Origin of the sequence: Aureimonas sp. Leaf324, from assembly GCF_001423245.1 — a bacterium.
Taxonomy (GTDB): domain Bacteria; phylum Pseudomonadota; class Alphaproteobacteria; order Rhizobiales; family Rhizobiaceae; genus Aureimonas.
Map to the genome: position 1 here is coordinate 334,911 of NZ_LMOH01000001.1, position 56,145 is coordinate 391,055.

Sequence of the window (56,145 nt, forward strand, 5' to 3'; positions counted from 1 at the left end):
CGCTGGAGGACCGGACCTGATGCCAACGATCCGCATCCTCACCGAGGCCGACCTTCGCACACTCGTGCCGCTCGATCTTGCGGCCGTCGCCTGCGTCGAAGGCGCCTTCGCCGCGCTCGCGACGAAGCCCGTCGTCATGCCGCCGATCCTGCGCCTCGACATTCCCGAGCATCGCGGCGAGGTGGACGTGAAGACCGCCTACGTGCCGGGCCTTTCGGGGTTCGCGATCAAGATCAGCCCCGGCTTCTTCGACAATCCGAAGCTCGGTCTTCCGAGTCTCAACGGGATGATGGTGCTGTTGTCCGCCCACACGGGGCTCGTATCGGCACTGCTCCTCGACAACGGCTATCTCACGGAGGTGCGCACGGCCGCGGCGGGTGCGATCGCCGCCCGGCACCTCGCGCGCCAGGACGCCAGCATCGCCGCGATCGTCGGCGCGGGCACGCAGGCGCGGCTGCAGTTGAAGGCGCTTACCCTTGTGCGGCCGGTCCGCGAGGCGCGAATCTGTGCCCGTGATCGGGCAAAGGCTGCTCAGGTCGCGGCCGATCTGACCACTGAGCTGGGCATAGTCGTGTCGTCGGCCACCGAAGTGCGCGAAGCGGTTCTCGGGGCCCATATCGTCGTCACCACCACGCCGGCCGAGAGCCCGATCCTGCTTGCCGACTGGATCGGTCCCGGTACCCACGTCACCGCCATGGGCTCGGACGCCGAGCACAAGAACGAGATCGACCCGGCGCTGGTCGCCCGTGCCGAGCCCTACGTCGCCGATCGCCTGTCGCAGACGCGTCAGCTTGGCGAGCTGCACCACGCGATCGCGGCCGGCTTGGTCGCCGAAGCACAGGACTTCGCCGAACTCGGCGCCGTCATCGCCGGCCGCGCGCCCGGCCGCGCCTCGGCGGATGCGATCACGCTCTGCGACCTCACCGGCACGGGCGTTCAGGATACCGCCATCGCGACGCTCGCCGCCGAACGCGCGGCAGAAGCCGGCGCCGGCACCCCTTTCACCACCTGATCCACCATCCGGGAGACATTTTCATGAGCGGACCCGCTCTCAACTTCACGCGCGAGGAGTACGCCGCGCGCCTCGCCAAGACACGGGCTGCCATGCAGGCGAAGGGCGTCGAGCTGCTCTTCGTCTCCGACCCGTCCAACATGGCCTGGCTGACGGGATACGACGGCTGGAGCTTCTACGTGCACCAGGGCGTTCTGGTCGGTCCCGAGGGGGAGCCGGTCTGGTGGGGCCGCGCGATGGACGGCCACGGCGCGCGCCGCACCGCCTATCTCGCCGAACCCAACATCGTCGGCTATCCCGACCACTTCGTTCAGTCCACCGAACGCCATCCGATGGACCACCTCTCCGGCGTCATCGCCGAGCGTGGGTGGGACCAGCTCTCGATCGGCGTCGAGATGGACAATTACTGGTTCTCGGCAGCCGCCTTCGCCTCGCTCCAGCGGCATCTGCCGAACGCTCGGTTCCAGGATGCGACGGCGCTCGTCAACTGGCAGCGTGCGATCAAGAGCCCGACCGAGCTCGGCTACATGCGCATTGCCGGACAAATCGTGACGAAGATGCACGAGCGGATCTTCGACAAGATCGAGCCGGGGATGCGCAAGTGCGACCTCGTGGCCGAGATCTACGACGCCGGCATCCGCGGCACGGGCGAGCACGGCGGCGATTATCCCGCCATCGTGCCGATGCTGCCCTCGGGTGCCGATGCCGTCGCGCCGCACCTGACCTGGGACGACAAGCCGATGCGCGCGGGCGAGGGTACGTTTTTCGAGATCGCCGGCGCCTACAAGCGCTACCATTGCCCGCTCTCGCGCACCGTCTTCCTCGGGCAGCCGACGCAGGCCTTTCTCGACGCCGAGAAGGCGACGCTGGAGGGCATGGAAGCCGGCCTCGAAGCCGCCCGTCCCGGCAACACCTGCGAGGACATCGCGCTTGCGTACTTCGCCGTCCTGAAGAAGCACGGCATCGTCAAGGACAGCCGCACCGGCTACCCGATCGGCCTGTCCTATCCGCCGGACTGGGGCGAGCGGACCATGAGCCTGCGCCCCGGCGACAGGACCGAACTGAAGCCCGGCATGACCTTCCACTTCATGACCGCGCTCTGGGCGGAGAACATGGGACTGGAGATCACCGAGACGCTGGCGATCACCGACACGGGCTACGAGCTTCTGGCCGACGTGCCGCGCAAACTCCTGGTCAAGGGCTGAGAGCATGACCGCGACCCTCAGGCCATCACCGATCGCGGCGACGATCGCCTTCGACGAGGATGGCGTCCGGCACGGCTTCCTGCGCCTGCCCTATAGCCGGGACGATTCCGCCTGGGGGTCGGTCATGATCCCGATCACGGTCGCGAAGAACGGGGAGGGGCCGACCGCGCTCCTCACCGGCGGCAACCACGGCGACGAGTACGAGGGGCCGATCGCGCTCTTCGACCTCGCGCGCAACTTGAGGAGGGAGGAGGTCTCGGGCCGCGTCATCGTCGTGCCGGCCATGAACTACCCCGCCTTCCGCGCCGGCACGCGGACCTCGCCGATCGACAAGGGCAACCTCAACCGAGCCTTTCCCGGCAGCCCCGATGGCACGGTCACGCAGAAGATCGCCGACTATTTTCAGCGGACCCTCTTGCCGATGGCCGACATCGTGCTCGATTTCCATTCGGGCGGGCGAACGCTAGATTTCGTGCCCTTCGCGGCCACCCACATCCTGCCTGACAAGCGGCAGGAGGCGGCGAGCTTTGCGGCCGTCGCGGCCTTCGGTGCTCCGTTCTCCATGCGCATGCTCGAGATCGACGCGGTCGGCATGTACGACACGGCGGCGGAGGAGATGGGCAAGGTCTTCGTCACCACTGAGCTTGGCGGCGGCGGCACGGCGACGGCTCTGACCGCCGGCATCGCCAAGCGCGGCGTCGCGAATGTCCTGCGCCACGCGGGCATCCTTCGCGGCGCGGTGGAGGCCGCCGAGACCCGCTGGCTCGACATGCCGTCCGGCGACTGCTTCACCTTCGCCGAGGACGAGGGTCTGATCGAGCCGCTGGTGGACCTCGGACAACCAGTGCGTCGCGGCGACGTCCTCGCGCGGGTTCATCCCGTCGGGCGCACGGGCTCGGAGCCCATCGCCTTCCGGGCGAGGCTCGACGGTATCCTCGCCGCGCGGCACTTCCCGGGGCTCGTGAAGGCGGGCGACTGCGTGGCCGTCGTCGGCGTGACGGACTAGTCGATGCCGACGCGCCCCGGTTCCCTGCCGAATGCCGCCGTGGAGATGCCAGGATCGCCACGCTCTGATCTCGTGGCGCGCATGGCACCGACCGTCTTTCTGCTGCTATGGGCGTCCGGTTTCGGGGTTGCGAAGATCGGCCTTCGTCACGCGGAGCCGCTGACGTTCCTGGCGCTGCGGTTCGGGTTGATCGTCGCGGTCTTCCTGCCGGTCTTCCTGATCGCTCGACCCCAGGTTCCCGACAGCGCCAAGGGCTGGCTGCACCTTGCCGTGGTCGGTTTCATGATCCAGTCGGTCTATTTCGGCCTCGCCTATCTCGGCATGAGTCTGGGTGTCTCCGCCGGCACTGCCGCTGTAATCGCCTCGCTCCAACCGCTCGTCGTCGCACTCGCCGCGCCGTTCGTTTCCAACGAGCGTGTCGCGCTTCGCCATTGGGCCGGATTTGCGCTCGGCGCCGCCGGCGCTCTTCTCGTGGTGACGGCGCGCGACGGGTTCGATGCATCGCTCGATACCGGTGTCTGGCTTTGCGTGGGGTCGGCCATCGGAATGGCCGGTGCGGTCCTCTACCAGCGCCGCTTTCCCGTCGCGGCGCACCCCGTCACCGTGAACCTCGTCCAATATGCCGTCGGGCTCGCCACGATCGCGCCGCTGGCGCTGTGGCTGGAGACGGGGACGGTGGACTGGACGCCCGAACTCGTCCTGTCGCTCGGCTGGCTGATCGTGGCCAACTCGATCGTGGCGGTTTCGCTGCTGATCTTCATGATCAAACGGAGCGAAGCGGCTCGCGTCTCCGCCCTGTTCTTCCTCGTCCCACCGATCGCTGCTCTCTTCGGCTGGCTGCTGCTCGATGAGGTCCTCGGTCTGCAAGCCTGCCTCGGCATCGCGCTCGCGTTGGTCGGCGTGCGATTGGCGACGAGGTAGAGCCCCCCGGCTTGCGATGTGACATCGCGGCCGGCGGTCGATGGGACAACCGGTGCGCGGACGCGAAACCGTCGCGGCCGCATGGATGGCGACGACGGAGCCAGGAGCAGCTCTCGCCGATAACCCGGAATAAGCGCGGCGATATGCCGATCCATGCCGTTCCTGAAGGCGCGAGACCGAACCAGCTGGCAACGAGGCTGACACGTTCCGGGCAGACGGCCGCAACATGAGGAGCTGGAACTGGTTGAGCACATGATGGTGGCGGAGAAGATGGGATTCGAACCCACGATACCGTTCCCGGTATACTCCCTTAGCAGGGGAGCGCCTTCGACCACTCGGCCACCTCTCCGACGCCGTTGGAAGTATCGGAAGCCCGGACAATGTTCAAGGGGCTAACGCCGCTCCGTGATGGGGCGTGTCATGGTTCGGCCGGTGCTGATTACCATACGGCAACGTCGGAGCCATCCTGTTCCAATTGCAGGACTAATCGCATTGTAGGGCGGCAGAACCCGCGATAGGTATGCCTGAACCGAACCTTGTCTTGAAAGGATGCGTGTCGCGATGATCAGACGCAAAGGGCCGATCTTGGCGGTCGCTGTGATCGCTGCTTTTGCCCTCGGCTGGTATCGCGGCCTGTTCGGCGTCGAATCCGTTCCGCAGACGGAGGCGCCGCGCCCGGCGATCCCCAATGGAGCGACGCCTAGCACGCCCGCGCCTCAGGCCTCGTCGACCGAAACAGGCGGCACACCAACCGCCCCGTCCGGCAACTCCTCGCAGGCCAGTTCCGAGACGGCCAGCGGAGCGGCACCGGCACCCGATCGCGCGGCGGGCGAGCCGGCGTCCGGCACGACGCCCCGGCCCGACGGTGCTGCGAGCGCCGTTTCACCTGCGGTGACGGCGCCGGGTTTCGATGTCGTGCGCGTCGAGCCGGACGGCTCAACGGTCGTGGCCGGCAAGGGCAAGGCGAACGAGGCCATCGCGCTGACTGATGGCACGCGTACGCTCAGTGAGGCCCGGACGGACGCCAACGGCGATTTCGTCATGTCGCTGTCATTGCCGCAGGGAAGCCACCGTCTCCAGCTCGCGCAACGCGACGACACGGTGTCGGACGATGCGGCCGTGGTGAACGTGCCGCCGACCGGAAAGCCGGGCGAGCTCCTCGTCATGATGCAGCGTCCGGGCGAAGCGAGCGAGATCATCCAGCGTCCGTCGGAGCAGGCCGCCGTGACCGCGACGCCCGGGGCTACCACGCCGGCAGCGAATGTGCCCGCCGATACCCAGAGGCCCGCGGACACCGTCGCGGCGACGGCGCCTACGTCTCCGGAACTCTCGAACGTCGCCGGCACGCCGGACATGGCATCGCCGCAGATCGGGGTCGATGCGGTGGAGATCGAGGGCGACCGCCTGTTCGTCGCCGGCTCGGCCAAGGAGCGCACGACCGTTCGCGTCTATCTCGACGACCAGCCGGTCGCCGAGGCGGCGAGCGGGGCCGGCGAGCGCTACATCGCCAGTGCCAGGGCCGACGTCGCGGTCGGCGAGCACACGATCCGCGTCGATGCTCTCGATGCGACGGGACGTGTCGTCAGCCGTGTGGAGGTGCCGTTCCAGCGGCCAGAAGGGAACGCGATGGCCGCTATCGCGGCGCCACCCCAGCCCGAAGGCGAGAACTCGGCTGCGCCAGGCTCGAGCGCCGCGGACGCTCCGGGCTCGCCGTCGTCCGACTTCGCGCCGGGCGGAATGGCGTCGATGCAGCCGGGCACGGCGTCCCCAGGCGGGACTGGTTCACTGAGCACGTCGTCTCCGCCTTCGGCTCCGTCGACGGCGCAGTCCCCAGCTTTGGTCGAGCCGCCCCGACAGGCCGGGGAGGCGATCCCTAGCGGCGGGCCATTACCGACCGACGATGCAACAAGCGGCTCGGAACCCCCGACGGTCCGTCAGGCTCCGCTGGAAGCCGCGGCGTCGCGCGTCATCATCCGGCGTGGCGATACGCTCTGGGGCATTTCGCGTGAGACCTACGGCCGCGGCAGTCGCTACACGGTGATCTATCTCGCCAACGGCGACCAGATCCGCAATCCCGACCGGATCTATCCCGGACAGGTGTTCCGCGTTCCCGAAGCCACGGCCACCGCCGAGCCGCCGCGCGGCTGACGCACTGTCACCGCCCGATCGCGGTCGCAACGGGGGCGACGGGGTGGTCCTGCGGGAAGAGGGGGGATAGAAGCGTTCCAAAACGGGGGGCCGCCGCCGGCCTGCCGCCCGTCGCGATGGAATGCTACGATCTTGTCCCAGACACATAAGCCCGCCGCCGCCGGCGAAGGTCGCGTCATGTGGCGCACGCTGAAGAGCCTCTGGCCCTACATGTGGCCGGAAGGGCGCCCCGACCTCAGAGCCCGCGTTGTCTGGGCGAGCTTCTACCTCGTGCTCGCCAAGCTTCTGACGGTTGGCATCCCGTACTTCTTCAAATGGGCGACCGATGCCCTCGACGGCAGCCACACGGCCCAGGAATGGTTGCCGCTTGTGCTCACCGGCGCAGTGACGCTGGTCGTCGCCTACAACGTCGCCCGTGTCGTGTCCGTCGCGCTCAACCAGCTGCGCGATTCGCTCTTTGCCAGTGTCGGGCAGCACGCGGTCCGCGTCCTCGCCTTCAAGACCTTCGTCCACATGCACCAGCTGTCGCTGCGCTTCCATCTGGAGCGGCGGACGGGCGGCTTGAGCCGCATCATCGAGCGCGGCACCAAGGGCATCGAGACGATCGTGCGCTTCACAATCCTCAACACGGTGCCGACGATCCTCGAATTCGCGCTGACGGCCGCGATCTTCGGCTTTGCCTACGGCTGGCGGTATCTCGTCGTGGTAGCCGTCACCGTGTTCGCCTACGGCTGGTTCACGATCAAGGCGAGCGACTGGCGCATCGCGATCCGCCGCGAGATGAACGACTCCGACACGGAAGCCAACACCAAGGCGATCGACTCGCTCCTGAACTTCGAGACGGTGAAGTATTTCGGGAACGAGACCATGGAAGCCGAGCGGTTCGACCGCTCCATGGCGCGCTACGAGAAGGCGGCGACGCAGACCTGGACCTCGCTCGGCTGGCTCAACTTCGGGCAGGGCGTCATCTTCTCCGCCGGCATGGGCGTGACGATGGTCATGTCGGCGCTGGAAGTGAGGGCCGGCACGCAGACGCTCGGCGATTTCGTGTTCATCAACGCGATGCTGATGCAGCTTTCGGTCCCGCTCAACTTCATCGGCTTCGTCTATCGCGAGATTCGACAGGGCCTCACCGACATGGAGGAGATGTTCCGTCTCCTGCGGATCCGCGAGGAGGTTCGCGACCGGGACGGCGCGCCGGATCTCGTGGTCGGTGCGGGGGCCATTCGCTTCGAGGACGTGCATTTCAGCTACGATCCCGAGCGCCCCATCCTGAAGGGGGTGAGCTTCGAGGTGCCGGCCGGCAAGTCGGTGGCGATCGTCGGCCCGTCGGGCGCCGGCAAGTCGACGATCTCGCGCCTTCTCTTCCGCTTCTACGACGTCCAGTCTGGTCGCATCACGATCGACGGCCAGGATATCGCTTCAGTGCGGCAGGCCAGCGTGCGCGCCGCGATCGGCATCGTCCCGCAGGACACGGTCCTCTTCAACGATACGATCGCCTACAACATCCGCTATGGCCGCACGGAAGCCGCCGAGGACGAGGTGAAGCAGGCTGCGGCGCTGGCGCAGGTCGCCCATTTCATCGAGGCGCTGCCGGATGGCTACGGCACGATGGTCGGCGAGCGTGGACTCAAGTTGTCGGGTGGCGAGAAGCAGCGCGTCGCCATCGCGCGCACGATCCTGAAAAGCCCGCCGATCCTTGTCCTCGACGAGGCGACGTCCGCGCTCGATACCCATACCGAACAGGAAATCCAGAGCGCGCTGCAGCTTGTGTCGCGCCAGCGCACGACGCTGACCATCGCCCACCGCCTGTCGACGATCATCGATGCCGATGAAATCATCGTGCTGCGTTCGGGCGTCATCGTAGAGCGCGGGTCGCACCGCGCACTTCTGGCGGCTGGCGGGCTCTACGCCGAGATGTGGACGATGCAGCGCGAGGCGAGCGAGGCGGAGGAGGCGCTGCGCCGCGCGCGCGAAGCGGACGCACTGGGCGTCATCGAGCGTCGACGCCCCGCAGGGGTCGAGTAGGTCGCGCCATGCGGCGTTGAGCCTCAAGAGGTTTGCCCCTATGTGTCGAGGCCTGCCGCATCTTCGGCGCTGATAAGGATTCCCGTCTCGATGGACATGATCGCCTCGATCCGAAACGTCTTCGTTCCGATCCATCGGGCCGGCTATCCGTTCATCGCCGGTTTCTTCGTCGCCTCCGTGCTGCTCGGCCTTCTTTGGGAGCCGCTGCTCTGGATCGGCTTTATCCTCACCGTCTGGTGCACCTACTTCTTCCGCGATCCGCCGCGCACGACGCCGGTCGGCGAGGACCTCGTCGTCAGCCCCGCGGATGGCAAGGTGTCGCTGGTCGGGCTGGTGCGTCCGCCGGCCGATCTCGGCCTCGGCGACGAGCCGCTGCTGCGCATCTCGATCTTCATGAACGTCTTCGACTGCCACGTGAACCGCGCGCCGGTCCGCGGGCGCATCGACCGGATCATCTACAAGGAAGGCCTGTTCAAGAACGCCGAGCTCGACAAGGCGAGCGAGGTCAACGAGCGCTCGGGAATGGTCATCGCCAACGCGCATGGCGAGGTCGGCGTGGTGCAGATTGCCGGCGCCGTCGCCCGCCGCATCGTCGTGTTCTCCCGCGCCGGCGAGCATCTGGAGACGGGTGAGCGCTTCGGCCTCATCCGTTTCGGCTCGCGCCTCGACATCTACCTGCCGGACGGTGCCGTGCCGCGTGTCGCCGAAGGGCAGAAGGCCGTCGCGGGCGAGACCGTGATCGCCGAATACGGTGCCGGCCACCCGGCCTGGACCTTCCGGCGGGATTGAGGCGATGGCCGAGCCGATCGCACCGCCGCCCGCTGCGTCCTCGCGCATCACCATCCGGCAGATCCTGCCGAACCTCGTCACGATCCTGTCGATCTGCGCCGGTGTGACCGGCATCCGCTTCGCCTTCGAGGGTCGCTTCGAACTCGCCGTCGGGCTGGTGCTGGGGGCGGCGTTCCTCGACGGCATCGACGGGCGCATCGCGCGTCTGGTGAACGGTCAGAGCCGGTTCGGCGCCGAGATGGACTCGCTCGCCGATATCGTCAATTTCGGCGTGGCACCGGCGCTTCTTCTCTACGCCTACACGCTGCACGATGTCGGCTCGTTCGGCTGGATCTGCGCGCTCCTCTACATCTCGGGCTGCGCGCTGCGCCTCGCCCGGTTCAACACGATGCTGGACGAGCCGAACAAGCCGGCCTGGAAGAGCGCCTACTTCACCGGTATCCCATCGCCGGCCGGGGCGGGCCTCGCGCTGTTTCCCGTCTACCTCGGGTTCACCTCGAACGTCGCCCTGCCGGACATCACGCCGGCGGCCGCAGCGATCTACCTCGTCGTCGTCGGCGTGCTGATGGCCAGCCACATCCCCACCTATTCCGGCAAGACGATCAGCATCCCGCTCCGCCGCGAATACGTCGCGCCCGCCGTGCTCGTCGTCGTCCTCTACATCGGCCTTCTTCTCAGCTTCTTCTGGGAAACGCTCACCTTCTCGGCGATCGCCTACTACGCAACCATCCCGTTCTCCATCCGCTCCTACCGCGCGCAAGCGCGTCGGACGAGCCTCTGAGGTCACCGGCAAGATGGCCAAGCAGTTTGAACGGATCGAGCCCGCACATCGCGCGATGATGGGCCGTCAGGCGATCTTCTTCGTCGGATCTTCGGCGGGCGACAGTCGCGTCAACATCTCGCCGCGCTCGACCACCCATTTCCATGTGCTGGGGGACCGGTCGGTTGCCTACCTCGACCTGACCGGCAGTAGCAGCGAGACAGCGGCGCATGCGAAAGCCGGCGGCCGGGCGACGGTGATGTTCTGCACCTTCGACGGCGCGCCGCAGATCCTGCGTCTGTATGGGCGCCCGCGGATCGATTTCCGTGGCTCTGAGGCGTATGCGGCCTTTCTGGCCGATCACTACCCGCAGGGTGAGCCGGTTGGGGCGCGACAGGTCGTGACGATCGATCTCGACCTCGTCCAGACCTCGTGCGGCTTTGCCGTTCCGCTGTTCGAGCACGTCGGCGAGCGACCCGTCCTCGACCGCTGGGCCGAGGCGAAGGGCGAGGAGGGGCTCGTCGCCTATCGCCGCGAGAAGAACACGGTCAGCATCGACGGTCTGCCGACGGGCCTCGACGAGGCCTGACCCCGGTCAGTCCGGCATGTGATAGGTCATGAACCGGTTCTGTCTGACGTCGAACAGCCGGCCGGTCTCGGTGCAGGACGGATAGGCGAGCGGCAGGATGCGCGCAGCGACGTCGGACGGCGTCGGCAGCGTGTCCGGGTCCTCGCCGGGCATCGCAAGCGCCCGCATCGCCGTGCGCGTGCCACCGGGGTTCACCAGATTGACGCGGAGCGCGAGATTCTGCGTCTCGGCGGCCCAAGAGCGGCCGAGCGCTTCGAGCGCCGCCTTGGTGGCTGCGTACAGCCCCCAATACGCCTTGCAGGAATGCGCCGCCCCCGACGACAGGAGGATCGCGCGCCCGGCATCGGATGCGCGCAGCAGCGGATCGACAGTGCGGATCAGGCGCCAGGCCGATGTGACGTTGATGGCCATCGTGCGGTCGAAGGTCTTCGCCTCGATGTGGCCGATGGGACTGAGCGTGCCGAGAGCTCCAGCGTTGACGACGAGAACGTCGAGCTTGCCCCAACGCTCGTGGATTGCGGCCCCTAGCCGGTCGACACGCGCACCGTCGGTCAAGTCGAGCGGCACCAGAGTTGCGGAGCCTCCGGCCTTCTGGATTTCGTCGTCGAGTTCTTCGAGGCCGCCGACCGTGCGCGCGACGGCGACCACGTGGGCACCTTCGGCGGCGAGCTGTTTGGCCAGATGATAACCGATACCGCGCGAGGCACCGGAAACGAGCGCGACGCGCCCTTCGAGCTGACCGGACATGCTGGGAACTCCTGACGCTGGAACGAGGCGGCGGGGCAGGCGGCTCAGCCGCTCGCCATCACCGCCAGACGGTGCACGTTGCTCGCCGCTTCCTTGTCCTGGAGGCGGGTCGGGTAGTCGCCCGTGAAATAGTGGTCGGTGAACTGCGGACGGGCGGCGTCGCGATCCGCGCCACCGACGGCGCGGTAGAGACCGTCGAGCGACAGGAAGGCGAGCGAGTCGGCCCCAATGAAGCGGCACATGGCGTCGAGCGAATCGTGCTGGTTCGCCAGCAGCTTCTCGGCGTCGGGCGTATCGATGCCGTAGAAATCCGGGAAGTAGATCATCGGGCTGGCAACGCGGATGTGCACCTCGCGCGCGCCGGCGTCGCGGATCATCTGAACGATCTTCACGGACGTCGTTCCGCGAACGATCGAATCATCGACCAACACGACCCGCTTGCCCTGGATCATCGCGCGGTTCGCCGAGTGCTTCAGCTTCACGCCGAACGCGCGGATCTGCTGGGTCGGCTCGATGAAGGTGCGGCCGACATAGTGATTGCGGATGATGCCGTATTCGAACGGGATGCCGCTCGCCTGTGCGAAACCAAGGGCGGCGGGCGTGCCGCCGTCCGGCACAGGCACGACGACATCGGCTTCCACCGGCGCTTCGGCGGCGAGGTTCACGCCCATGTTCTTGCGCGCGACATAGACGCTGCGACCGCCGACAACCGAGTCGGGCCGGGCGAAGTAGACGTATTCGAAGAGGCAGAGGCGCTCGGGCGGCGGGGAGGGCGCCTTTCGGGCGTCGATCGTGATCGAGCCGTCTGGTTGGATCTCGCAGATGACGACCTCGCCGTTCTCGACGTCGCGCACGTATTTCGCGCCGATGATGTCGAGCGCGCAGGTTTCCGAGCAGAAGATCGGCTTGCCATCGAGGTCGCCCATGACGAGCGGGCGGATGCCGATCGGGTCGCGCGCGGCGATCAGCTTCGTGCGTGTCAGCGCCAGCATCGAGTAGCCGCCCTCGACCTTGCGGATCGCATCGATGAAGCGATCCGAGGAGGACGAGTGCTTGGAGCGGGCGATGAGATGGAGGACCACCTCGGTATCGGACGTCGACTGGCAGATCGCACCGTCGGCGATGAGCTGCCGGCGAAGCGTCAGGCCGTTGGTGAAGTTGCCGTTGTGGGCGACCGCGATGCCGCCGACCTCGAGCTCGGCGAACAGCGGCTGGACGTTGCGCAGCGCGACTTCGCCGGTGGTGGAATAGCGCGTGTGGCCGATCGCGACGAAGCCCGGCAGCTTCGCGAGCGTCGCGGGGTCGGTGTAGTGATCACCGACGAGGCCCATGCGTTTTTCGGTGTGGAACTGCTGCCCGTCGAAGGTGACGATGCCCGCCGCTTCCTGACCGCGATGCTGGAGGGCGTGAAGCCCGAGCGCCGTCAGCGTCGCAGCGTCCGGATGTCCGAGGATGCCGAACACGCCGCACTCCTCGTGCAGCGTGTCGCCGTCGAGTTCGTCGAAGGAGAGCTTGGTCATCACACACCCGTTCTGGCCGCTTCCGGCCCGCTGCCCGGTTCCGCCCGGCATATGGGAACGGCGACCGAATTTCGCGAACAAAAATGCGATCGGCGCGATCGCATCGCGCCGACCCTGCTGTTCCTCCTCCGACCGATGGCGGACGCCACCGATGATCAGTTCGCCGGTGCCTCCGCCGGCTGCTCCTCGCCGTCGCGGATCGCATCCTCGATCGATCCGGGCTGCTCTGCGGTCGGGTTCTCTCCGGCCGGCGCGCCGTCGGCAGCGGGAGCCGGGGTTCCGAAGCGGTCGCGGATCGTCTCCTGCGGATCATCGGGCAGCGCGCTGACGAGGCGGTTGCCGAGTTCGTCGAGGAACGGCTTGGAGCGGGCCTGGGCCACCCAAGGCGGCTGGTTGCCCGACTGAGGCGGGGTCAGCCAGTTGAAGAACACCACGGCGACGACGACAAGCAGCAGCCCCCGCGCCGCGCCGAACAGGAAGCCCAGCGTGCGGTCGATCGCGCCGATGCGCGAGTCGATGATGAAATCGGCGATCTTGAGCGTGATGAACGACACGACGATCAGCGTGCCGAAGAAGATGGCGGCGGCCGAGGCCACCAGCGCGATCTTCTCGTTGTGGATGTAGTTCGACATGAACGGCGTCAGCCGCTCGTAGAACGCATAAGCAGCCGCGGCGGCCGCGATCCAGCTCACGACCGACAGGATCTCGCGGGAAAATCCGCGAACCATCGCCAGTAGCCCGGATACGAGCATGATGGCGATCAGGATCGCATCCAGCAGGGTGACGGTCATTCGTTTTCCGGTCTGGCTTCCATCGGGCGGCACGGCCGACGCCCGCTACCCGTGTCTTACACTGCGAAGACAGTGGAAAATCAAGTCTCCGATTGAAGCTGGCGTCCCGCCACGCGCGCCACGAGGTGCGGCAGGCTCTCGATTTCGTGCGCCGCGACCTCCCGGTTTCGGGGGAGATCGGCGCTCGCCGAGGGCAGGACCGACTGGCGAAACCCGAGCTTCTCGGCCTCCTTCAACCGCTGCCCGGCGTGGGCGACCGGGCGGACGGAGCCCGAGAGGCTGATCTCGCCGAAATAGACGCAGTCGGTCGGAAGCGGTTGTCCCGACAGCGACGAGACGAGCGCGGCCGCGACCGCGAGATCGGCCGCCGGCTCCTGAATGCGATACCCGCCGGCGACGTTGAGGTAGACGTCGTGCTGACCGAGCCGGACGCCGCAATGCGCTTCCAGAACCGCCAGCACCATCGCGAGCCGGGGCTGGTCCCATCCGAGGACCGAGCGGCGCGGCGTGCCGAGCGTCGAGGGGGCGACAAGTGCCTGGATTTCGACAAGCACGGGGCGCGTCCCTTCCATGCCCGCGAAGACGGCCGCGCCCGGCGCCTGCCCATTGCGTTCGCCGAGGAACAGTTCGGAGGGGTTCTGCACCTCGCGAAGGCCGATGTCGCTCATCTCGAAGACGCCGATCTCGTCGGTCGGTCCGAAGCGGTTCTTGACCGTGCGCAGGATGCGGTAGTGGTGGCCGCCTTCGCCCTCGAAGTAGAGGACGGCATCCACCATATGCTCGACGACACGAGGGCCCGCGATCTGCCCCTCCTTCGTCACGTGGCCGACGAGGATCACGGCGGCGCCGCTCGACTTCGCGTAGCGGATCAGCGCCTGGCTGCCGGCACGGACCTGCGTCACCGTGCCGGGCGCCGACTCGGCCATGTCGGTCCAGACCGTCTGGATCGAGTCGATGATCACGAGATCGGGTCGCTTGTCCTGCCCGAGCGTCGCGAGAATGTCCTCGATGTTGGTCTCGGCCATCAGCTGGACGCTTGTATCGGCAGCCTTCAGCCGCTGGGCGCGAAGGCGAACCTGCGCCACCGCCTCTTCGCCGGAAACGTAGATCACCTTGTGCCCGCCGCGCGCGAGCGCCGCGGCTGCCTGCATCAGCAGCGTCGACTTGCCGATGCCGGGGTCGCCGCCGACCAGAAGGGCCGATCCGCGCACGAAACCGCCGCCCGTCACCCGGTCGAGTTCCGCGATGCCCGAGACGATGCGCGGCGCCTCCTCGGTCTCGCCCGACAGCGGCATGAGCGCCGCGGGGCGTCCCTTGCGCTTGGAGCGAAGCGGTCCGCCGCCGATGCCGTTGGTGTCGCTCTCCTCGACGATCGTGTTCCATTCGCCGCAAGCTTCGCACTTGCCCTGCCAGCGGGTGAACACCGAACCGCAGTTCTGGCAGATGAAGGTCGTCTTGTTCTTGGCCATGGGCACCGCGACGTGATCGTTGCCCCGTAGATGGCATGAGAACAAACGGGAAACAAGCATTCCGGCATCATCGCGCGTGCAGGGGGCCGCGTCGTTCGTGGTGCATGGCTGCGTCGCTTGCCGCGCAAGGAACGGTCTCGGAAGGGGGCCGTTCTGACACGGTTCGCGGAAGAGCCGCAGCCGGCGCCGGAGTATGCGATGACCACGATATCCGAGCTCATGATCCAGACCCTCGCGCAAGCCGGCGTCCGACGGATTTGGGGGGTTACCGGCGACAGCCTGAACGCTCTGATTGCGGCGCAGGCGAAGGACGGCCGCATCGATTTCCTCCACGTGCGCCACGAGGAGGCCGCCGCCTTCGCTGCGGGGGCGGAGGCCGCCGCGACTGGGAACCTCGCGGTCTGCACCGGCAGCTGCGGGCCGGGCAATCTCCACCTCATCAACGGCCTCTACGACTGCCAGCGCAATCACGTGCCGGTCCTCGCCATTGCCGCCCAGATTCCGTCGAGCGAGATCGGCCTCGGGTATTTTCAGGAAACCCATCCAACCGAGCTGTTCCGCGAGTGCAGCCATTTCTGCGAGCTGGTGAGCAACCCCCGCCAGATGCCGGAAGTGCTGCACCGCGCGATGCGCACGGCGATTGCCCGCAAGGGCGTGGCCGTGATCGTACTGCCCGGCGACGTGTCGATGCTGGACATCGAAGGCGACGTTCCGACGTTCGCTGCACCCATCCCCGCTCGCCGCGTGCCCGACGAGGCGGCGGTCGGGCAGGCGGCCGGGATCATCAACCTGTCCGAGCGTGTGACGATCCTAGCAGGCGCCGGTACGGCCGGCGCACACGATGCCGTCGTCGCCCTGGCCGACCGGCTGGCCGCACCCATCGTCCACGCCTATCGCGGCAAGGAGCACATGGAGTGGGACAACCCGTTCGACGTCGGCATGACTGGCCTGATCGGGTTTTCGTCGGGTTTTCACGCGCTGATGGAATGCGACGTGCTCCTGATGCTAGGCACCGACTTCCCCTACCGCAACTTCTACCCGAAGGGCGCCAAGGTCATTCAGGTGGACACCGATCCGTCGGCGCTGGGCCGGCGCGTCCCGCTGGATCTCGCGGTCGAAGCCGACGCGGGGGAATTTGCTGCCGCGCTGGCCGAAAGGATCGCACCCGGCCGCGACCGGACGTTCCTCGACGCGGCGCTCGATCACTATCGAAAGGCGCGCAAGGGACTGGACGACCTTGCAACGCCTCGCGGAGTCGGCAAGCCGCTGCATCCGCAGTATGTCGCGCGGCTGGTCAGCGAACTCGCCAGCGAGGATACCATCGTGACCGCGGACGTCGGAACGCCATCGGTCTGGGCCGCGCGCTATCTCCGGATGAACCGACGGCGCCGCCTGATCGGCTCGTTCAATCACGGCTCGATGGCGAACGCTCTGCCGCAGGCCCTCGGCGCGCAGGCGGCCTTTCCCGATCGACAGGTCGTGTCCCTGTCGGGCGATGGCGGTCTCGCGATGCTGATGGGCGAACTGCTGACGGCGGTCCAGATGAAGCTGCCGGTGAAGATCGTCGTCCTCAACAACGGCTCTCTCGGCTTCGTCGAGATGGAGCAGAAAGCGGCGGGCTATCTGCCGACCTATGTCGACCTTCAGAACCCGGATTTCGCGGCCATGGCGCAGACGATCGGCCTGCGCGGCATCCGCGTGTCGGATTCGGAGGCGCTGGAGCCGGCGCTCCGCGAGGCCTTCGCGCACGACGGACCCGCCCTCGTCGACGTGGTGACCGCGCGGCAGGAGCTCTCGCTACCGCCCAAGATCCAGGCGGAGCAGGCCAAAGGCTTCAGCCTCTACATGCTCCGCGCCATCATGTCCGGGCGCGGCGACGAGATCGTGGAACTCGCCACGACGAACCTTCTTCGCTGAGCGATCGTGCCGCCTGCAACGAGGGTCGCGGGCGGCCAGCCTACTCGTATCGCTCGGGCAGGTGGCTCTCCTCGGCGAGATCGGTGAAGCGCGTGAACTCGGCCTGGAAGGCCAGCTGCGCCGCGCCCGTCGGTCCGTGGCGCTGCTTGGCGATGATCACCTCGGCCTTTCCGCGCGCCTCGTTCATCTCCTGCTGCCATTTCATGTGCTCGTCGGTGCCGGGCTTCGGCTCCTTGGCCTGCAGGTAGTATTCCTCGCGATACACGAACATCACGACGTCGGCGTCCTGCTCGATCGAGCCGGATTCGCGGAGGTCGGACAGCTGGGGACGCTTGTCGTCGCGGTTCTCGACCTGACGCGACAGCTGCGAGAGGGCGATGATCGGAACGTGAAGCTCCTTCGCCAGCGCCTTCAGGCCGGTCGTGATCTCGGTGATTTCCTGGACGCGGTTGCCGGCGGTCTTGGCCGATCCCTGCATCAGCTGAACGTAGTCGATCACCATTACGTCGAGCCCGCGCTGGCGCTTGAGGCGCCGCGCGCGTGCCGCCAGCTGGGCGATCGAGATGCCGCCCGTCTGGTCGATGTAGAGCGGCGCCTTCTGCATCATTTCGGTGCAGGCGACGAGCTTGGAATATTCGGCATCGGTGATCGAGCCGCGCCGGATCTTCGACGACGAGACCTCCGACTGCTCGGAGATGATACGCGTCGCCAGCTGCTCGGCCGACATTTCCAGCGAGAAGAACCCGACGACGCCGCCGTTCGCCGCCTTGAACGAGCCGTCGGCCTGCTCGGCGGGCTCGTAGGCCGCCGCGATGTTGAAGGCGATGTTGGTCACCAGCGACGTCTTGCCCATGGCGGGACGCCCGGCGAGGATGATGAGATCGGAATGCTGGAGCCCGCCGAGGCGTCGGTCGAGCTCCCGGATGCCGGTCGAGATGCCCGACAGGCCGCCGTCGCGGTCCTTGGCGGCGCCCGCCATCTCGATGGCCAGCGCCATCGCGTCTTCGAACGACTGGAAGCCGCCGTCGTAGCGGCCCGTCTCCGCCAGCGAGAAGAGCGCCTTTTCGGCGTCCTCGATCTGCTCCTTCGGCTCGGCGTCCACCGGGGCGTCGAAGGCGGCGTTGACCATGTCCTCGCCGATGCGGATCAGCGAGCGCCGGAGCGCCATGTCGTAGACGGCACGCCCGTAGTCGTTGGTGTTGATGATCGTCGTCGCTTCGGCGGCGAGCCGGGCGAGATACTGGGCGACCGTCATGTCGCCGATGCGGTCGTTCGCCGGAAGGAACGTCTTCAGCGTCACGGGCGTCGCGATCTTGCCCATGCGGATCATCGCCGAGCCTTTCGAAAAGATCTCGCGGTGGATCGGCTCGTAGAAGTGCTCCGGCTTCAGATAGTCGTGGACGATGTAATAGGCGTCGTTGTTGACCAGAATGGCGCCGAGAAGCGCCTGCTCGGCTTCGATGTTGGCCGGCGCCTCGCGATAGAGCGGCGCCTCCTCCTCGAATTTGCGTGCGGCTTCCGCCATCGCTCGACCTCGTCGGATTGGGTAAACATTCCTCTTAAACGAGTTGGGTCTTCCGGGCCAACGGTTCGAGGGCGGGGACCTCAAAAACACCGGAGGCAGTGGACTGCCTTGGGACAATCGGTGGACAAGCTGTGGACAGAATCGACCACGGTACCGGTCGTCGAACGAAAAAGGGGCTTCCGGTGGAAACCGGAAACCCCTTTTCTTGCAACAGGCTGCGACGAACGGATCGCTCGTCGCATAAGGCGTATCAGCCGCGGTCGTCCTCGTCCTCGGCGCCTTCCTCGAAGAACTCGCCGCCGCCCGGGACCACGGCATCCTCGTTCTCGCCGTAGATCGCGTCGGCCGAGTTGAGCTTCTCGCCCTTGGCCTGACGCTCCGCCTCTTCCTGCGAACGCGCGACATTGACGTCGATCGTGACCTGCACTTCGGCATGCAGGTTGAGCTTCACCGTGTGGAGGCCGATCGCTTTGATCGGAACGTTCAACTCCACCGAGTTGCGGTTCACGTTGTAGCCCTGCTCCTTCAGGATGTCGGCGATGTCGCGCGCCGAGACCGAACCGTAGAGCTGACCGGTCTCGCCGGCGGAGCGCACGATCACGAGACGCAGGCTATCGAGCTGGTCGGCGACGCCTTGAGCTTCCGAGCGACGCTCGTCGTTGCGGGCGATGAGCGAGGCCTTCTGCGACTCGAACTTGGCGCGGTTCGCCTCGTTGGCGCGGAGCGCGCGGCCGGTCGGCAGGAGGTAGTTGCGGGCGAAGCCGTCGCGCACGCGGACGGTGTCGCCGAGACCGCCGAGGCGGGCGATGCGCTCGAGAAGAATGACTTCCATGGTTTTGTTCCTTTGGTTGAAGGTCAGGTGTTGGATGCGTCCGCCATCCGGTTTCGGGCCGTGTCGAAGACACCGAGAACCAGGAAGGCGAAAAGCGGGATGAAGAGGAGGATGATCGCGCCGTAGGCGGAGAAGAGAACCAGTCCTCGGGCAGGACGGCCGCGCGTGCGACGGTGCATCGCAGCGAGACCGACAAGGGTGAAGCCCATGCCGAACGCGCCGGTCAACACGGCGCCGAGCATGCCGACGGTGCCGGGCGCGAAGGACGCGGCAAGACCCAGCGCGAAGATCGGCAACGCAACCCGCGGCAGCGCGGTGACCGTTGGGACGTCGTCCTTCGGACGGGGCAGGCGGCCGCTGATGCGCGTGATCGCGGCGGCGACGTAGAGACAGCCGATCCAGGTGAGAACCGAGATGATCGGCTGCACGAAGGGGATCGCCGACACCACGAGCTGGACGAAGCTCCGGATCTCCTGTTCGGCCGCGATCGTACCATCCGGCTGCGACAGGAGAGCCTGCGTAACGGCGGCCTCGAGACCGGCGGCATCGTAGCTCATCAGGAGACCAAGCACGACGCAGGTGGCTGCGGCGATGCACAGGATGGCGAAGAGAAGCCGTGAAACCGGATACCAGTCGAGGCCCGCGCCATCGTTTCGGGGGCGGGCGAGCCCGGCCATGTGCCCCACGGCCGCTGCCGGCAGCGCCGATCCGAGCAGCATCGTGATGCCGGACAGGAAGGATCCCATGAAAGCCGCGATCGCGACCGCCGAGGTCGCGGCGGCGATGAAGCCCGCACGGCTGCCCCAGCCGAGGCTCGCGATGAAGATGGGAACGGGAGCCGCGAGAGCCAGCACCACAGCGCCGGGCGACTGGGTCACCACACCGGCGAACAGAAGAGCCGCGGCGACGCCGGCGACCAGTCCGATAGGGAGGGCTGAGAACTGCATGGGCTCGTTTCGCTGTCCTGCCTGCGGCAGTTAGGGGCCGGATCACCCCAACTCGGCTCTCGTCGAACCCCTGAACTCCACCGGCGCCGAACGCGGTGGAAAGGGGGAGGCGGCGGGCTTTCGGCCCGCCGCCTGATCTCTGGTGCGGACGCCCGATCCGGGCGCCGCGCCGTCCTTACTTGAGGACGTAAGGCAGGAGGCCGAGGAAGCGGGCGCGCTTGATCGCCTGGGCGAGGGCGCGCTGGTTCTTCTGCGACACCGCCGTGATGCGGGACGGGACGATCTTGCCGCGCTCGGAAATGTAGCGCTGCAGAAGACGGACATCCTTGTAGTCGATCTTCGGCGAGTCGCCCGACGCGAACGGGTCGGACTTGCGACGACGATGGAACGGACGACGCGTGGGGAGCTGAGCGATGTCGACCATTACGCGGCCTCCTCGTTGCGCGGACGGCGCGGACGATCATCGTCCTCGCGACGCGGACGATCCTCGCGGCGGGGGCGATCGCCACCGTCACGGTCGCCACGGCGCGGACGGTCGTCGCGCTTCTGCATCATCGCGGACTGACCCTCGTCGTGCTCTTCGACGCGGATGGTCATGTAACGCAGGATGTCCTCGTTGAAGCGCATCTGACGCTCCATCTCGTCGACGGCCGCGGACGGCGCATCGATGTTCATCAGCGTGTAGTACGCCTTCCGGTTCTTCTTGATCCGGTAGGTGAGGGTCTTCAGACCCCAATTCTCGACCTTGCCGACCTTGCCGCCATTGGCCTCGATCACGCCGCGGTACTGATCCACGAGCGCCTCGACCTGCTGGCCGCTGATGTCCTGTCGGGCAAGGAAAACGTGCTCGTAAAGAGCCATGGCGTTTGCCTTTCCATCGGTTGCGCATTTGCCCGGCGACAGCGGCTAAGCCTCTGCGACTCTCCTGGTGGCCAAGATGGCCGGGGGCGGAAAGGCGCGTCGATAGAGACGGTCGAGAGCGGGAACACGGGAAGTCGTACAAGGTGCGAACCTTGGCCAAGCGGTCCGAAATGAACCGCCTTCCGTTCAGCCCCCGGCTGACGCACGGGCAATGACGGTGCACGCCTTAGACGAGGACGGTCCCGATGGCAAGCCGCAACCTGCTTGTCTCAGCCCAGACACGCATCGGCGCGAGAGCCCGCGACCGAGACGTTCGGCATCGGCCCACCAGCGAAGTAGGGCCCCTGCGCCCGCATCCGTCCGAACCGCTGCAGCGCGCGCCACTGTCGATCGGTTTCGATGCCGTCTGCCGACATTGCGATCCCGAGGCGCTGGCAGAGCGTCCAGACCGCACCCATCATCGCCTCGGCATCCGCGTCGCCCAGGATCCGTGCCGCCAGTTTCCTGTGGAGCTTCAGACGAGCGACGCCCAGCGATCGAAGATATCCAAGGTCCGGTCGACCGGCGCCGAATTCGGTGATGACGATGCGCACGCCGGTTTCCGTCAAGCGCCGGATCGCGGGCGTCAACGCTTCGCCCAGCGACAGGACCGCACTTTCCGCGACCTGGAGTTCGAGCCGATCCGGGGAGAGGCCATGGTCGGCCAGAACGCGAAGGGTCGCATCGACGATGTCGGGATTCAGCAATGTCGCGGCATCGACCGTCACCGCCACATGGGGGCAGGCTCCGTCAGTCGGATGGTGCTCAACGAACCTCGAGACCGCGTGACGAACCGACCACAGATCCAGAAGGTAGGAAAGACCGGCCTCCCTCGCGAGTGCCCTGAGGCCCTCGGCAGCCAGCGTCTGGCCGGTTCGACCGTTCGTCCACGTCAATTCCGCTTCGACACTCTCGATCTCCCCGGACACGCTGTCGTGCTGCGCCTCGAACGCCAGGTCGATGACATCGTTCGCCATGGCCACGATGAGATCCGCCTGCAGCAGACGCTGGTCGAGCATCGACTGCTCGCGAAGCGGATCGAAGCAGGCGACGTCACCGCGTCCCTGATGCTTCACGTCGTAGAGAGCGATATCGGACGCGCGATGCAGCGCATCCCGGCGGGTCCCGTCCAAAGGTGCGGAGGCGATGCCGACCGAGCAACCGATCGAGATGCGGTGGCCGAGAACCGACATCGGTTCGCCCACCGCCTCGACGATCTGGCGCGCCACCTCGACGGCCGTCTCCCGCGAAAGACCATCGAGCATCACGAAGAACTCGTCGCCGCCGAACCGGAAGACCTGACCGGCGTCGCCCACCGCGGCCCGTATCCGTTCGGCTGCCTGCCGCAGGACCAGATCGCCCATGGCGTGGCCGTGCTGGTCGTTGACCTCCTTGAATCGGTCGAGATCGAGCGCCAACGCGTGGATCTGTCCTTCGCCGGCGGCGAGCCGCTGCTCGACGGCGTCCCAGACCGACTGCAGGAGAGTGCGGTTGCCCAGACGCGTCAGCGGGTCATGGTGCGCCAGAAACTCCGCGTGCTCGGTGGCCCGCTTGAGTTCGGTGATGTCGGTCAGGCTGACGACGAAGTCGGGCTCGTCGGCCCGCGTCAGTTCGGCGACGCTCACCATCACCTGGCGATGGCTGTCCACGCCGGCGACGATGGCTTCAAAGTGATGACCGTGGCGCAGATTGTCTTCGAGCTCCGCGCCATCTGTCGGACAGAACGTTTCGATAAGGCAGGACAGCGCGGCCCCTCCACCGAAAAGGGCTTTCGCGGCTTCGTTGGCGAAGAGAAGCGAAGCATCGCGGCGAAGGACGAGCACGCCGACGGGAACGGTGGAAAGGATTTCGAAGTCGCGGTGGGTGGTCGGGGCCGACACAAGGCCGCGACCATCCCGCCCGGTGTGATCCGTGCGTTCCGTCACTCGATTCGCTCCCTGCTTCATGTTTGTCGTGCCGAGGGATTGCACTCTCGGTCCGGTCCCTAAAGGTCTCGGCGACCGGTTTTGTGCCAACGACTGCCGCAGCGTAAGGGCGCCAGGGTTTCCGGGACCTTAACGCCGGGACGAGCGTTCCATGGACGGCCATGCGTGAATGCGAGCGGCAAGCGGGTGCGTCGCCTTGACAGGCCGCGCCCACCTCCTCACTACGCGACGATGGAACGAAGTGGGAGAAAGCGATGACGCTCGCGGTTGTTTTTCCGGGACAGGGAAGCCAGGCCGTCGGAATGGGCCGCGAACTCGCGGACGCCTTTCCCGAAAGCCGCCGCGTCTTCGAGGAGGTGGACGAGGCGCTCGGCGAGAAGCTCAGCGACGTCATCTGGAACGGCCCGGAAGACCGGTTGACCCTCACCGCCAATGCCCAGCCGGCCCTGATGGCGGTCTCGCTGGCAGCCATGCGGGCGATGGAGGCTCGCGGGTTCGATCTGGGTGCGTCGGCCGACTTCGTGGCCGGTCATTCCCTGGGGGAATATTCCGCGCTCGCCGCCGCCGGCTCGCTCTCGATCGCCGATGCCGCACGGCTCCTGCGAATCCGCGGCGACGCGATGCAGGCGGCCGTCGCGCCGGGCGAAGGGGCGATGGCTGCGGTTCTCGGGCTCGATCATGAGACCCTGCAGTCCGTCTGCGCCGAGGCCGGGCAGGGCGGCGTCTGCCAGATCGCCAACGACAACGGCGGCGGACAGATCGTCATTTCCGGCACGAAAGCGTCGGTCGAGCGAGCCATGGAGGCGGCGCTGGCTGCCGGCGCAAAGCGGGCGATCGCATTGTCCGTCTCGGCGCCGTTCCACTCCATGCTGATGCAGCCGGCTGCCGAGGCGATGCGGGAAGCCTTGAGCGGCGCCAAGCTCGTCTCGCCCCGTGTTCCGCTTGTCGCCAACGTCCTCGCCTCCGCGATCTCCGACCCCGAAGAAATTCGGGCGCATCTCGTCGAGCAGGTCACGGGGCAGGTGCGCTGGCGTGAGAGCATGACCTATCTCGCCGATGCCGGCGTCGATCTTCTTTTCGAAGTGGGTTCCGGCAAGGTCCTGGCCGGTCTTGCCAAGCGCATCGATCCGCGACTTTCGGCGGTCAGCATCGGCAAGCCGGCCGACATCGAGCCGGCGCTGTCGCGCCTCGCCTGACACACTCCAACGCAAGGAAGCGGCACATGTTCGATCTTTCCGGCCGCAAGGCCCTCGTCACGGGCGCCAGCGGCGGTATCGGCGAAGCCATCGCACGCACGCTCCATCAGGCCGGTGCGACGGTCGGCCTCCACGGCACGCGCCGCGAGAAGCTCGATGAACTCGCGGGCTCGCTCGGCGAACGCGTCCATGTGTTTCCGGCGGATCTCGGCAGCCGCGAGGGGCAGAGCGGCCTCGCGGAAGCCGCCGACAAGGAGCTCGGCGGCGTCGACATCCTCGTCAACAACGCCGGCATCACCAAGGACGGCCTGTTCGTCCGCATGTCGGACGACGACTGGGATCGCGTTCTCGAGGTCGACCTCACGGCCGTCTTCCGCCTGACGCGCGCGTTGACCCATCAGATGATGCGCCGCCGCTACGGCCGCATCGTCAACATCACGTCGATCGTCGGCGTCACCGGCAACCCAGGCCAGACCAATTATTGCGCGGCGAAGGCCGGCATGATCGGATTTTCGAAGTCGCTCGCCCAGGAAATCGCGTCGCGCAACGTGACCGTGAACTGCATTGCGCCGGGCTTCATCGAGAGCGCCATGACCGGCAAGCTCAACGAGAAGCAGACGGAGGCCATCATGGGGGCGATCCCCATGCGCCGCATGGGCCAGCCCGCGGAAATCGCTGCTGCGGCGCTCTATCTCGCCTCCGAGCAGGCGGCCTATGTCACGGGCCAGACGCTGCACGTGAACGGCGGCATGGCGATGATCTGAACCCGGCTTGGCCAGCGCGCTTTTGCCATGCTAAGCCGCAGGTCTCGCCGATCTACCGAATCCGCCCACATCTGGCAGATGGGGCTCGGATCAGCACTGGCGGGGTAACGCTTGATTAACGGGACCCCGGCGGCTAACGAAACGGCGAAAGCCATCTCAACAGAGGAATGACCATGAGCGATACCGCTGAACGGGTGAAGAAGATCGTCGTCGAGCACCTGGGCGTCGAGCAGGAGAAGGTCACTGAGAACGCTTCGTTCATCGACGACCTCGGCGCCGACAGCCTCGACACGGTCGAGCTCGTCATGGCGTTCGAAGAGGAATTCGGCGTCGAGATTCCGGACGACGCGGCCGAGACGATCCTCACGGTCGGCGATGCCGTGAAGTTCATCGAGAAGAACAAGGCCTGACATCGGCGGGCGGGCTTGGCCCGCCCTTCATTTAAGAGTTCGGAATGAGACGAGTCGTCATCACCGGCGTCGGAATGGTCAGCCCTCTCGGGGCGGGCGTCGATGTGACATGGAAGCGCCTGCTGGAGGGCCGAAGCGCGGCCCGCCGGGTCGAGACGTTCGACGTCTCGGATCTCCCGTGTCAGATCGCTTGCCAGATCCCGCGCGGTGACGGATCTGACGGCACCTTCAATGCCGATCTCTGGATGGAGCCCAAAGAGCAGCGCAAGGTCGACGATTTCATTGTCTACGCCGTGGCGGCTGCTGCCGAAGCGCTCGACGACGCCGACTGGCATCCCGAAAACTACGACGATCAGTGTGCCACCGGCGTTCTGATCGGCTCGGGCATCGGCGGTCTCGAGGGTATCGAGCGCCATTCCCTCGTCCTCGCCGAGAAGGGCCCTCGGCGGATCAGTCCTTTCTTCATTCCCGGCAGTCTCATCAATCTGGCGTCCGGCCACGTCTCGATCCGCAACGGGTTGAAGGGTCCGAACCATTCCGTCGTGACGGCCTGCTCGACCGGCGCTCATGCGATCGGAGACGCGGCTCGTCTCGTGATGCTGGGCGATGCGGACGTGATGGTCGCCGGCGGTGCGGAATCGCCTGTCGGGCGCTTGTCGCTTGCTGGCTTTGCCGCCTGCCGCGCCCTCTCCACCAGCTATAACGACGACCCGACGGCTGCCTCTCGGCCTTACGACAAAGGACGGGACGGTTTCGTGATGGGTGAGGGCGCCGGCATCGTCGTCCTTGAGGAACTGGAGCACGCGCGCGCTCGCGGAGCCCGGATCTACGCCGAAGTCGTCGGTTACGGACTGTCGGGCGATGCCCATCACATCACGGCCCCGGCCGAAGACGGCGACGGCGCCTATCGCTGCATGAAGGCCGCCCTGAAGCGGGCCGGCATCACAGCCGACCAGATCGACTATATCAACGCACACGGAACCTCGACGCCGCTCGGCGACGAGATCGAACTGCGGGCGATCGAGCGTCTCGTCGGCGACGCGGCTTCGAAGATCTCGATGTCGTCCACGAAGTCGGCGATCGGACATCTCCTCGGCGCGGCCGGTGCCGTTGAGGCCATCTTCGCCACGCTGGCCATCCGCGACAACGTGGCCCCGCCGACGCTCAACCTGACCGACCCATCGGTCGAAACCCAGATCGATCTCGTTCCGCTGAAGAAGCGGGAGAAGCAGATCGACATCGCCCTGTCGAACTCGTTTGGGTTCGGCGGCACCAACGCATCGGTGGTCCTGCGTCGCTTCGAAGGCTGAAGGCAACCGGCTTTCGCCACATTCGGATGCTGCTACCTGCTGAGTGATCCGGCAGTCGGGGCGGCCGTGCCCGCCGGTGATCAGGCCGGGCGGGCGGGCGCGATGAATGGGCGCTCACCTGCAACGGGTACAGGGAGGTCCGCCGTGACCCATGGTTTCGACGAACAGCTTCCGCCAGCCAGCGAGGAGCCGACCCGACGCACCAAGCCGAAGCGCCGATCGCGTCATGCGCGAAACGGCTTCGTCATCCTCATGAATTTCGGCTTCAGCCTCGCGCTTCTCGCGGCCATCGCCGGCGGTCTTGTCTTCTACTGGGGCAAGCAGACCTTCGACAGCGCCGGGCCGCTCCAGACCGAGGCGACCTATCTCGTGAGCCGCGGGGCGGGGCTCGAGAGCATCGCCGCCGGTTTGGAGCGCGCGGGCATCGTCAGCGACGCCCAGGTCTTCGAGTACGGCGTGCGCGTCGCCTCCATGGAAGGCTTGAGCGGGCGCGGCGATACCGGCATCCGAGCGGGCGAATACGCCTTCGCTTCCGGCTCCAGCATGCGCGACGTGATGGACACTCTTCGCAGCGGCAACTCCATTCAGCATGCCGTGACGATCCCCGAGGGCTGGACGATCCAGCAGATCTACGCCCGCCTCCAATCCGACCCGATCTTGGTGGGCGACATGCCGCCGATGGTCGCCGAGGGAACGCTGCTGCCGGAGACCTACACCTTCACGCGTGGCATGACCCGCGCCGCCATGGTCGACCGCATGAAGGAAGCGCAGTCCGAGCTCGTCGAAGAGATTTGGAAGGGCCGGCAGGATGACCTGCCGGTCAAGGACATCGGCGAGTTCGTGACGCTGGCCTCCATCGTCGAGAAGGAAACCGGCATCGCGTCCGAGCGGCCTCATGTGGCCTCGGTGTTCGTCAACCGCCTGCGTGAGGGCATGCGGCTGCAGTCGGATCCGACGATCATCTACGGAGTCTGGGGCGGGGCCGGCAAACCGTCGGACGAGCCGATCCGCCAGTCGCATATCGCCAGCAACAGCCCTTACAACACCTATGTGATCCGGGGTCTTCCGCCCGGCCCAATCGCCAACCCCGGTCGAGCGTCGCTGGAGGCGGTCGCGCATCCGCTGGACACGAAGGACCTGTATTTCGTGGCGGACGGGACTGGCGGCCATGCCTTCGCCCGCACGTTGAACGAGCACAACGCCAACGTTCGCCGTTATCGCGATATCGAGCGCGCCGCTGCCGCGGCGCGGGCAGACGCTGAGCCGGCAGGCGACCCAGCCGTTGCGCAGTAAATCTGCGGCAAACCGGCCCCAGCGGATCGAGGAGCTTTGTTGAGCGCATGCCGGTGAACAGCATGTCGGGGTTCGCCCGCGTCGAGGGCACGACGCGCGGAGCGGACTTCGTCTGGGAAATCCGCTCCGTCAACGGCAAGACGCTGGAGGTTCGGCTGCGGCTGCCGCCCGGCTACGAGGGAATCGAGACGGACGTCCGCCGTATCGTGGCAAGCCGTTTCGGCCGGGGTAACCTTCAGGTTTCGCTCAGCGTCCGCCGTGCGGAAGACGAGGCGCTGCCTTTCGTGATCCATCGCGAGATGCTGGATGCGGTGTTGCGGCTTTCCGGTGAACTCGTCAGGGATGGATACGCGACGCTGCCGTCCGCCGATGGCCTTTTGGCGCTGCGCGGCGTGATCGATGTAGCCGAGCGCGTTCCGAGTCCGGAAGACGACGCCTTGCGCCAGCGGGACGTCCTCGCCGGACTGGAAGACGCGGTGGAGCATCTAGTGGCATCCCGCGCGGCCGAGGGTCGGCAGCTGCAGTCCGTCCTCGAGGACCGTCTGGGCGAGATCGAGCGTCTGGTCGAGGATGCCGAGCGCGATCCGAGCCGACGCATGGATGTCATTCGCGATCGTCTCGCCCGTCAGGTGGCGGAACTGACGCACGCCTCCGCCTCTCTCGATCCGGCGCGGCTCCACGCCGAGGCCGCCCTGATCGCCACGAGAGCCGATATCCGCGAGGAGCTCGATCGCCTCCGGGCTCATCTTCACGCCGCGCGCGAACTTCTGGCGCAGGATGCGCCGATCGGACGCCGCTTCGACTTCCTGGCGCAGGAATTTAACCGGGAATCGAATACGGTGTGCTCCAAGTCCAATGCGGCTTCGTTGACCGCCATCGGCCTTCAGTTGAAGGTCGTCGTCGACCAGCTGCGCGAACAGGTTCAGAACATCGAATGAAACTTCAGGCCGACATCGAGTCCCCCATCCGGATCGCCAGACGCGGACTCATGCTCGTCATTTCGTCGCCGTCCGGGGCCGGGAAATCGACCATCGCGCGCAGCCTGCTCGAGCAGGACACCCGCTTTTCCCTGTCGGTCAGTGTGACCACCCGCACGCGTCGCCCGAGCGAGATCGATGGCGTGCACTACCACTTCATTTCGCGGGACGAGTTCTTCCGCCTGCGCGACGGCGACGCCTTGCTTGAATGGGCCGAGGTTCACGGCAATCTCTACGGCACCCCGCGCGAGGCTGCCGAGAAGGCGATGCGGGACGGGCGCGACATGTTGTTCGACATCGACTGGCAGGGCGCGCTTCAGCTGCAGGAGAAGGCGAAGGCCGACATCGTGTCGATCTTCATCCTGCCGCCGTCGATGGAGGAGCTGAAGTCGCGCCTTCTGCGTCGCGCCGAGGATTCCAGCGATACGATCGCGATGCGCCTGCGCAATGCCAAAGTCGAGATCGAGCGCTGGCGGGACTACGAGTATGTCGTGATCAACGACGATCTCAACCGCGCGTTCTCCGCTGTCCAGTCTATCGTCAATGCCGAGCGTCTGCGGCGGGATCGGCGTCCCGGCCTCTTCGACTTCACCTCGGTCCTTCTGGAACAGGCGTCCGCTGATATCGGCAAGCTCGACGGGATCTGATCGCGTCAGCCGGTCAGTGCGTTGGCGAGACGAACGAACTCCTCAACCGACAGCGTTTCGGCGCGCCGCGTTGGATCGATTCCCGCGCGATCCAGGAGCGCCTCTCCCCCGACCGGCTTGACGCTCTGCCGAAGCATCTTGCGGCGCTGGCCGAAGGCGGCGGCCGTCACGCGTTCGATGTCGGCGAGACGAGCAGCAAGGGGGGCGGGCTTCGGCACGATGCGAACGATCGCCGACGTGACCTTCGGCGGCGGTGTGAACGCCTCGCGCGAGACGTCGAAGAGAATTTCCGCGTCGCAGCGCCATCCGCACAGGACACCGAGGCGCCCGTAATGGTCGTCGTCGGGACCGGCGACGATCCGCTCGGCGACCTCCTTCTGGAACATCAGCGTCAGATCCGTCCAGCGCGGCGGCCAGACCGGAACCGTGATCCAGTTGAGAAGCAACTGCGTGCCGACATTGTATGGCAGGTTGGCGACGATCTTGAACGGCCCGTCGGTCAGGTCCGCGGGATCGATCGCCAGCGCATCGCCTTCGACCACCTCCAGCCGACCGGGATAATGGGCGGCGATCGCCTCCAGCGCCGGAATGCAGCGCGGGTCCTTTTCGATCGCGACGACCTTGCCGGCGCCATTCGCCAGAAGCGCCCGCGTCAGACCGCCCGGGCCGGGGCCGACCTCCACCACGGTCGTGCCGTCCAGCGGTGCGGCCTGCCGTGCGATGCGGCCCGTCAGGTTGAGATCCAGAAGGAAGTTCTGCCCCAGTGCCCTGCGGGGATCGAGTCCGTGCGCTTCCAGCACCTCGCGCAGCGGCGGCAGCCCATCGAACGCTACGCTCACGCCGGCGAATCCTCGACCGCATCGCCGATGCCCGCCATGCGTCCTGCGAGGCGGAGGGCAGCGATGAAGCTGTTCGGTCGCGCCGTGCCGGTTCCTGCAAGGTCCGCGGCGGTGCCGTGATCGGGCGACGTCCGAATGATGGGAAGGCCGAGCGTCACGTTGACGGTCTCGTCGAAGGCGAGGGTCTTGGCGGGGATCAGCGCCTGATCGTGATACATGCAGACGGCGACGTCGTAACGCGCGCGGGCTTCGGGATGGAACATCGTGTCGCCCGGCAGCGGGCCGACAACTTCGAACCCTTCCGTTCTCAGGATCTCGACCGCCGGACGGATGACCGCCTCGTCTTCGCGACCGATCGCGCCACGCTCGCCGGCGTGCGGATTGAGGCCCGACACCGCGAGGCGCGGTCGCTCCAGCCCGAAGCGGAGGCTGAGATCGCGGGCCACGATGCGAGCGGTCGAAAGGATGAGTTCGCAGGTCAGCGTCGCCGGAACGTCGGCCAGCGGAATGTGGATGGTGACGGGCACGCAGGAGAGGTCCGGCCCCGTTAGGAGCATGACGGGCTGGCATGCCCGGCCTGTGAGGCTCGCGCAGAGATCGGCGAGATACTCCGTGTGGCCGGGATGGCGGAAGCCGGCGTCATAGAGCGCCTTCTTGTCGATCGGGTTGGTAACGATGGCCGCCGCCGCACCGTCGAGGACGAGACGCGTCGCCCGGTCGATCGCCTCGATCGTGCCGGCCGCGTTGGCGGGATCGGGTCGGCCCGGCGCTTCGGAATGCGGGTTGACGAGCGGCAGGATGTCGAGGAACCGCCCATCGGCGCCGGACTCGTCCGGACTGCCGATGGTCCGCACCTGAACGTCGAGAGCGAGGCGTTCAGCTCGGCGGGCCACCATCTCGGGATCGGCAAGCAGGAAGAAACGGGGGAGGCCGAGAGACTGGCGGCGCTGAAAGGCCGCCAGCGTGATGTCGACGCCGACACCGGAGGGCTCGCCGACCGAAACGGCCAGCGGAAGGGAACTCGACGGGAAGGACACCTCAGCGACGAACGATCGTCGCCTTGTCCTTCAGCTTGTTCAGGTAGTCCTTGTCTGGCTCCTTCTTGCCCATGGCGGCGAGATCCTTTTCCTGGAACACCATGGCAGCCACCTGATCGTCCGACACCGTCCGCGTGTCGCAGACGCCGATCAACTCGACACCGCGCTCGGTCGCCTGCGGCTTGGTCGCGCGGCCGCGGGTGGTGTTCATAATGTCGTCCTTCCAGCGCGGCGGAAGTTCCGGCTCGGCGACCCGGCCGAGGTCGCGCACGGTCACGTCGCGCAGGCCTCGTGCCGTCTCATAAGTCGCCTGGCAATTGGTGAAGCGCTGGCGAAGATTGTTCGCTTCCGACATGCGACGGTCGAGCTGCGAGCTCCGCTTGTCGTTGGGAACGACGAAGATGACCTGCTGAAGCGAGTATTCCGTGACCTTCGGCTTCGCGCCGCCCTCTTTCAGCATGCGCGCGACGACGTCCTGCTCGGACAGCCGTTCGGTCTGGCGGACGTTGGCGATTACGGCCTGGCCCCAGCCCATCTGGACACGGATGTAATCCTTGAAGCCCTTGGCCGAAAAGCCGGCGCGAGAAAGGACCTCGGTCAACTGGGCTTCGGTCAGCTTGTTGTCCTTGGCGAAACGGCCGAAGGCTTCGTCGATCGCCGCGTCGGGAATGCTGATGCGGCGGCGCGCGATTTCCTGCCGCTTGATCGCTTCGTCGATCAGTTCGTTCGTGGCCGCCTCGGCGCCGCCCGGGGCCCGGCGCAGCTTCAGGAAGGCCGCTCGCTGCTGGATCTGGTAGGTGGTGATCGGCTGCTTGTTCACGACAACCTTGATCTCGGACTCGGCGAAACTCGGCGAGGAGAAGGTGGCGGTCGCGGCCAGCGCGAGGGGCGAGGCGAGCAGCGAACAGACCGCGAGTCGGACGGTGAAGTTACGTGCGATCATGGTCTCTCGTGTCTCCCGATTTCCGCCAGCGGGCCCAACGGCCAACGCGCTCGACGCTTGGCTAGCGTCGAGCTTTGGCGAAACAATGGTCTTCTAGCCGCAATCAGCCGCCGCTTCCAAGCCCGAAACCGAAATCTGCGTCCACAAGCGTGCGCAGCGCAAGCTTGAACATCAGCTTGGACTCCGACGACTGCAGGTTGTAGCGGTCGTTGGTGTTCTGGTATTCGGCGATCAGGCTGAAACATTCGTCGGCATAGCCGACGCCGAAGGACCGGTTGATCACCGCCTCGTTCTCGATGTCGTAGGAGATCGAGCCGAAGGTGCGGATCTGGTCGGTGACCTTCAGCGATGCCGAGGTCGTGACCTGGTGGCGATCCTCCGGGAAGCTGTAGATCGGCTGGGCGCCGATCAGAGAGTAGGTCACGGCGGTATCGAGCCGGCCGACGGTGACGCCGGCCATCACGTCGGCGCGGTTCACGTCGAGCGTTTCCTCGTCGAAGCGTCCCTGCGCGCCGAGGCTGATTCCGTAGGGCGTCGAGAGCGAGACGGCGGACACGTAGTCCGACCGGTCGGTCTCGAGACCGGAATCGAAGCCGACGAGCGCGTAGTCGAGCTGGGCGTAGGGGTTTTCCCCGGCGAGGTGGAACGACTGCCCGATCAGCGCATCCAGCGAGTAGCCCGCGCCGAAGACGCCGCTGTACTGGACGCCGACATTGGCGCGCGTGCCGCCCTCGATCCGGTCGTAACCCGAGAACTTGTCCTCATCGAAGAGATTGGCCGCATTGAAGACGAGGCTCTGGGCGTCCTCGTTCGGCAGGCGGCCCGCATCCATCTCGTTCGGGCGGACGAGCAGCTGCGCGATCGGCGTGATGACGTGCTGCGTGTTCGCGGTCTCGATCAGGTAGGGGTAGCGAGCTTCCAGCCCCGCCTTCGCCATCGCGCGGCCGCCGGCCTCGTCCACCTCGACGCCGCCAAGGCCGAGCGCGCTGCCATCGGCGTAGCCGAACTGGCTCATGTCGGCGCGGTAGAGGTCGCCGCGACCGGAGAGCGAGGGCGTGATCTGAAGACCCGCGTCGGTCGTGTAGGTCCGGCGCCAGCGGGCGTCGAAGGTCGCGCGCGAGTAGTCGCCTTCCAGTCCGTTGCGCCGGAAATAGTCGGTGCGGAACGGGAAGCCGTTGCCCTGCTCGCAGATGCCCGAGACGGTGAACTCGCTCTGGCAGATCAGCAGGAAGCCGGGGCTGGACGCGTTCCGCGTGAGGTTCGTCACGTTGACGTTGTATTCGAGCTGGCCGCCGAGGACCGGGTTTTCCTCGATCCGCTGATAGTCGAGCGTCGGCCAGACATAGGGCTGCACGCGGTCGGTCAGCGTGTTCTCGGTCTGGACGTCGAACTTCTGGCCTCGCAGGTCGAAGAAGCTCTGGTCGCCGAGGCCGGTCAGGTAGACCTCGGACGTCCGATAGATCTGCGAGAAATTCTCGATCTCGTAGACGTTCGAGAAGTTCGGATCGGTCTGGGCAAGAATGTCCCAGCCGAACGTCCAGCGATCGTTGAGAGCGAAGCGGCCCGTCGTTCCGACCATGCCCCGCGCGTCGTCCACTGAATCGGCGAAGCTCGTGACGTTGTCCGACCGGAAGTCACCGAAGCGCTCGGGGTTGGCCTGGCTGATGCCCGCCGTCTGCAGGGTGATGTAGCCGTTCTCGAACGCCTTGCGGTATTCGGCCTCGGCGAGGAAGCCCTGCTTGGTGAAGTAGGTGCCGGCGATCGTCGCGTCGGAGGAGTCGTCGATCGCGAAATAGTAGGGGATGCGGACGCCGAAACCGGTCTTGTCCGACGACTTGAAAGAAGGCGCGAGGAGGCCGCTCTGCCGCTTCACCGTCGGGTCCGGCGAGGCGAAATAGGGGAGGTAGGCGAGCGGCTTTCCGAACAGCTCGAAGCGCGCGCCGTAGTAGCGGATGACCTTGGCGTTCTGGTCCCAGACGATGCGCCGCGCCTTCACCTGCCACAAGGGCGGGCGGTCGGGGTGCTTCTCGCAGGCCTCGCAGGCGGTGTAGATGCCGCGCTCGAACGTCGTCACCGCACCGTCGCGGCGGACGGCCTGACCGGCGGCGAAGCGCGTGTTGTCCGGCGTCTCGATGCGCAGTGCCTGGACGAAGCCGTTGGCGAAGTCGTCGGTGACATCGATCGAATCGGCATAGATCCGGTTGCCTGTCGGCTCGATCAGTTCGACGTCGCCGGAGGCCACAAGCCTCCGGCTAGCCTGATCGTAGAGGATGTCCTTCGCCACGAGCTTGTAGGGGCCGTAGTCGATCTGGACACCGCCGGCCGCGCGCACGACCTGACGGTCGCTGTCGTAGGTGACGGTATCGGCCTCCAGGAACAGCTGTGTTCCTTCGGGCACCGAGACCGAGCCGCCGAGTTGCCCGAGCGAAGCTTGCGCCAGCGCAGGCGAAGCCGAGGCGAGGGCGGCCACGGCCACACCCGCCAACAGAGCGCCCTTCGCCTTCGACCAGCCCCCGGTCTCGGCACGGCGCGGGTTCCCCCTCGCTGTCATACTAACCATCCTCCTGATGGAGCAGGATCGTCGTCCCGAACAATCCTGCCGCCACGACCGGGAACCACGCCGCGATGACGGGCGGAACCACGGAATTGCTTCCCAGCGCCTGCGCGAGGAAAGTAACGACGTAAAGCACGAAGCCGGCCGCGATGCCACTGACGATCATGCGTCCGGACTGGCCGATGCGCGTGTAGCGCACAGCCACGGTTGCGGCGACCAGCACCATCGCCACGAACAGCGCAGGCCTTGCAATCAAGGCGTTCAGCCGCATCGCAAAGGCATCGGCGTTGTAGCCGAGGCTGCGGGCGACCTCGATCTTGGGCGCGAGTTCCCAGATGGAGATCGTCTCCGGATCGGCGAGCCGCTGCTCGATGTATTCGGGCAGGAGTGTCGTCGGGATCACACGCTCACCCTCGTTGACGGGGGGCGATCCGATTCGGGTGACGCTCGCGTTCTCGATGTGCCAGGCGCCGTCGCGAAGGTGCGCGACGGGCGCGTCGATGCGCTCGCGCACGACACCCTCGCCGTCGAGCAGGAAGGCGGTCACGCTTCCGAGCGTCGCACCGCGATCGGCCACGATCTTGGCGCCGATGATCGACTCGACGCCGTTGCCGTTCTGGCGCAGCCAGGGCGCACGCTCGGTCGTCGTCTGCATCGACCCGGCATTCTCGGTCTGAAGCTGTGCGGCCTTGCCCTGCGCAAACGAGGCGAGAGGGTTGTAGATCGCGACCGACACGACGCCGATGAGGAAGGCGCCGGCGATGAACGGCGCCAGCATCTGCCAAACCGACACGCCTGCCGCGCGGGCGACCACGAGCTCCATCTTCCGGTTCAGCGAAACCAGCGTGAAGATCGCCGAGAAGAGGACGATGAACGGGAAGGCCTGCTCGATGAAGGCGGGCACGCGCAGCGCCGAGATCGTGGCGATCGTGTCGAAGCCGACGTCGCCGGGAAGGCCGCGGCGGCTGACCTCGATCATGTCGACGAGATAGACGAGCGCGAACACCGCGACGAACGTCGACAGGAAGCTGACGAGGAAGCGGCGAAAGAAGTAGAGGTTCAGCGTCCACCGCGTCATGCGCCGGCCGCCTTTCCGTTGCGGCTGCTCGGGATCAGGCGCCGGAGGTGGGCGCCCAGCCAGAGCATCGCGTCGCTGACGGCCCGCACGGCCCGCGTCTCGCTGACATTGACGTTGCGCCACAGGAGCACGAGGTCGAGCGCGATCGCGCCGAGCGGCAGGCCATAGGCGAGCGCCACGTAGCGCGGGTCGTCGCTCACGAGCGAGAGAGCGACGAAGCCCCCCGCCTTGAGAAGAAGCGACCCGCCGAGCCCGAGCGCCATCGCCGGGCCCGGACCTTGGCGATTGGTGCGGGGGTGTCCTGCCACGACAAGCGCCCAGAGCGCGAAGGCGATGGGATAGAGCCAGTCGGTCCGGCGCTGGGCCAGCTCTTCGGTGAAGCGGTTGGGGTGAAGCTGGTAGACGCGATCGTTGGGATCGGGATTGAGAAGCTCGCGCGTCGAGCGCTCGGACATGCGCACCCAATCGCGCGTTTCGATCGGCCGCAGGTTGGCGAGGTCGAAGGCGTAAGTCTGGAATTCGATGATCGATACCGAGCCGTCGCTGTTGCGCTTGCGGTGAAGCTGTCCGTCATCAAGCACGAGGTAGGACTGCCCCTCGCGCTCCACGATCGATGCTTCGCGGGCGAAGTAGGTGAGATCGAGCGTCGGGTCGCGGGTGTCGGCGAGGAAGAGGCCGCGCACGTTCGGCCCGCGCGCCTCGTCGATGCTCATGATCAACCCGTCCTGCACCTGCTCGAAGCGTCCGGGCTGGAGGAAGAGGCTGATCGCGTCGGCATTGATGGAGCGGATGCCGTTCTGGAACGCGCTGGAGGCGGCGGGGCCGACGACGTGGGAGTTGAAGAGGATCAGTCCGGCCGCGACGGCCGCGAGGATCATGAGCGGTTTGGTGATGACGCTTCGCGAGCCGCCGGACGCCGCGATCACGGCCCGCTCGGAATCGGCGTTCAGCGAGTTCAGCGTCTGCACCGCGCCGATCAGAAGCGCGAAGGGCAGGACCCCGGCGGCGAGATCCGGCATCAGCATCAGGGCGATCCAGAAGATGTCGCCCGCAGCCGTCGCCGTCGTGCGCACGATATCGAGCCGCTGCAGGACCTGCACGATCCAGACGATCAGAACGAGCGCCGTGAGCGAGCCGGCCGTATAGGCCAGGGCTCTGCGGAAGATATATCGTTCGATCAGCTTCATGCCGTGGTCGTCTCGACAGTCCCGTTCAAACCGCCGTTCTCCGGCGCGGTACCGAACCGCACGGTTCGACATACTAGGCCGCCGTAGACTGAGCCAGCTTGGCTAAAGAAGGGCGAACAAACGTGGTTAACGCTTTGTCTTCCCCGGCACGACCCTTGCAATGCAACACTCCGTCACCAGAATGACGACCGAATCCCTCAGCGCCGGAGCACAGGTCCCGGCGCCTCGATAGCGCATCGGAGACCGCATGTCCGTCCAGCCCACTATCGCCTTTGCGCCGCTCCAGATGCCCGGGACGGGCACGCTCGTGATTCTCGCGGGAACCGAAGGCACGCTTCCGTCGGATGTCGCGCCGGACGTGGCGGATGCCGTGCAGAAGGCGATCGGCGTCGCGAAGTTCAAGGGCAAGGAGCTTTCGAGCGTCGAGGCGATCGCGCCGGCCGGGTCCTCGCTGGAGCGCATCATCGTCGTCGGCACGGCGGGCGACAAGCCGTTCGGCGAAGAGGAGTGGCTGCGGCTGGGCGGCACGATCGCGGGCGGCACGAAGGGCGAAGGGCCGGTCACGGTGTGGGGCGACGGGGGCGCGACGACCGCGACGCCGCGCGACCTTGCGACGATCGGTCTCGGCATTCTTCTGCGCGCCTATAAGTTCGACCGCTACAAGTCGAAGAAGTCGACGCCGGGCGAGGAGGCCGAGGCCGAGACGTCCCGGACGTACACCATCGCGTCGGCGACGCCGGACGAGGCGCGCGAGGCTTTCGTCGCCGCACAAGCGCTGGCGGACGGTGTGATTCTGTCGCGCGATCTCGTCAACGAGCCCGCCAACGTCCTCACCACGACCGAATACGCCTCGCGCATCGAAGCGCTCGCTTCCGACGGGCTCGAGATCGAGGTGCTGGACGAGGCGCGGATGGCGGAGCTGAAGATGCGCGCGCTGCTCGGCGTGGCGCAGGGCTCGCCGATGCCGCCGCGTCTGTGCATCATGCGTTGGAACGGCGGCGCGGACGGTGAGGCGCCGGTCGCCTTCGTCGGCAAGGGCGTGATCTTCGATACCGGCGGCGTCTCGATCAAGCCGGCTGCCGGCATGGACGAGATGAAGGGCGATATGGGCGGCTCGGCTGCCGTCGTCGGCCTGATGCGGGCGCTCGCCGGCCGCAAGGCGAAGGTCAACGCCATCGGCGTCGTCGGGCTCGTCGAAAACGCGGTGGACGGCAACGCGCAGCGTCCCGGCGACATCGTGACGGCCATGTCAGGCACCACCATCGAGGTGCTGAACACGGACGCCGAGGGTCGCCTCGTGCTGGCGGACGCGCTCTGGTATACGCAGGAGCGCTTCAAGCCCAAGTTCATGGTGAACCTTGCGACGCTGACGGGCGCGATCATCGTCGCGCTCGGCAACCATCACGCCGGCCTCTTCTCCAACAACGACGAACTGGCCGACCGGCTTCTGGCCGCGGGTCTCGAGACCGGCGAGAAGGTCTGGCGGATGCCGCTCGGCAAGGAATACGACAAGATGATCGAGGGCAAGTTCGCCGACATCAAGAACATCGGCAACGGCCGCGCGGCGGGCGCCACGACCGCCGCCCAGTTCCTCCAGCGCTTCGTCAACGACGTGCCCTGGGCGCATCTCGATGTCGCCGGCACGGCGATGGGCTCGCCCGCGAACGAGTACAACCAGTCCTGGGCCTCCGGCTTCGGGGTTCGGCTTCTCAACAAGCTCGTGGAAGACCACTACGAGGCGCGTTGAGCCGCATGGCCGAGGTGCTGTTCTACCACCTGACCGAAAGCCGGATGGAGGACGCGCTGCCCGACCTCCTCGAGAAGTCGGTCGCACGCGGCTGGCGCGTCGTGGTGCAGGCGGTGACGCCCGAGCGCCGCGACGCCCTCGACCAGCACCTCTGGACCTACAAGGACGACAGCTTCCTTCCCCACGGCTCCGATGCCGACGGGGGAGGCGCTCTCCAGCCGATCCTCCTGACGGTCGAGCCGGAGCAGCGCGCCAACGATCCGCATGTCCGCTTCATGGTGGAAGGGGCCGTACCCGTCGACCTGACGCCGTACCAGCGCGGCGTCTACCTTTTCGATGGGGACGACCCCGACCAGCTTTCGACCGCGCGCGAGCGGTGGAAGGCTGAAAAGTCCGCCGGTCATGCCGTGACCTACTGGCAGCAGACCGAAGGCGGGCGCTGGTCGAAGAAGGCGTGATCCGAGATCAGATCGCCGTGCCGTCCACGAAGTCGAGGACGGCGGAGGCGTAGCCGTCGGGGTCCTCCAGCGGGGCGGAGTGGCCGACGGCCGGCAGGATCAGAAGCTTGGCACCCGGAATGGTCGAGGCGAGGTACTCCGTGTGCTCGCGGCTGATCGCCTCGTCGTGCTCGCCAATCGCGATCTCGGTCGGCACCGGGATCGTTTCGAGTTCGGCTTGGGAGAAGTTCGGCTCGTTGGCCCAGAGCGCTTCGATCTCGTCCTTGATGTTGTCGTAGTGCTTGAGTTCGGGCCGTTTCGGATCGTCGGGCTTGAAGCCGAGGAAGCCGTCCGGCGTCGCGTTCGCTGCCTGGACGAAGAGGCGCGACAGGCGCTCCGGGTGGCGAATGGCGATGTCGAGCCCGATGATGCCGCCGTCGCTCCAGCCGACCAGCGCGACTTGCGAGATGTGCAACTGGTCGAGAAGCGCGAGGTAGTCGTCCGCCATCAGGTCGTAGGTGATGACGTCCTCGGTGCTGGTCGAGCGACCCTGCCCGCGGCTGTCCGCTACGATGACGCTGTGGTGCTCCGAGAGTGTCGCGAGCTGCGCCCGCCAGACGCGGCTGTCCGACAGGCCACCGTGGATCATCAGGATCGGCGGCCCCTCGCCGTAGACGCGGAAGAAGAGGTTGATGCCGTTGACCTCGGCAAAGCCGGTCTGGAGCGGAATGGGTTCGTCGAAACCGCGGCTGCGCGGTTCGTCCGCCGGAAAGGCGGACAGCGTGAGAACGGCAAGGACTGCCGAAAGGATGGGACGCCGCATGACGAACCGCTCGCTGGGCCGCCTCGGTGACGTACCGGCTGCCTCACCGTCAAGCTAGCGCCGTCCTATGGCAGTCTCAAGGATTCGTGAAGGATTTTCGACAGTGCTCAGTCCGCCATAGCGGAATCGTGCTCTTCGGTGAATTCGAGCCAGTCCGCCTCGCATTTCTCCAGGGTCTTCTCGGCCGAAGACTTCTGGCGGCCGAGATCGGCCGCCTTGGCGGGATCGCGCGTGTAGAGCGCGGGATCGGCGAGCTTCTCGTCGAGGTCCTTGATCGTCGCCTGAAGTCGCGACATCTGGACCTCGAGGTTGGTGATCTTCTTCTTCAGGGGCTTCAGCGCCTCGCGCTTCTCGGCCGCCAGGCGTCGCTGGTCGACCTTCGAGACGACAAGGGCAGGGGCATCCTCGATCGCTTCGCCCTGATTGCCGCCGCCCGAGCGCGCACCTGACAGGATCAGCTTCTTGTAGTCGTCGAGATCGCCGTCGTAACGCTTGACGGTACCGTCGCCGACGATCCACAGCCGGTCCATCGTCGCTTCGACCATGTGGCGGTCGTGGCTGATGAGGATGACGGCGCCGGGGAAGTCGTTCAAGGCATGGACGAGGCTCTCGCGCGCCTCGATGTCGAGGTGGTTCGTCGGCTCGTCGAGGATCAGGAGGTTCGGCGCGTCGATCGTGGCGAGGCCCATCAGGAGGCGCGCCTTCTCGCCGCCGGACAGGCTGTCGGCAACCGTATCCATCTTCTGCGTCGGCAGGCCCATCTGCGCGACGCGCGCGCGCACCTTGGCTTCCGGTGCATCCGGCATGAACCGCCGCACGTGCTGCACGGCGGTCTCGTTCGGGCGCAGGTCGTCGATCTGGTGCTGTGCGAACATCGCGATCTTGAGGCCCGGCGCGCGCGTGACCGAACCGCGCTGGGCGGTCAGCCGCTCGGCGATCAGCTTGGCGAAGGTCGACTTGCCGTTGCCGTTGGCGCCGAGCAGCGCGATGCGGTCGTCCGCGTCGATCCGGATGTCGAGGCCGCGCAGGATCGAGCGCTCCGCGCTGTAGCCGACCGAGACGCCTTCCATGCGGATGATCGGGGAGGCGAGGATCTTCTCCGGCTTCGGGAAGGCGAACGGCGTGACATGCTCCTCGACGATGGCCTGCAGCGGCTTCATCCGCTCCAGCGCCTTCAATCGGGACTGCGCCTGCCGGGCCTTCGACGCCTTGGCGCGGAAGCGCTCGACGAAGGCCTCCATATGCTTGCGGGCGGCGTCCTGCTTGGCGATCGCCTTGCCGAGAAGCTCCAGCTTCTCGGCGCGCTGCCGCTCGAAGCTGTCGTAGTCGCCGCGATAGAAGACGAGCTTCTTCTGGTCTAGATGGATGATCGCGTTGACCGCATTGTTCAGGACATCGCGATCGTGACTGATGATGAGCACGGTGTAGGGGTAGCGCGAGACGAAGTTCTCGAGCCAGAGCGTGCCTTCGAGGTCGAGATAGTTCGTCGGCTCGTCGAGGAGCAGAAGGTCGGGCCGCGAGAACAGGACGGCCGCCAGCGCCACGCGCATTCGCCAGCCGCCGGAGAAGGACGAGACGGGACGCGCCTGCGCAAATGCGTCGAAGCCGAGGCCGTCAAGGATCGCGGCCGCCCGCGCTTCGGCCGAATGGCTCTCGATGTCGGCGAGGCGCAGGTGCACTTCCGAAATCCGCTGCGGGTCGGTGGCGGTGTCGGCCTCCTCGAGCAGCGCGACGCGCTCGAGGTCCGCCGCCAATACCACCTCCAGCAGCGATTGTTCGGTGCCCGGCGCTTCCTGCGCGACCTGCCCGATCCGCGTGTTGCGAGGGATCGAGACGCCGCCGCTTTCGGACGCGAGATCGCCGGTGATGACCCGGAAGAGCGTCGACTTGCCGGCCCCGTTCCGGCCGACAAGACCGGCCTTCGTTCCGGCCGGGATCGACAGGCTCGCGTGATCGATCAGGAGGCGCCCCGCGACGCGGGCGGACAGGTCGGTGATCTGAAGCATGGCCGGCTTTTGCCATGTTTGCCGCAGGGGCGAAAGTCCGACGGTTATGCTCTCAAGCGCGACCCGTGTCCCGGAGGAACGCGACGAGATCCATCAAGGGTCCGGGGAGGCCGAACCCGGTGATCACGGCGCTTGCCTGACCGCGATGGTGGGTCTGGTGGTTGAAGACATGCAGCAGCGTCGGACCGAGACGTGCTTCGATGAGGCCGGGATTCGTGAGCGGCGAGTAGCGGACGGTCCTCGCAAGATCGCCTTCGGACAAGGAGCCGACATAGGAGGCGAGCCGCGCGTCTTCGGCCTCGCGCGCGGCACGAAGCGCGTCGATCTCGGTATAGAGGATCGCGTCGAGCCGGTCCGGCGCCGTTCCCTCGCCGGTGAAGCGCCTCAGCCATATCCGGTCGGCGCACAGGATATGGTTGATCGTCCCGAGGAGGGAACGGAAGAAGACGCCGCGATCCTCCTCGAACTGGTCCGCCGTGAGGCCGCTCGCGCTCTCGAAAAGCCGTCGGTTGGCCCATTCGTTGTAGGCCGCGAGGGTGACGAACTGTTCCTGATACACGACAATGCCTCGAGCTTCGGGAGAATCGATCGTGACCATCTTGCTCTACGACCTCGTCGGCAGCGACCCCTCGCGCCCGTTCTCGCCACATTGCTGGAAGGCGCGCATGGCGCTCGCGCACAAGGGGCTGGCGTTCGAGGCGTTGCCGACGCGCTTCACCGAGGTTTCCGACGTCGAGGGCGGCGGGGGTGCCCGCGGACGGACGGTGCCCGTGATCCGCGACGGCGAAACGGTGGTGCAGGACAGTTTCGCCATCGCGGAATATCTCGACGACACCTATCCCGATCGCCCGGCGCTCTTTCAAGGCCAAAGCGGCCGGGCGCTCGCGCGATTCGTCGAAAGCTGGACGCAACGCACCCTCCACCCGGCCATCGTCCGGGCGACGATCCTCGATATCCATGCGGCGCAGGACGACGAGAACAAGGCGTTCTTTCGCGCCAAGCGCGAGAAGGCCTTCGGCAAGCCGCTCGAGGAGGTGCAGGACGGACGGACGGAAGAGAAGCGGCTTGCGGCGTCGAAGTCTCTGGAGCCGCTGCGCGCCACGCTGCGCAACCAGCCGTTCCTGGCGGGCGAGCGTCCGATGTTCGCGGATTACATCGTGTTCGGCGGGTTCCAGTGGCTGCGGGTGCTCTCCACCTTTCGGCTGCTCGACGACGGCGATCCGATCGCCGACTGGTTCGAGCGTTGCCTCGACCTGCATGGCGGGCTTGGTCGGCAGGTTCCTTCGGCAGCTTGAGCGCGTCTTCGCCTTGCCGCCGGGCAGGGGCACGGCTATAGACCGCGCCATCTTCAGCCCTTTGACTTTGGGATAACGGCCAATGGCGATCGAACGCACCTTCTCCATGATCAAGCCCGATGCGACGCGTCGTAACCTCACCGGCGCGATCACCAAGATGCTGGAAGAGGGTGGCCTGCGCGTCGTCGCTTCCAAGCGCGTCTGGATGAGCCGTCGCGAGGCCGAGGGCTTCTACGCGGTCCACAAGGAGCGCCCGTTCTTCGGTGAGCTCGTCGAGTCGATGTCGGCCGGCCCGACGATCGTTCAGGTGCTCGAGGGCGAGAACGCCATCTCGCGCAACCGCGAGCTCATGGGCGCGACCAACCCGGCGCAGGCCGCCGAGGGCACGATCCGCAAGGCGCACGCCCTCTCGATCGGCGAAAACTCGGTGCACGGTTCGGACGCTCCCGAGACCGCCAAGGAAGAGATCGCCTACTGGTTCTCCGAGACCGAAATCGTCGGCTGAACTGAAGCATAGAAGACGTGACACGGGGCGGCGGATCGTAAGGTCCGCCGCCCTTTTTGTTGCCGGCTCGCATCACTGCGGTAAGAGCAAGTCCCTCAGCGAACGGAACGACTTGCGACCGAATGTGACGTGTCGATGAATGGGAGTTCGCAGGCGCCGATGGACGGTGCGATTTAGGACGCCGGGCATGGCCGGCATCGGCCGCAGCGCCACAGTGGGAGAGACGGCGCATGGCGGTCATCGCCATCGGAAGCGTTCGCAGCGGCGGAACCTCGACACTTGCCCTGACGCTCGCCGGCGCGATCGCCGACGCTGGCGGATCGGTCCTTCTGATCGACGCTGCGCGAAACCCGGACCTCGTCCGCTGGTCCCGCCGCCCGGGGTGCCCCGACCTCATCTCCGTGGCTCGGCCGACCAACGATGAAGGGTTGCGGGAGCTGACGCATCTCGGTCGACGCGAGGGGCGTACCGTCGTCATCGACGCGGGGTTCAAGCGAGACCGCCTTCGAGCCGCCTTCGAAATCGCGCGGATGTCGCTGATCCCGGTTCGATTCTCTCCGCTGTCCGTCGCGGCGGCGGTCGAGACGGATCGCCTGATCGACGGCATCAACCGTCGCCGCTCCGGCGGGAGGGCCTTCGTCGCGACGGCCATCACCCGAATCTCGAGCCGCATCGCGCGCACGGTCGAAAAGGAACTTTGCGAAAGCCGCACGGTCCGGCTGCCCGCCGGGCTTTCGCTGCGTGCCGCCTTTGAAGCGCCGTTTCTTCTCGGCGGCACGGTGCACAGCTTGAGCGACGGAGACGCGCCGGGGCTCGATCGCGCCCGCGCGGAGGCCGAGAGCTTTCTCTTCGAACTCGATCTTTACGGTCTGCGGCGCCCGGCCTGTCCGCTCGCGGCGCCATCGCTCGTGGCGAACATGGACGAGACGCCCGGCGATCGGGCTGGGATACTTGCTCCGGCCTGACCGCTACAGGCGGTGCCAGCGATCGGCAGCGGCGTCGTCGGTGTCCTTCGCCTCGACCCAGCCTCCGGCGGTGCCGTCGACGAGATGCTCGCGCTTCCAGAACGGAGCCTTCGACTTCATGTAGTCCATGAGGAACGAGGCCGCCTCGAAGGCGGCGTGGCGATGCTCCGAAGCGCAGGCGACGAAGACGATCTCCTCGCCGGGTGCGATCATCCCGTAACGATGCACGCACCTGACGCCGAGCAGGGACCAGCGGCGGGCCGCCTCGTCGGCCATCTCGCGGATCGCCCGTTCCGCCATGCCGGGATAGTGCTCAATCTCGAGCGCCGACAATCGCCCGCCCTCGTCGCGGCAGTAGCCAGTGAAGGTCACGACCGCACCGGCACGGCCGCCGGGGGCGGCGCGGCTTGCTTCGGCACCAAGATCGATCCGGTCGGACGTGACGGCGATGCTGACGTCGCTCACGTCAACCGCCCGTCATCGGTGGGAAGATCGCGATTTCCTTGCAGTTGCCGATGGGCTGGGAGTGGGGCACGTGCTCCTGGTCGATCGCCACGCGCACCATCTGCGGTGCCTGCAGCGCGGCGTCGTAGTTGTCGCCGCGACCCTTCAGCCAATGCAGGAGATCCTGCACGGTGACGACACCGGCAGGCAGAACCACCTCTTCCTCACCGACACCGATCCGCTCGCGGACCCAGGCGAAATAGACGAGCTTCATGACGGGCCTCCCGATCTGCCGGCGGCTCCTCGCCGCCGTTACACGTCGATATGGCGCAAACCGGCGCGGAAGTAATCGTACCCCGTATAAAGCGTGATGATCGCCGCGATCCAGAGGAGCACGATCCCGGCCTGCGTTACGTGGGCGACGATCTGGTCGCCGGCAGGACCCGCCAGCAGGAACGAGATCGCCACCATCTGGGTCGCCGTCTTCCACTTGGCGAGCCGCGTGACGGGAACCGAGACCTTGAGTTCGGCGAGATACTCGCGAAGGCCCGAAACCAGGATCTCGCGACAGAGGATCACGATCGCTGCCCAGATCGTCCAGCCGGCGATCGTGCCGTCAGCGGCCAGAAGGAGGAGGGCGGCGGCGACCAGAAGCTTGTCGGCGATCGGATCAAGCATCCGCCCGATCGTGGACGTCTGCTGCCACGCACGCGCGAGATAGCCGTCGAGCCAGTCCGTCACGCTGGCGGCGACGAACAGCCCGAGCGCCGACCAGCGCGCGGCGTCCGAGCCGTGTAGGCGGCCTTCTACGAAGAAGCACAGCACCACGAGTGGAACGGCGGCGATCCGGGCGTAGGTCAGGATGTTGGGAAGACTGTACGCCTGGGATGCCATGGGTTCGGTCCGTTTGGAGGGACGAGTCGGCCGAGGGTTACGCGCGTTCGATGAAGGCTGTTCAAACGCGGCATGGTGCCCCCCGTCAACATCGGGACAGGAAAAAGGACCGGTGAGGGCCCGTCTGCGCTACTGACGCTCGTGAAAATGATCGTAGATCGTCCGCGCCATCGCGGCCGAAATGCCCTCGACCTTCAGAAGATCATCGAAGGCCGCGCGCGACACCGCCTTGGCCGTGCCGAAATGGTGGAGGAGCGCCCGCTTGCGCGAAGGACCGATCCCGCCGATCTCGTCGAGCGGGTTCTTGGTCAGCTCCTTCTTCCGCTTGGCGCGATGCGTGCCGATGGCGAACCGGTGCGCCTCGTCGCGTAAGCGCTGCAGGAAGTAGAGAACCGGATCGCGCGGGGGCAGCGAGAAGGGCTCGCGGCCCTGAACGATGAAGCGCTCGCGGCCGGCATCGCGGTCGACGCCCTTGGCGACGCCGATCGTCGTCACCTTGTCGGCGATGCCGAGGTCCGACAGGATCGTCCGCACGGCCGAGATCTGCCCCTTGCCGCCGTCGATCAGCACGAGATCCGGCCAGGCCGGCATGTCGGCCGTGTCGACCGGCTCGTCGGGCTCCGCGACCGGGGCAGGCTGTGGACCCGCATCGCCGTGCTCCTTCAGGAGGCGCGAGAAGCGACGCGTCATCACCTCGCGCATCATGCCGAAGTCGTCGCCCGGGGTGATGTCGGCGCCACGGATGTTGAACTTGCGGTACTGATTCTTCGCGAACCCCTGCGGCCCGGCGACGATCATCGCCCCCACGGCATTGGTGCCCATGATGTGGGAGTTGTCGAAGACCTCGATGCGGCGGGGGATCTCGGCGAGCCCGAACGTTTCCTTCAGCCCCGCCAGAAGACGTGCCTGCGACGAGGTTTCGGCCAGCCGCCGGCCGAGAGCTTCGCGCGCGTTGCTGGTCGCATGGTCGACGAGGTCCTTCTTCTCGCCGCGCTTCGGCACCGCGATCTCGACGCGTCGTTCCGCCTTGGCACCAAGCGCGCCGGCGAGAAGCTCGCGGTCCTCCACATCGACCGGCAGCAGGATGAGCGAGGCGGGCGGCTTGTCGTCGTAGAACTGGGCCAGAAAGGCGCCGAGCACCTCGCCGGGTTCGAGCGACGGGTCGGCCTTCGGGAAGTAGGCGCGGTTGCCCCAGTTCTGGCCGGTGCGGAAGAAGAAGACCTGGATGCAGGTCAGCCCGCCTTCCTGATGGATGGCGAAGACGTCGGCCTCCTCGACGCCTTGGGGGTTGATGCCCTGGTGCGATTGGATGTGCGACAGCGCCGACAGGCGGTCGCGATAGACCGCCGCACGTTCGAAATCGAGGTCGTTCGACGCCTCCTGCATCGCCTTGGCGATCGACTGCTTCACCTGACCCGAGCGCCCGGACAAAAAGCCCTTCGCCTCTTCGACGAGTTCGCGGTAGCCGTCCTGCGAGATCTCGCCGGTGCAGGGACCGGAGCAGCGCTTGATCTGGTAGAGGAGGCACGGGCGAGTTCGCGTCTCGAAGACGCTGTCGGTGCAGGTGCGCAGCAGGAAGGCGCGCTGGAGCGAGGCGACCGTGCGGCCCACCGCGCCGCCGGAGGCGAAGGGGCCGAAGAAGCTGCCCTTTCGCGATCGTGCGCCGCGATGCTTGAAGATCGCCGGCGCCTTGTGATCGTCGGTGACGAGAATGTAGGGAAACGATTTGTCGTCCCGCATCAGGACGTTGAAGCGGGGCCGCAGGCGCTTGATGAGGTTGGCTTCGAGGAGGAGCGCTTCCGTCTCCGTTCGCGTCGTGACGAACTCCATGTGCCGCGTCGCGCGGATCATGCGCATGATGCGATTGTTGTGGCCGGCGAGGCGCGTGTAGCTCGCCACCCGCTTCTTCAGCGATTTAGCCTTGCCGACGTAGAGAACCTCGTTCGCCTCGTCGAACATCCGGTAGACGCCGGGGCTGTTCGGCAGCCGCTTCTGGAACTCCGAAATGAGTTCGGCGCCGGTCAGCGTCTGGTCGACGTCGCGCCCGCCGTCCGCCCATTCGATCGACGCGACCAGCGAGGCGGCAGTGTTCGTGTCGACGCCGGTTCCGGCCTCGCTCGCATCGTCCGCGAAATCCTCGTCGGTGTCGAAGTCGTCGTCGATCTCGGGTGTCAGTTCGTCAGCCATGTCGTCTTCGCCGGGAAAGCGGGGTTGGATGCCTCGGCCCTGCCGGACGGACCGACGGCGCCTGCGCCGGAACGGAGCTGCCCGGCGGGCCGCGTCCTGCGCTTTGCTTCCCCATATATGATTCACCATGCTCGCGCTTTGCAGGGGTATTCCGGCACGAGAAAGGCGGGATCCCCGATAGAGCGCCCTTAGAAAAAGGCGAGTGTCACCGCCGTGCAATTGGCGACGGGCTCCGATGACGATTACATGATGAGCAACGAAAGCTGGCCTGCTCGCGACGCATCGGTTGGCTGGCTTCGGAACGCCGGACCATCGAAGGCGTTGAGGTCGCAAGAGTTTTTTGAAGGGCAGCATCGCCTTTCGCGGAGTCGGACCATGAAGGTGTTTCGCACCTTGGCCTTGAGTGGATTGTTGTTGACGCCGATGGCGAATGCCATCGCCGCGGATGCCGTCGTGGCCGAGCCCGCGCCGCTGATCGCGCCCGAGGCATCGGTCTACACGTGGTCCGGTCCCTATGCCGGCGGCTTCGTCGGCTACAACTTCGCCAAGATGGACCAGACGGGCGGCGCCAAGTTCGACGGCGAGGGCGTGGTCGGCGGCGTCTATGCCGGCTACTCGCTGCAGTCCGGCAGCCTCGTCTACGGTGCTGAAGCGGATGTCGGCGCGTCGGACCTGACGGCCGGCGGCTTCAACGTCGCGACGGGCGTCCCGATCTCCGCCGATTCGACGGCCTTCGGCTCGCTCCGCGCCACGATCGGCGTCGCCTACGACCCGATCATGCTGTTTGCGACCGGCGGCGTCGCGGTCGCCAACAAGGAGTTGTCGCTCGGTAATGTGTCCGACGACCAGACCCATGTCGGCTACACGGTGGGTGCCGGCGTGCAGGCGAAGGTGACCGATAACGTCACGTCCCGCGTCGAGTACCGGTATTCCGACTTCGAGGCGAAGGACTACGATCTGGGCAACGTCACGGTCTCGTCCGGCTTCGACGAGCACTCGATCCGCGCCGGCCTCGCCCTCAAGTTCTGAGATCGAAATTTGGGTCAAGCAAAAGGGCGGTCGTGCCGAGCACGCCGCCCTCGTTTCGTTGTGGCCCCCGTTTAGGCGACGGGCTTGAGCGCCGCGAGATCCGGATGGGTTTCGAAGAAGCGGTCGAGCCACGCGGCCAGGGCAGGGTGGCGGCCGTTCAGCTCTTCGGGAAAGCGCAGCTGAACCCAGGCGAGGTCCGATGCGACAGCGAGATGCGCCAGCGTCGGCTTTTCGGGCAGCTTCTCGACCTCCAGCTCCAGCGCATCCAGAGCGCGATGGGCCCGGCGCCACTGCTTATCCATCCACGGCTCGTACCACATGGGCTCGGGCCGATAGCGCTTCTCGTAGAGCGCGGCCATCGCGGCCTCGGTCATGCCGTCGGCCAGAGCCTCGACCCGCTTCGTCGCGGCCCAGGCGTCGGGCGCCTGTGGAATGATCGGGTTTCCGGCGAGACGGTCCAGATATTCGCAGATCACCCGGCTGTCGTAGAGCGTCGACCCGTCGTCGAGGATCAGGGCCGGGATCTTGCCGATCGGGTTGGAGTGCGTGAGCTCAGGGCCCTCGTCGGCCGTGTTCGTCGGAACGAGCTCGAAGTCGAGGTCGCAGAGATGCGCGGCCATGCGCACCTTGGAGGAATAGGGCGAGGGCTTCGAGTAGAGGAGGCGCATGGCGAAGCTCGAACCTTTCAGAAGCGACGCAGCGATTCGCAGTTGGCGCCGTAGATCTTCCAGGGGTCGAGGCCGAGCACGCAGCCCTCGGCGCGCCAGCTGAGGCCCGCATAGCCCATCGGATACTCGATGACGTAGTAGACCGCGCGGTGCTCGCCGCTCGAAATCAGCGCAGTTCCCTGGCAGTAGCGCCGCTCGATTTCCTTGTGCCCGCCCCTCGGCTGGTAGTCCTTCTCGAAGAGGCCGCTGAATTCGACCACCGCGAGCGAGGCCGGGATCGTATTCGGTGCGCCGTATTCGAACTGGTCCTCCACCTGCGCCATGACGCGGGCGTCGTCGCAGGCCGGCACCTTGGCGGTGGTGACGATCACGGCCGGGGCGGTCTCGACATAGTCCGCGGCGGCGGCCGGGCCGGCGATGGAGGCCGCGACCAGGGCGGAGACGGCGGCGAAGCAGGAGCGCATGCGTCGGATCCTTGCGATGGCTAGGAATGCTTCGGCAGGCGAAGCATCGTCAGATGCGTTTATATTGCACCCGGATCATTCGGCGACCAGCGCAATGATGCCACAATTGCCGCGGTCCGCGACGCCGAGGACGGGAACGAGGGCCTGCAGGATTGTCTGGGCTTCGGTGGCGAACGTGAATGGCGGGTTCACGACTGCAAAGCCGGTGCCGACAAGCCGCTGGTCCGCGCTGAACGGCTCGCGGAAGAAGTCTGCCGCGATGACGTTGCGCATCCCGCTCTCGCGCAGCGCCGCATGGAAGGCCTCGTACTCCGCCCGCCGCTTGATCGGATACCAGATCGCGTAGGTTCCGCCGGGCCACCGCTGCCAGGCCTCGCCGACGCGGGCGACGATCCGCTCGAACTCGCCGACCTCCTCGAACGGGGGGTCGATCAGCACCAGCCCGCGCTTTTCCTTCGGCGGAAGATGGGCGCCGAGCGCCAGCCAGCCGTCGAGCTCGATCGTCTTGACCTGAACGTCGCCGGCGAAGGTCTCGGCGAGGGCCTTCGCGTCGACCGGGTGGAGTTCGTAGGCGGAGAGGCGGTCCTGCCGGCGCAGAAGGTGCCGGGCGATCCAAGGGCTGCCGGGATAGCTCTGCGGTCCGAGTTCCGCGCCCGCCGCTTCGACGGCTTCGCGGTAGGGCGCAAGCAGCGCGTGGTCCCAGACGTCCGACCGCCGCACGGCCTCGATACCGGCCTCGGCCTCGCCGGTTCTCAGCGCCTCGTCGGCGTCGAGGTCGTATCGGCCGCGTCCGGCATGCGTATCCATCACGCGGAAGGGTTTGTCCTTGCGCTTCAGGTACTCGATCAGCCGGCAGACGAGGGCGTGCTTCACCACATCGGCGAAGTTTCCGGCGTGAAAGGCATGCCGATAGTTCAATGTCCGACGCTCCGTGAACGCAGCATTCGCAATGAGGGGGATGCTGCAGCGCGAACCCGCGCCCATATGGGGCGTTGGTAGCGCGAAACGCGGCGCGCCGCGAACCCAGAATCAGGACAGACCCATGGCCGACAAGAAGTTCTTCCAGCCGTTCGACCTCGGACCGCTTCACCTCGCGAACCGGGCCGTCATGGCGCCGCTGACCCGCAGCCGCGCCACGAGCGACGGCGTGCCCAAGGACATGCATGTCGAATACTACCGCCAGCGCGCCGGCGCCGGCCTCATCATCTCGGAAGCCACCAACATCTCCGAGGAAGGGCGCGGCTACGCCTGGACGCCCGGCATCTTCAACGACCAGCAGGTCACGGCCTGGAAGAAGGTGACCGATGCGGTCCATGCCGAGGGCGGCAAGATCGTGCTGCAGCTCTGGCATGTCGGCCGGATCTCGCATCCGGACCTCCAGCCTGGCAACCGGCCCCCGGTCGCCCCCTCGGCCGTGAAGCCGAGCGGCAAGGCCTTCACCGAGGAGGGCTTCAAGGACCACGAGACGCCGCGTGCCCTTGCGGAGAGCGAGCTTCCGCGGGTGATCGAGGATTACGTGAAGGCGACGCGCAACGCGCGCGCGGCCGGCTTCGACGGCGTCGAGGTCCATTCGGCGAACGGCTATCTCCTCGACCAGTTCCTGCGCGACGGCACCAACACGCGCACCGACCGCTACGGCGGCTCGATCGAGAACCGCATGCGCTTCCCGCTTGAGGTGCTCGACGCGGTGATCGCGGCCTGGGACCATGACCACGTCGGCGTCCGCATCTCGCCGGTGACGGTGATGGGCGGTTCGAGCGAGAGCGACCAGCAGGGCTTGTTCAACGCCTATGTCGAGGAGCTGAACAAGCGCAAGCCGCTCTATCTCCACGTGATCGAGGGCCAGACCGGCGGCGACCGGAACAAGGACAACTTCGACTACGCGGCGCTTCGCCAGCGTTTCGACGGCGTCTACATGGGCAACAACAACTACGAGCCGCAGTTCGCGATCGAGCAGATCGAAAAGGGCGAGATCGATCTGGCCTGCTTCGGCAAGCTCTTCATCTCGAACCCCGATCTCGTGACCCGCATCGAGGTCGGCGCGCCGCTCAACGAGTGGGACAACGACACGTTCTACGGCGGCGACGAGCACGGCTACACCGACTATCCCGCCCTCTCGCCGGAAGAGCGGGCGCGCTACGCGCAGGCCGCCTGATTTGCTGCTTTGAGAGGCCGGGCGAAATGCCCGGCCTTTTCAGTTTCGATCAGCGTTCCGCATCGATCGCATTGCGAAAAAGAATGGGCGAGGGCGCGTCGGCTCGATTATGGTCGCCCCTATGAACCAGCACGTCCAGACCCGCAAGGGCTATACCGCCTGTCCGCACGACTGCCCGTCGACCTGCGCTCTCGAGGTCGAGATCATCGACGAGCGCACGATCGGCCGCGTGCGCGGCGCCGAGGACAACAGCTACACCGCGGGCGTGATCTGCGCCAAGGTCGCGCGATATGCCGAGCGCGTGCACCATCCCGATCGCCTGCTGAAGCCGCTGCAGCGCGTGGGTGCCAAGGGGGCGGGCGGCTGGCGCGAGATCGGCTGGGATGACGCGCTCGATCTCGTGGCCGAAAAGTTCCTGCAGGCGGAAGCGCGATACGGGTCCGAGGCGGTCTGGCCGTACTACTATGCCGGCACGATGGGGCTGGTGCAGCGCGACGGCATCAACCGTCTGCGTCACGCCAAGCGCTACTCCGGCGAGTTCGACACGATCTGCACCAACACGGCCTGGACCGGCTTCGTTGCCGGGACCGGCAAGCTCGCAGGCGTCGATCCGCGCGAGATGGCAAAGTCCGACTGCGTCGTGATCTGGGGCACCAATGCGGTCGCGACGCAGGTCAACGTCATGACCCATGCGGTGCGCGCGCGGAAAGAGCGCGGCGCGCCGATCGTCGTGATCGACATCTACGACAACCCGACGATGAAGCAGGCGGACATCGCCCTGAAGCTTCGGCCCGGCACGGACGGCGCGCTCGCCTGCGCGCTCATGCACATCGCCTTCCGAGACGGGACGGCGGATCGCGCCTATCTCGATCGCTACGGTGACGATCCCACGGGGCTCGAGGCGCATCTCGCCAGCCGCACGCCGGAATGGGCGAGCGGGATCACGGGGCTGACGGTCGCCGAGATCGAACGCTTTGCGGCCCTCATCGGGCGCACGCCCCGCACGTTCTTCCGGCTCGGCTACGGCTTCTCGCGCCAGCGCAACGGGGCCGTTGCCATGCACGCCGCGCTGTCGGTGCCCACCGTCTACGGCCACTGGCAGCACGAGGGCGGCGGCGCCTTCCACAACAACGGTGCCCTCTGGCGCTTCGACAAGGCGCTGATCGAGGGGCTCGGCGATCTCGACCATTCGATTCGCCATCTCGACCAGTCGCGGATCGGCGCGGTCCTGACCGGCGATGCCGGGGCGCTCGCGGGCGGCCCGCCGGTGACGGCGATGCTCGTGCAGAACACCAACCCCGCCAATGTCGCGCCCGAGCAGCGAGACGTCGTGCGCGGCTTGATGCGGGATGACCTCTTCGTCGCCGTCCATGAGCAGTTCATGACGGACACGGCGAAGCTCGCCGACCTCGTGCTGCCTGCCGCGACCTCGATGGAATACGACGACATCTATCGGGGCGGCGGGCAGAGCCACATTCTGTTCGGCCCAAAGCTCATCGAGCATCCCGACACGGTGCGGACCAATCACTTCGTCATCGAGGAACTGGCCAAACGGCTCGGCGTCGCCGACCGACCGGGCTTCGGGATGACCGAACGCGAGTTGATCGACGATCTCCTGGTCCGCAGCGGCTACGAGGGCCTCGCGTCGCTGGAGCGCGATCGCTGGCTGGACGTGCAGCCGGACTTTGCCGAGGCGCATTACCTCGACGGGTTCGCAGCGCCCGGCGGCAAGTTCCGCTTCCGTGTGGACTGGGCTGGCCTCGTCGCCCCGAACCGGCCGCCGCCGTCGATGGGCCTGCTCGGCCCCGTCGAACGGCTTCCGAGCTTTCCCGACCATGCCGACCTGATCGAGGATACGGACGCTGAGCATCCCTACCGGCTGGCGACCCCGCCCGCACGGCAGTTCCTCAACTCATCTTTTGCCGAGACGGAAGGATCCCGCAAGCGCGAGGGGCGGCCGGAATTGCGGATGCACCCGGACGATGCCGCACGTGAAGGCGTGACGGACGGTCAGCGGGTCGAGATCGGCAACGCCCGAGGCGAGATCGTGCTGCCGGTCAAGATCGACGCGGGCACCAAACCCGGCGTCCTGATCCACGAAGGCCTTTGGCCGAACGGCGCGTTCGAACGCGGCGAGGGGATCAACGTCCTGACCGGAGCCGACCCGGCGGCGCCCTTCGGCGGCGCGGCCTTCCACGACAACAAGGTCTGGATACGCCCCGTCTGACGGAGGGCCGCAGCACCTGCGGCCTAATCAAGCTCTCTGTCCGGTGTTCGAGCGTCAGGACTCGCGGCCGTCGGGCGCGACAAGCACCGTCGGTGATGCCGGGCGCGGCGTCCCGCTGCGCGTTTCCGCTATGACCGCACGGCCGCCGTCCTGACGCACGGTGCCCTCGGCGACGAGGCGAAGCGCATGCGGATACAGGCGGTGTTCGGCCCGCAGCAGCCGGTTGGCGAGGGTGTCGGGCGTGTCGCCGCGCTCCACCGTGATCGCGGCCTGCGCGATGATCGGGCCTTCGTCCATGTCGTCCGTCACGAAGTGCACGGTGCATCCGTGGATGCGCATGCCCGCCTCCAGCACACGCTCGTGCGTGTGCAGCCCCGGAAAGAGCGGCAGGAGGGACGGATGGATGTTGATCATCCGCCCGGCGTAGTGCCCGACGAAAAGCGGCGTCAGCAACCGCATGTAACCCGCCAGGCAGATGATGTCGGGGCGGTAGGCATCGAGCTGTTCGATCAGTGCCCGTTCGTGGGCCGCTCGATCGGGGAAGAGCCGCTGGTCGACCCCCTCGGCCGGAATGCCGTAACGTGCGGCGGTCGCAAGGCCGCCGGCGTCCGGCTTGTTCGAGAGGACCGCGACGATCTCGGCCGGGTAGGACGGGTCCATGGCCGCGCCGATCAGTGCGCTCATGTTGGAGCCGCGTCCCGAGATCAGGACAGCGACCCGCTTGCGTGCGGCTTCCTCGCTCACAGCGCGAGCTGCCCGTTGAAGGTGACCGCCGCCTCGGCCTCGCGCGGAAGGATGCGGCCGAGCGGGACCACCGTCTCGCCCTCGCTCTGCAGGATCGCGGCGACCGCAGCGGCTTCCGCCTCGCTCACCACGACGATCATGCCGACGCCGCAGTTGAAGGTGCGCAGCATCTCGGCCTCGGCGATGCCGCCCTCGCTGGCAAGCCAGGAGAAGACCGGCGGGACCGGAATGGCGTGGAGGTCGAGATCGGCGCGCAGATGCTCCGGCAGCACGCGCGGAATGTTTTCGG

54 protein-coding genes and 1 tRNA gene (2 of these 55 running past the window's edge) are annotated in these 56,145 nt (G+C 66.7%); 26 read left to right on the forward strand and 29 right to left on the reverse strand.

All coding sequences use genetic code 11. The features are described from left to right. The 5 genes in view from eutB to ASF65_RS01635 are tightly spaced (at most 23 nt apart) and all read left to right on the forward strand, a layout consistent with a single transcriptional unit that may run on beyond the window. Positions 1–20: the final stretch of a hydroxyectoine utilization dehydratase EutB gene (gene eutB, locus ASF65_RS01615; RefSeq protein ID WP_055884141.1), read on the forward strand. The gene continues 961 nt to the left of window position 1, outside the view; the window shows 20 of its 981 coding nt (coding positions 962–981); its start codon lies off the left edge, out of view; its stop codon occupies positions 18–20. Beyond that, positions 20–1,012 (forward strand): ectoine utilization protein EutC, encoded by a 993-nt coding sequence (gene eutC / locus ASF65_RS01620; protein ID WP_055884145.1) that lies wholly within the window; start codon positions 20–22, stop codon positions 1,010–1,012. Before eutB ends, eutC begins: the two co-directional genes overlap by 1 nt. A 23-nt stretch (positions 1,013–1,035) precedes the next feature. Then, positions 1,036–2,217: an ectoine hydrolase DoeA gene (gene doeA / locus ASF65_RS01625; protein WP_055884148.1), complete on the forward strand. Its 1,182-nt coding sequence runs from the start codon at positions 1,036–1,038 to the stop codon at positions 2,215–2,217. Between the two features lie 4 nt (positions 2,218–2,221). Further along, positions 2,222–3,223 carry a N(2)-acetyl-L-2,4-diaminobutanoate deacetylase DoeB gene (gene doeB, locus ASF65_RS01630; protein WP_055884151.1) on the forward strand — a complete coding sequence of 334 codons (1,002 nt, stop codon included), beginning with the start codon at positions 2,222–2,224 and terminating at the stop codon, positions 3,221–3,223. A gap of 3 nt (positions 3,224–3,226) precedes the next feature. After that, complete coding sequence (locus tag ASF65_RS01635) at positions 3,227–4,144, forward strand: DMT family transporter (RefSeq protein ID WP_200939989.1); 918 nt, start codon at positions 3,227–3,229, stop codon at positions 4,142–4,144. A gap of 259 nt (positions 4,145–4,403) precedes the next feature. Here ASF65_RS01635 and ASF65_RS01640 read toward each other — a convergent pair. Next, a tRNA-Ser gene (locus ASF65_RS01640) sits at positions 4,404–4,493 on the reverse strand. 212 nt (positions 4,494–4,705) lie between these two features. Between ASF65_RS01640 and ASF65_RS01645 the strand changes: the two genes are divergently transcribed. The 5 genes from ASF65_RS01645 to ASF65_RS01665 all read left to right on the forward strand — a co-directional run bounded on the left by ASF65_RS01645 (position 4,706) and on the right by ASF65_RS01665 (position 10,458). After that, positions 4,706–6,292, forward strand: coding sequence for a LysM peptidoglycan-binding domain-containing protein (locus ASF65_RS01645; protein ID WP_055884154.1), 1,587 nt, complete (start codon positions 4,706–4,708; stop codon positions 6,290–6,292). A gap of 177 nt (positions 6,293–6,469) precedes the next feature. After that, positions 6,470–8,320, forward strand: coding sequence for an ABC transporter ATP-binding protein/permease (locus ASF65_RS01650; protein ID WP_055884158.1), 1,851 nt, complete (start codon positions 6,470–6,472; stop codon positions 8,318–8,320). A 90-nt stretch (positions 8,321–8,410) separates the two neighbouring features. Next, on the forward strand, positions 8,411–9,109 hold the full coding sequence (locus ASF65_RS01655; protein ID WP_055884161.1) for a phosphatidylserine decarboxylase: 699 nt from the start codon (positions 8,411–8,413) through the stop codon (positions 9,107–9,109). Between the two features lie 4 nt (positions 9,110–9,113). After that, the gene (gene pssA, locus ASF65_RS01660; protein ID WP_055884164.1) at positions 9,114–9,890 is read left to right on the forward strand and encodes a CDP-diacylglycerol--serine O-phosphatidyltransferase; all 777 of its coding nucleotides are present in this window, start codon (positions 9,114–9,116) and stop codon (positions 9,888–9,890) included. Between the two features lie 13 nt (positions 9,891–9,903). Then, positions 9,904–10,458 (forward strand): pyridoxamine 5'-phosphate oxidase family protein, encoded by a 555-nt coding sequence (locus ASF65_RS01665; RefSeq protein ID WP_055884167.1) that lies wholly within the window; start codon positions 9,904–9,906, stop codon positions 10,456–10,458. A 6-nt stretch (positions 10,459–10,464) separates the two neighbouring features. Here the strand turns inward: ASF65_RS01665 and ASF65_RS01670 are convergent, their stop codons facing one another. The 4 genes from ASF65_RS01670 to radA form a co-directional block, all read right to left on the reverse strand. Beyond that, a complete protein-coding gene (locus tag ASF65_RS01670) occupies positions 10,465–11,205 on the reverse strand; it encodes an SDR family NAD(P)-dependent oxidoreductase (RefSeq protein WP_055884169.1) in 741 nt (246 codons plus the stop codon). A gap of 44 nt (positions 11,206–11,249) precedes the next feature. Then, positions 11,250–12,725, reverse strand: coding sequence for an amidophosphoribosyltransferase (gene purF, locus ASF65_RS01675; RefSeq protein WP_055884172.1), 1,476 nt, complete (start codon positions 12,723–12,725; stop codon positions 11,250–11,252). A gap of 155 nt (positions 12,726–12,880) precedes the next feature. Beyond that, positions 12,881–13,516, reverse strand: coding sequence for a CvpA family protein (locus tag ASF65_RS01680; RefSeq protein ID WP_055884175.1), 636 nt, complete (start codon positions 13,514–13,516; stop codon positions 12,881–12,883). Between the two features lie 80 nt (positions 13,517–13,596). Beyond that, positions 13,597–14,985, reverse strand: coding sequence for a DNA repair protein RadA (gene radA, locus ASF65_RS01685; RefSeq protein WP_055884178.1), 1,389 nt, complete (start codon positions 14,983–14,985; stop codon positions 13,597–13,599). 198 nt (positions 14,986–15,183) lie between these two features. On the opposite strand from radA, the gene poxB reads away from it, so the two are divergent. Then, on the forward strand, positions 15,184–16,902 hold the full coding sequence (gene poxB, locus ASF65_RS01690) for a ubiquinone-dependent pyruvate dehydrogenase (protein ID WP_055884181.1): 1,719 nt from the start codon (positions 15,184–15,186) through the stop codon (positions 16,900–16,902). Between the two features lie 40 nt (positions 16,903–16,942). On the opposite strand, the gene ASF65_RS01695 is transcribed toward poxB, so the two are convergent. From ASF65_RS01695 to ASF65_RS01720, 6 genes are all read right to left on the reverse strand, one after another. Further along, entirely contained in the window at positions 16,943–18,427 is a 1,485-nt protein-coding gene (locus ASF65_RS01695; protein WP_055884184.1) for a replicative DNA helicase, read from the reverse strand. A gap of 250 nt (positions 18,428–18,677) precedes the next feature. Further along, positions 18,678–19,259: a 50S ribosomal protein L9 gene (rplI, locus tag ASF65_RS01700; RefSeq protein WP_055884187.1), complete on the reverse strand. Its 582-nt coding sequence runs from the start codon at positions 19,257–19,259 to the stop codon at positions 18,678–18,680. A 23-nt stretch (positions 19,260–19,282) separates the two neighbouring features. Continuing rightward, a complete protein-coding gene (locus ASF65_RS01705; protein WP_055884190.1) occupies positions 19,283–20,206 on the reverse strand; it encodes a hypothetical protein in 924 nt (307 codons plus the stop codon). 175 nt (positions 20,207–20,381) lie between these two features. After that, positions 20,382–20,630 (reverse strand): 30S ribosomal protein S18, encoded by a 249-nt coding sequence (rpsR, locus tag ASF65_RS01710; protein WP_055884193.1) that lies wholly within the window; start codon positions 20,628–20,630, stop codon positions 20,382–20,384. Then, entirely contained in the window at positions 20,630–21,067 is a 438-nt protein-coding gene (gene rpsF, locus ASF65_RS01715) for a 30S ribosomal protein S6 (protein WP_055884195.1), read from the reverse strand. Before rpsF ends, rpsR begins: the two co-directional genes overlap by 1 nt. 269 nt (positions 21,068–21,336) lie before the next feature. Beyond that, positions 21,337–23,052, reverse strand: a complete 1,716-nt coding sequence (locus ASF65_RS01720; RefSeq protein WP_055884198.1) for a GGDEF and EAL domain-containing protein — start codon at positions 23,050–23,052, stop codon at positions 21,337–21,339. A 233-nt stretch (positions 23,053–23,285) separates the two neighbouring features. On the opposite strand from ASF65_RS01720, the gene fabD reads away from it, so the two are divergent. The 7 genes from fabD (at position 23,286) to gmk (ending at position 29,628) form a co-directional block, all read left to right on the forward strand. Then, positions 23,286–24,227, forward strand: coding sequence for an ACP S-malonyltransferase (gene fabD, locus ASF65_RS01725; RefSeq protein WP_055884201.1), 942 nt, complete (start codon positions 23,286–23,288; stop codon positions 24,225–24,227). Positions 24,228–24,253: 26 nt separating this feature from the next. Further along, positions 24,254–24,991 carry a 3-oxoacyl-[acyl-carrier-protein] reductase gene (gene fabG / locus ASF65_RS01730; protein ID WP_055884211.1) on the forward strand — a complete coding sequence of 246 codons (738 nt, stop codon included), beginning with the start codon at positions 24,254–24,256 and terminating at the stop codon, positions 24,989–24,991. Between the two features lie 173 nt (positions 24,992–25,164). Beyond that, positions 25,165–25,401 carry an acyl carrier protein gene (locus tag ASF65_RS01735; RefSeq protein WP_055884995.1) on the forward strand — a complete coding sequence of 79 codons (237 nt, stop codon included), beginning with the start codon at positions 25,165–25,167 and terminating at the stop codon, positions 25,399–25,401. Between the two features lie 44 nt (positions 25,402–25,445). Continuing rightward, complete coding sequence (gene fabF / locus ASF65_RS01740; RefSeq protein ID WP_055884215.1) at positions 25,446–26,711, forward strand: beta-ketoacyl-ACP synthase II; 1,266 nt, start codon at positions 25,446–25,448, stop codon at positions 26,709–26,711. A 144-nt stretch (positions 26,712–26,855) separates the two neighbouring features. Beyond that, the gene (gene mltG / locus ASF65_RS01745) at positions 26,856–28,004 is read left to right on the forward strand and encodes an endolytic transglycosylase MltG (RefSeq protein WP_055884218.1); all 1,149 of its coding nucleotides are present in this window, start codon (positions 26,856–26,858) and stop codon (positions 28,002–28,004) included. A 47-nt stretch (positions 28,005–28,051) separates the two neighbouring features. Continuing rightward, entirely contained in the window at positions 28,052–28,942 is an 891-nt protein-coding gene (locus tag ASF65_RS01750) for a YicC/YloC family endoribonuclease (protein ID WP_055884221.1), read from the forward strand. Continuing rightward, positions 28,939–29,628: a guanylate kinase gene (gmk, locus tag ASF65_RS01755; protein WP_055884224.1), complete on the forward strand. Its 690-nt coding sequence runs from the start codon at positions 28,939–28,941 to the stop codon at positions 29,626–29,628. The genes ASF65_RS01750 and gmk overlap by 4 nt, the downstream gene beginning before the upstream one ends. A 5-nt stretch (positions 29,629–29,633) precedes the next feature. Here gmk and rsmA read toward each other — a convergent pair whose 3' ends face one another. The 6 genes from rsmA to ASF65_RS01785 all read right to left on the reverse strand — a co-directional run bounded on the left by rsmA (position 29,634) and on the right by ASF65_RS01785 (position 37,266). Continuing rightward, complete coding sequence (gene rsmA, locus ASF65_RS01760; RefSeq protein WP_055884227.1) at positions 29,634–30,467, reverse strand: 16S rRNA (adenine(1518)-N(6)/adenine(1519)-N(6))-dimethyltransferase RsmA; 834 nt, start codon at positions 30,465–30,467, stop codon at positions 29,634–29,636. After that, positions 30,464–31,504: a 4-hydroxythreonine-4-phosphate dehydrogenase PdxA gene (gene pdxA, locus ASF65_RS01765; protein ID WP_055884230.1), complete on the reverse strand. Its 1,041-nt coding sequence runs from the start codon at positions 31,502–31,504 to the stop codon at positions 30,464–30,466. Before pdxA ends, rsmA begins: the two co-directional genes overlap by 4 nt. A 1-nt stretch (position 31,505) precedes the next feature. Beyond that, positions 31,506–32,447, reverse strand: a complete 942-nt coding sequence (locus tag ASF65_RS01770; RefSeq protein ID WP_055884233.1) for a peptidylprolyl isomerase — start codon at positions 32,445–32,447, stop codon at positions 31,506–31,508. A 103-nt stretch (positions 32,448–32,550) separates the two neighbouring features. Further along, on the reverse strand, positions 32,551–34,998 hold the full coding sequence (locus ASF65_RS01775) for an LPS-assembly protein LptD (RefSeq protein ID WP_082505104.1): 2,448 nt from the start codon (positions 34,996–34,998) through the stop codon (positions 32,551–32,553). A 1-nt stretch (position 34,999) separates the two neighbouring features. Then, a complete protein-coding gene (gene lptG / locus ASF65_RS01780; protein ID WP_055884235.1) occupies positions 35,000–36,079 on the reverse strand; it encodes an LPS export ABC transporter permease LptG in 1,080 nt (359 codons plus the stop codon). After that, complete coding sequence (locus ASF65_RS01785) at positions 36,076–37,266, reverse strand: LptF/LptG family permease (protein WP_055884239.1); 1,191 nt, start codon at positions 37,264–37,266, stop codon at positions 36,076–36,078. Before ASF65_RS01785 ends, lptG begins: the two co-directional genes overlap by 4 nt. Before the next feature lie 247 nt (positions 37,267–37,513). Between ASF65_RS01785 and ASF65_RS01790 the strand changes: the two genes are divergently transcribed. Beyond that, positions 37,514–39,013 (forward strand): leucyl aminopeptidase, encoded by a 1,500-nt coding sequence (locus tag ASF65_RS01790; protein WP_055884242.1) that lies wholly within the window; start codon positions 37,514–37,516, stop codon positions 39,011–39,013. 5 nt (positions 39,014–39,018) lie between these two features. Then, positions 39,019–39,471 carry a DNA polymerase III subunit chi gene (locus tag ASF65_RS01795; protein ID WP_055884245.1) on the forward strand — a complete coding sequence of 151 codons (453 nt, stop codon included), beginning with the start codon at positions 39,019–39,021 and terminating at the stop codon, positions 39,469–39,471. Between the two features lie 7 nt (positions 39,472–39,478). Here ASF65_RS01795 and ASF65_RS01800 read toward each other — a convergent pair whose 3' ends face one another. The 3 genes from ASF65_RS01800 to ASF65_RS01810 form a co-directional block, all read right to left on the reverse strand. Beyond that, the gene (locus tag ASF65_RS01800) at positions 39,479–40,273 is read right to left on the reverse strand and encodes an alpha/beta hydrolase (protein ID WP_055884249.1); all 795 of its coding nucleotides are present in this window, start codon (positions 40,271–40,273) and stop codon (positions 39,479–39,481) included. Between the two features lie 107 nt (positions 40,274–40,380). Then, complete coding sequence (locus ASF65_RS01805) at positions 40,381–42,279, reverse strand: ABC-F family ATP-binding cassette domain-containing protein (protein ID WP_055884253.1); 1,899 nt, start codon at positions 42,277–42,279, stop codon at positions 40,381–40,383. Positions 42,280–42,331: 52 nt separating this feature from the next. After that, positions 42,332–42,838 carry a DinB family protein gene (locus ASF65_RS01810; protein WP_055885002.1) on the reverse strand — a complete coding sequence of 169 codons (507 nt, stop codon included), beginning with the start codon at positions 42,836–42,838 and terminating at the stop codon, positions 42,332–42,334. A gap of 31 nt (positions 42,839–42,869) precedes the next feature. Here ASF65_RS01810 and ASF65_RS01815 point away from each other — a divergent pair, with 31 nt between their 5' ends. The 3 genes from ASF65_RS01815 to ASF65_RS01825 all read left to right on the forward strand — a co-directional run bounded on the left by ASF65_RS01815 (position 42,870) and on the right by ASF65_RS01825 (position 45,044). Continuing rightward, positions 42,870–43,574, forward strand: a complete 705-nt coding sequence (locus ASF65_RS01815; protein ID WP_055884256.1) for a glutathione S-transferase family protein — start codon at positions 42,870–42,872, stop codon at positions 43,572–43,574. Between the two features lie 82 nt (positions 43,575–43,656). Then, positions 43,657–44,079: a nucleoside-diphosphate kinase gene (ndk, locus tag ASF65_RS01820; protein ID WP_055884259.1), complete on the forward strand. Its 423-nt coding sequence runs from the start codon at positions 43,657–43,659 to the stop codon at positions 44,077–44,079. Between the two features lie 230 nt (positions 44,080–44,309). After that, complete coding sequence (locus ASF65_RS01825) at positions 44,310–45,044, forward strand: chromosome partitioning protein ParA (protein ID WP_156369120.1); 735 nt, start codon at positions 44,310–44,312, stop codon at positions 45,042–45,044. Between the two features lie 3 nt (positions 45,045–45,047). On the opposite strand, the gene ASF65_RS01830 is transcribed toward ASF65_RS01825, so the two are convergent. From ASF65_RS01830 to uvrC, 4 genes are all read right to left on the reverse strand, one after another. Further along, the gene (locus tag ASF65_RS01830; protein WP_055884260.1) at positions 45,048–45,509 is read right to left on the reverse strand and encodes a molybdenum cofactor biosynthesis protein MoaE; all 462 of its coding nucleotides are present in this window, start codon (positions 45,507–45,509) and stop codon (positions 45,048–45,050) included. A 1-nt stretch (position 45,510) separates the two neighbouring features. Then, entirely contained in the window at positions 45,511–45,762 is a 252-nt protein-coding gene (gene moaD, locus ASF65_RS01835) for a molybdopterin converting factor subunit 1 (protein WP_055884263.1), read from the reverse strand. A 38-nt stretch (positions 45,763–45,800) separates the two neighbouring features. Beyond that, on the reverse strand, positions 45,801–46,382 hold the full coding sequence (gene pgsA / locus ASF65_RS01840; RefSeq protein WP_055884266.1) for a CDP-diacylglycerol--glycerol-3-phosphate 3-phosphatidyltransferase: 582 nt from the start codon (positions 46,380–46,382) through the stop codon (positions 45,801–45,803). Positions 46,383–46,511: 129 nt separating this feature from the next. Beyond that, positions 46,512–48,569, reverse strand: coding sequence for an excinuclease ABC subunit UvrC (uvrC, locus tag ASF65_RS01845; protein ID WP_055884268.1), 2,058 nt, complete (start codon positions 48,567–48,569; stop codon positions 46,512–46,514). 375 nt (positions 48,570–48,944) lie between these two features. Between uvrC and ASF65_RS01850 the strand changes: the two genes are divergently transcribed. After that, positions 48,945–49,598, forward strand: coding sequence for an outer membrane protein (locus ASF65_RS01850; RefSeq protein WP_055884270.1), 654 nt, complete (start codon positions 48,945–48,947; stop codon positions 49,596–49,598). Positions 49,599–49,669: 71 nt separating this feature from the next. Here the strand turns inward: ASF65_RS01850 and ASF65_RS01855 are convergent, their stop codons facing one another. From ASF65_RS01855 to rlmJ, 3 genes are all read right to left on the reverse strand, one after another. After that, positions 49,670–50,266 (reverse strand): glutathione S-transferase, encoded by a 597-nt coding sequence (locus tag ASF65_RS01855; protein ID WP_055884272.1) that lies wholly within the window; start codon positions 50,264–50,266, stop codon positions 49,670–49,672. 17 nt (positions 50,267–50,283) lie between these two features. Further along, a complete protein-coding gene (locus ASF65_RS01860) occupies positions 50,284–50,730 on the reverse strand; it encodes a hypothetical protein (RefSeq protein WP_055884275.1) in 447 nt (148 codons plus the stop codon). Between the two features lie 75 nt (positions 50,731–50,805). Beyond that, positions 50,806–51,648, reverse strand: a complete 843-nt coding sequence (rlmJ, locus tag ASF65_RS01865) for a 23S rRNA (adenine(2030)-N(6))-methyltransferase RlmJ (protein WP_055884277.1) — start codon at positions 51,646–51,648, stop codon at positions 50,806–50,808. Positions 51,649–51,772: 124 nt separating this feature from the next. Between rlmJ and ASF65_RS01870 the strand changes: the two genes are divergently transcribed. Together ASF65_RS01870 and ASF65_RS01875 are read left to right on the forward strand one after the other, a co-directional pair. Continuing rightward, positions 51,773–52,885: an alkene reductase gene (locus ASF65_RS01870; RefSeq protein ID WP_055884280.1), complete on the forward strand. Its 1,113-nt coding sequence runs from the start codon at positions 51,773–51,775 to the stop codon at positions 52,883–52,885. 121 nt (positions 52,886–53,006) lie between these two features. Then, on the forward strand, positions 53,007–55,112 hold the full coding sequence (locus ASF65_RS01875; RefSeq protein ID WP_055884282.1) for a molybdopterin oxidoreductase family protein: 2,106 nt from the start codon (positions 53,007–53,009) through the stop codon (positions 55,110–55,112). Positions 55,113–55,166: 54 nt separating this feature from the next. On the opposite strand, the gene purN is transcribed toward ASF65_RS01875, so the two are convergent. Then, on the reverse strand, positions 55,167–55,856 hold the full coding sequence (purN, locus tag ASF65_RS01880) for a phosphoribosylglycinamide formyltransferase (protein WP_082505106.1): 690 nt from the start codon (positions 55,854–55,856) through the stop codon (positions 55,167–55,169). Next, positions 55,853–56,145: the final stretch of a phosphoribosylformylglycinamidine cyclo-ligase gene (purM, locus tag ASF65_RS01885; protein ID WP_055884285.1), read on the reverse strand. Its footprint extends 781 nt past the window's final position; only the last 293 of its 1,074 coding nucleotides appear in the window; the start codon falls outside the window, past its right edge — the gene reads right to left on this strand; its stop codon occupies positions 55,853–55,855. Before purM ends, purN begins: the two co-directional genes overlap by 4 nt.

Coding starts and splice junctions, on each gene's coding strand:
- eutC (WP_055884145.1), top strand. CDS start 20: ATGCCAACGATCCGCATCCTCACCGAGGCCGACCTTCGCACACTCGTG.
- doeA (WP_055884148.1), top strand. CDS start 1,036: ATGAGCGGACCCGCTCTCAACTTCACGCGCGAGGAGTACGCCGCGCGC.
- doeB (WP_055884151.1), top strand. CDS start 2,222: ATGACCGCGACCCTCAGGCCATCACCGATCGCGGCGACGATCGCCTTC.
- ASF65_RS01635 (WP_200939989.1), top strand. CDS start 3,227: ATGCCGACGCGCCCCGGTTCCCTGCCGAATGCCGCCGTGGAGATGCCA.
- ASF65_RS01645 (WP_055884154.1), top strand. CDS start 4,706: ATGATCAGACGCAAAGGGCCGATCTTGGCGGTCGCTGTGATCGCTGCT.
- ASF65_RS01650 (WP_055884158.1), top strand. CDS start 6,470: ATGTGGCGCACGCTGAAGAGCCTCTGGCCCTACATGTGGCCGGAAGGG.
- ASF65_RS01655 (WP_055884161.1), top strand. CDS start 8,411: ATGGACATGATCGCCTCGATCCGAAACGTCTTCGTTCCGATCCATCGG.
- pssA (WP_055884164.1), top strand. CDS start 9,114: ATGGCCGAGCCGATCGCACCGCCGCCCGCTGCGTCCTCGCGCATCACC.
- ASF65_RS01665 (WP_055884167.1), top strand. CDS start 9,904: ATGGCCAAGCAGTTTGAACGGATCGAGCCCGCACATCGCGCGATGATG.
- ASF65_RS01670 (WP_055884169.1), bottom strand. CDS start 11,205: ATGTCCGGTCAGCTCGAAGGGCGCGTCGCGCTCGTTTCCGGTGCCTCG.
- purF (WP_055884172.1), bottom strand. CDS start 12,725: ATGACCAAGCTCTCCTTCGACGAACTCGACGGCGACACGCTGCACGAG.
- ASF65_RS01680 (WP_055884175.1), bottom strand. CDS start 13,516: ATGACCGTCACCCTGCTGGATGCGATCCTGATCGCCATCATGCTCGTA.
- radA (WP_055884178.1), bottom strand. CDS start 14,985: ATGGCCAAGAACAAGACGACCTTCATCTGCCAGAACTGCGGTTCGGTG.
- poxB (WP_055884181.1), top strand. CDS start 15,184: ATGACCACGATATCCGAGCTCATGATCCAGACCCTCGCGCAAGCCGGC.
- ASF65_RS01695 (WP_055884184.1), bottom strand. CDS start 18,427: ATGGCGGAAGCCGCACGCAAATTCGAGGAGGAGGCGCCGCTCTATCGC.
- rplI (WP_055884187.1), bottom strand. CDS start 19,259: ATGGAAGTCATTCTTCTCGAGCGCATCGCCCGCCTCGGCGGTCTCGGC.
- ASF65_RS01705 (WP_055884190.1), bottom strand. CDS start 20,206: ATGCAGTTCTCAGCCCTCCCTATCGGACTGGTCGCCGGCGTCGCCGCG.
- rpsR (WP_055884193.1), bottom strand. CDS start 20,630: ATGGTCGACATCGCTCAGCTCCCCACGCGTCGTCCGTTCCATCGTCGT.
- rpsF (WP_055884195.1), bottom strand. CDS start 21,067: ATGGCTCTTTACGAGCACGTTTTCCTTGCCCGACAGGACATCAGCGGC.
- ASF65_RS01720 (WP_055884198.1), bottom strand. CDS start 23,052: ATGAAGCAGGGAGCGAATCGAGTGACGGAACGCACGGATCACACCGGG.
- fabD (WP_055884201.1), top strand. CDS start 23,286: ATGACGCTCGCGGTTGTTTTTCCGGGACAGGGAAGCCAGGCCGTCGGA.
- fabG (WP_055884211.1), top strand. CDS start 24,254: ATGTTCGATCTTTCCGGCCGCAAGGCCCTCGTCACGGGCGCCAGCGGC.
- ASF65_RS01735 (WP_055884995.1), top strand. CDS start 25,165: ATGAGCGATACCGCTGAACGGGTGAAGAAGATCGTCGTCGAGCACCTG.
- fabF (WP_055884215.1), top strand. CDS start 25,446: ATGAGACGAGTCGTCATCACCGGCGTCGGAATGGTCAGCCCTCTCGGG.
- ASF65_RS01750 (WP_055884221.1), top strand. CDS start 28,052: ATGCCGGTGAACAGCATGTCGGGGTTCGCCCGCGTCGAGGGCACGACG.
- gmk (WP_055884224.1), top strand. CDS start 28,939: ATGAAACTTCAGGCCGACATCGAGTCCCCCATCCGGATCGCCAGACGC.
- ASF65_RS01770 (WP_055884233.1), bottom strand. CDS start 32,447: ATGATCGCACGTAACTTCACCGTCCGACTCGCGGTCTGTTCGCTGCTC.
- ASF65_RS01775 (WP_082505104.1), bottom strand. CDS start 34,998: ATGACAGCGAGGGGGAACCCGCGCCGTGCCGAGACCGGGGGCTGGTCG.
- lptG (WP_055884235.1), bottom strand. CDS start 36,079: ATGACGCGGTGGACGCTGAACCTCTACTTCTTTCGCCGCTTCCTCGTC.
- ASF65_RS01785 (WP_055884239.1), bottom strand. CDS start 37,266: ATGAAGCTGATCGAACGATATATCTTCCGCAGAGCCCTGGCCTATACG.
- ASF65_RS01790 (WP_055884242.1), top strand. CDS start 37,514: ATGTCCGTCCAGCCCACTATCGCCTTTGCGCCGCTCCAGATGCCCGGG.
- ASF65_RS01795 (WP_055884245.1), top strand. CDS start 39,019: ATGGCCGAGGTGCTGTTCTACCACCTGACCGAAAGCCGGATGGAGGAC.
- ASF65_RS01800 (WP_055884249.1), bottom strand. CDS start 40,273: ATGCGGCGTCCCATCCTTTCGGCAGTCCTTGCCGTTCTCACGCTGTCC.
- ASF65_RS01805 (WP_055884253.1), bottom strand. CDS start 42,279: ATGCTTCAGATCACCGACCTGTCCGCCCGCGTCGCGGGGCGCCTCCTG.
- ndk (WP_055884259.1), top strand. CDS start 43,657: ATGGCGATCGAACGCACCTTCTCCATGATCAAGCCCGATGCGACGCGT.
- ASF65_RS01825 (WP_156369120.1), top strand. CDS start 44,310: ATGGCGGTCATCGCCATCGGAAGCGTTCGCAGCGGCGGAACCTCGACA.
- moaD (WP_055884263.1), bottom strand. CDS start 45,762: ATGAAGCTCGTCTATTTCGCCTGGGTCCGCGAGCGGATCGGTGTCGGT.
- pgsA (WP_055884266.1), bottom strand. CDS start 46,382: ATGGCATCCCAGGCGTACAGTCTTCCCAACATCCTGACCTACGCCCGG.
- uvrC (WP_055884268.1), bottom strand. CDS start 48,569: ATGGCTGACGAACTGACACCCGAGATCGACGACGACTTCGACACCGAC.
- ASF65_RS01850 (WP_055884270.1), top strand. CDS start 48,945: ATGAAGGTGTTTCGCACCTTGGCCTTGAGTGGATTGTTGTTGACGCCG.
- ASF65_RS01855 (WP_055884272.1), bottom strand. CDS start 50,266: ATGCGCCTCCTCTACTCGAAGCCCTCGCCCTATTCCTCCAAGGTGCGC.
- ASF65_RS01860 (WP_055884275.1), bottom strand. CDS start 50,730: ATGCGCTCCTGCTTCGCCGCCGTCTCCGCCCTGGTCGCGGCCTCCATC.
- ASF65_RS01870 (WP_055884280.1), top strand. CDS start 51,773: ATGGCCGACAAGAAGTTCTTCCAGCCGTTCGACCTCGGACCGCTTCAC.
- ASF65_RS01875 (WP_055884282.1), top strand. CDS start 53,007: ATGAACCAGCACGTCCAGACCCGCAAGGGCTATACCGCCTGTCCGCAC.